57 protein-coding genes (2 of these 57 only partly in view) are annotated in these 55,323 nt (G+C 71.2%); 19 read left to right on the forward strand and 38 right to left on the reverse strand.

The features are described from left to right. The 6 genes from IAG44_RS17350 to IAG44_RS17375 form a co-directional block, all read left to right on the forward strand. Positions 1-369: the end of a phosphatidylglycerol lysyltransferase domain-containing protein gene (locus tag IAG44_RS17350; protein ID WP_187748005.1), read on the forward strand. Its footprint begins 1,443 nt before the window's first position; 369 of the gene's 1,812 nt are visible here — the last part of the coding sequence; the start codon falls outside the window, past its left edge; the stop codon is at positions 367-369. A 132-nt stretch (positions 370-501) separates the two neighbouring features. Then, complete coding sequence (gene folP, locus IAG44_RS17355) at positions 502-1,491, forward strand: dihydropteroate synthase (RefSeq protein WP_246561801.1); 990 nt, start codon at positions 502-504, stop codon at positions 1,489-1,491. Continuing rightward, complete coding sequence (locus IAG44_RS17360; RefSeq protein ID WP_187748006.1) at positions 1,488-2,006, forward strand: nuclear transport factor 2 family protein; 519 nt, start codon at positions 1,488-1,490, stop codon at positions 2,004-2,006. Before folP ends, IAG44_RS17360 begins: the two co-directional genes overlap by 4 nt. A 334-nt stretch (positions 2,007-2,340) precedes the next feature. Then, the gene (gene folB / locus IAG44_RS17365; protein WP_187748007.1) at positions 2,341-2,700 is read left to right on the forward strand and encodes a dihydroneopterin aldolase; all 360 of its coding nucleotides are present in this window, start codon (positions 2,341-2,343) and stop codon (positions 2,698-2,700) included. Further along, entirely contained in the window at positions 2,697-3,308 is a 612-nt protein-coding gene (folK, locus tag IAG44_RS17370; RefSeq protein ID WP_187748008.1) for a 2-amino-4-hydroxy-6-hydroxymethyldihydropteridine diphosphokinase, read from the forward strand. The genes folB and folK overlap by 4 nt, the downstream gene beginning before the upstream one ends. A gap of 71 nt (positions 3,309-3,379) precedes the next feature. After that, a complete protein-coding gene (locus IAG44_RS17375) occupies positions 3,380-3,871 on the forward strand; it encodes a DUF3180 domain-containing protein (RefSeq protein ID WP_187748009.1) in 492 nt (163 codons plus the stop codon). A gap of 51 nt (positions 3,872-3,922) precedes the next feature. Here the strand turns inward: IAG44_RS17375 and folE are convergent, their stop codons facing one another. From folE to dacB, 6 genes are all read right to left on the reverse strand, one after another. Further along, positions 3,923-4,528, reverse strand: coding sequence for a GTP cyclohydrolase I FolE (gene folE / locus IAG44_RS17380; RefSeq protein WP_187748010.1), 606 nt, complete (start codon positions 4,526-4,528; stop codon positions 3,923-3,925). Between the two features lie 125 nt (positions 4,529-4,653). Further along, complete coding sequence (gene ftsH, locus IAG44_RS17385; RefSeq protein ID WP_187752734.1) at positions 4,654-6,687, reverse strand: ATP-dependent zinc metalloprotease FtsH; 2,034 nt, start codon at positions 6,685-6,687, stop codon at positions 4,654-4,656. A 184-nt stretch (positions 6,688-6,871) separates the two neighbouring features. Then, a complete protein-coding gene (hpt, locus tag IAG44_RS17390; protein ID WP_055724789.1) occupies positions 6,872-7,432 on the reverse strand; it encodes a hypoxanthine phosphoribosyltransferase in 561 nt (186 codons plus the stop codon). Between the two features lie 76 nt (positions 7,433-7,508). Then, complete coding sequence (tilS, locus tag IAG44_RS17395; RefSeq protein ID WP_187748011.1) at positions 7,509-8,519, reverse strand: tRNA lysidine(34) synthetase TilS; 1,011 nt, start codon at positions 8,517-8,519, stop codon at positions 7,509-7,511. A 164-nt stretch (positions 8,520-8,683) separates the two neighbouring features. After that, positions 8,684-9,811, reverse strand: coding sequence for a zinc-dependent metalloprotease (locus tag IAG44_RS17400; RefSeq protein WP_187748012.1), 1,128 nt, complete (start codon positions 9,809-9,811; stop codon positions 8,684-8,686). An 87-nt stretch (positions 9,812-9,898) separates the two neighbouring features. Beyond that, on the reverse strand, positions 9,899-11,554 hold the full coding sequence (gene dacB, locus IAG44_RS17405) for a D-alanyl-D-alanine carboxypeptidase/D-alanyl-D-alanine endopeptidase (RefSeq protein WP_187748013.1): 1,656 nt from the start codon (positions 11,552-11,554) through the stop codon (positions 9,899-9,901). A 79-nt stretch (positions 11,555-11,633) separates the two neighbouring features. Between dacB and IAG44_RS17410 the strand changes: the two genes are divergently transcribed. Both IAG44_RS17410 and IAG44_RS17415 read left to right on the forward strand, forming a co-directional pair. Beyond that, entirely contained in the window at positions 11,634-12,125 is a 492-nt protein-coding gene (locus IAG44_RS17410; RefSeq protein ID WP_010351438.1) for an inorganic diphosphatase, read from the forward strand. Between the two features lie 119 nt (positions 12,126-12,244). After that, positions 12,245-13,894, forward strand: coding sequence for a threonine/serine exporter family protein (locus IAG44_RS17415; protein ID WP_187748014.1), 1,650 nt, complete (start codon positions 12,245-12,247; stop codon positions 13,892-13,894). A 7-nt stretch (positions 13,895-13,901) separates the two neighbouring features. Here IAG44_RS17415 and IAG44_RS17420 read toward each other — a convergent pair whose 3' ends face one another. Then, positions 13,902-14,843 (reverse strand): DedA family protein, encoded by a 942-nt coding sequence (locus IAG44_RS17420; RefSeq protein ID WP_187752735.1) that lies wholly within the window; start codon positions 14,841-14,843, stop codon positions 13,902-13,904. Positions 14,844-14,990: 147 nt separating this feature from the next. Between IAG44_RS17420 and IAG44_RS17425 the strand changes: the two genes are divergently transcribed. Continuing rightward, on the forward strand, positions 14,991-15,356 hold the full coding sequence (locus tag IAG44_RS17425; protein WP_112473148.1) for a YbjQ family protein: 366 nt from the start codon (positions 14,991-14,993) through the stop codon (positions 15,354-15,356). A gap of 45 nt (positions 15,357-15,401) precedes the next feature. Here IAG44_RS17425 and IAG44_RS17430 read toward each other — a convergent pair whose 3' ends face one another. From IAG44_RS17430 to IAG44_RS17460, 7 genes are all read right to left on the reverse strand, one after another. Further along, a complete protein-coding gene (locus IAG44_RS17430) occupies positions 15,402-16,163 on the reverse strand; it encodes a MerR family transcriptional regulator (protein WP_187748015.1) in 762 nt (253 codons plus the stop codon). A 221-nt stretch (positions 16,164-16,384) separates the two neighbouring features. Continuing rightward, positions 16,385-17,146, reverse strand: a complete 762-nt coding sequence (locus tag IAG44_RS17435) for an ABC transporter permease (protein ID WP_187748016.1) — start codon at positions 17,144-17,146, stop codon at positions 16,385-16,387. Positions 17,147-17,307: 161 nt separating this feature from the next. Next, positions 17,308-18,339: an ATP-binding cassette domain-containing protein gene (locus IAG44_RS17440; protein WP_187748017.1), complete on the reverse strand. Its 1,032-nt coding sequence runs from the start codon at positions 18,337-18,339 to the stop codon at positions 17,308-17,310. Between the two features lie 135 nt (positions 18,340-18,474). Beyond that, positions 18,475-19,116, reverse strand: coding sequence for a PadR family transcriptional regulator (locus tag IAG44_RS17445; RefSeq protein ID WP_187748018.1), 642 nt, complete (start codon positions 19,114-19,116; stop codon positions 18,475-18,477). A gap of 18 nt (positions 19,117-19,134) precedes the next feature. Next, entirely contained in the window at positions 19,135-19,674 is a 540-nt protein-coding gene (locus IAG44_RS17450) for a DinB family protein (protein WP_187748019.1), read from the reverse strand. 322 nt (positions 19,675-19,996) lie between these two features. Further along, entirely contained in the window at positions 19,997-21,460 is a 1,464-nt protein-coding gene (locus IAG44_RS17455) for an aldehyde dehydrogenase family protein (protein ID WP_187748020.1), read from the reverse strand. 211 nt (positions 21,461-21,671) lie between these two features. After that, positions 21,672-22,496 carry a helix-turn-helix domain-containing protein gene (locus tag IAG44_RS17460; protein WP_187752736.1) on the reverse strand — a complete coding sequence of 275 codons (825 nt, stop codon included), beginning with the start codon at positions 22,494-22,496 and terminating at the stop codon, positions 21,672-21,674. Between the two features lie 386 nt (positions 22,497-22,882). On the opposite strand from IAG44_RS17460, the gene IAG44_RS17465 reads away from it, so the two are divergent. Continuing rightward, a complete protein-coding gene (locus IAG44_RS17465; RefSeq protein WP_187748021.1) occupies positions 22,883-23,371 on the forward strand; it encodes an ATP-binding protein in 489 nt (162 codons plus the stop codon). Positions 23,372-23,468: 97 nt separating this feature from the next. Here the strand turns inward: IAG44_RS17465 and IAG44_RS17470 are convergent, their stop codons facing one another. The 5 genes from IAG44_RS17470 to rpmG form a co-directional block, all read right to left on the reverse strand. Next, a complete protein-coding gene (locus IAG44_RS17470; protein ID WP_187748022.1) occupies positions 23,469-23,729 on the reverse strand; it encodes a DUF397 domain-containing protein in 261 nt (86 codons plus the stop codon). Positions 23,730-24,276: 547 nt separating this feature from the next. Continuing rightward, positions 24,277-24,513, reverse strand: coding sequence for a 30S ribosomal protein S18 (rpsR, locus tag IAG44_RS17475; RefSeq protein WP_187748023.1), 237 nt, complete (start codon positions 24,511-24,513; stop codon positions 24,277-24,279). Beyond that, positions 24,513-25,967 carry a GTP-binding protein gene (locus IAG44_RS17480; RefSeq protein ID WP_187748024.1) on the reverse strand — a complete coding sequence of 485 codons (1,455 nt, stop codon included), beginning with the start codon at positions 25,965-25,967 and terminating at the stop codon, positions 24,513-24,515. The genes rpsR and IAG44_RS17480 overlap by 1 nt, the downstream gene beginning before the upstream one ends. Further along, positions 25,964-26,218, reverse strand: a complete 255-nt coding sequence (locus tag IAG44_RS17485; RefSeq protein ID WP_187748025.1) for a type B 50S ribosomal protein L31 — start codon at positions 26,216-26,218, stop codon at positions 25,964-25,966. The genes IAG44_RS17480 and IAG44_RS17485 overlap by 4 nt, the downstream gene beginning before the upstream one ends. Before the next feature lie 5 nt (positions 26,219-26,223). Beyond that, positions 26,224-26,388: a 50S ribosomal protein L33 gene (rpmG, locus tag IAG44_RS17490; protein WP_003999141.1), complete on the reverse strand. Its 165-nt coding sequence runs from the start codon at positions 26,386-26,388 to the stop codon at positions 26,224-26,226. A gap of 62 nt (positions 26,389-26,450) precedes the next feature. Here rpmG and rpmB point away from each other — a divergent pair, with 62 nt between their 5' ends. The 4 genes from rpmB (at position 26,451) to IAG44_RS17510 (ending at position 28,179) form a co-directional block, all read left to right on the forward strand. Further along, entirely contained in the window at positions 26,451-26,687 is a 237-nt protein-coding gene (rpmB, locus tag IAG44_RS17495) for a 50S ribosomal protein L28 (RefSeq protein WP_187748026.1), read from the forward strand. Then, a complete protein-coding gene (gene rpsN / locus IAG44_RS17500) occupies positions 26,687-26,992 on the forward strand; it encodes a 30S ribosomal protein S14 (RefSeq protein WP_187748027.1) in 306 nt (101 codons plus the stop codon). The genes rpmB and rpsN overlap by 1 nt, the downstream gene beginning before the upstream one ends. Positions 26,993-27,431: 439 nt before the next feature. Next, positions 27,432-27,587 carry a hypothetical protein gene (locus IAG44_RS44545; RefSeq protein ID WP_343075740.1) on the forward strand — a complete coding sequence of 52 codons (156 nt, stop codon included), beginning with the start codon at positions 27,432-27,434 and terminating at the stop codon, positions 27,585-27,587. Between the two features lie 46 nt (positions 27,588-27,633). Beyond that, on the forward strand, positions 27,634-28,179 hold the full coding sequence (locus IAG44_RS17510) for a DUF4232 domain-containing protein (protein ID WP_187748028.1): 546 nt from the start codon (positions 27,634-27,636) through the stop codon (positions 28,177-28,179). A gap of 18 nt (positions 28,180-28,197) precedes the next feature. Here IAG44_RS17510 and IAG44_RS17515 read toward each other — a convergent pair whose 3' ends face one another. The 6 genes from IAG44_RS17515 to IAG44_RS17540 all read right to left on the reverse strand — a co-directional run bounded on the left by IAG44_RS17515 (position 28,198) and on the right by IAG44_RS17540 (position 35,594). Then, a complete protein-coding gene (locus IAG44_RS17515) occupies positions 28,198-29,310 on the reverse strand; it encodes a DUF2786 domain-containing protein (RefSeq protein WP_187748029.1) in 1,113 nt (370 codons plus the stop codon). Positions 29,311-29,333: 23 nt separating this feature from the next. Continuing rightward, entirely contained in the window at positions 29,334-30,662 is a 1,329-nt protein-coding gene (mycP, locus tag IAG44_RS17520; RefSeq protein ID WP_187748030.1) for a type VII secretion-associated serine protease mycosin, read from the reverse strand. 30 nt (positions 30,663-30,692) lie between these two features. Then, positions 30,693-32,246, reverse strand: coding sequence for a WXG100 family type VII secretion target (locus tag IAG44_RS17525; RefSeq protein WP_187748031.1), 1,554 nt, complete (start codon positions 32,244-32,246; stop codon positions 30,693-30,695). Positions 32,247-32,465: 219 nt separating this feature from the next. Further along, complete coding sequence (locus IAG44_RS17530) at positions 32,466-32,939, reverse strand: hypothetical protein (RefSeq protein WP_187748032.1); 474 nt, start codon at positions 32,937-32,939, stop codon at positions 32,466-32,468. A gap of 151 nt (positions 32,940-33,090) precedes the next feature. Beyond that, complete coding sequence (locus IAG44_RS17535) at positions 33,091-35,262, reverse strand: hypothetical protein (RefSeq protein ID WP_187748033.1); 2,172 nt, start codon at positions 35,260-35,262, stop codon at positions 33,091-33,093. Between the two features lie 5 nt (positions 35,263-35,267). Continuing rightward, the gene (locus tag IAG44_RS17540) at positions 35,268-35,594 is read right to left on the reverse strand and encodes a hypothetical protein (RefSeq protein WP_343075741.1); all 327 of its coding nucleotides are present in this window, start codon (positions 35,592-35,594) and stop codon (positions 35,268-35,270) included. Between the two features lie 293 nt (positions 35,595-35,887). On the opposite strand from IAG44_RS17540, the gene IAG44_RS17545 reads away from it, so the two are divergent. Beyond that, positions 35,888-36,151 (forward strand): CopG family transcriptional regulator, encoded by a 264-nt coding sequence (locus IAG44_RS17545; RefSeq protein WP_187748035.1) that lies wholly within the window; start codon positions 35,888-35,890, stop codon positions 36,149-36,151. Then, positions 36,148-36,561 (forward strand): PIN domain-containing protein, encoded by a 414-nt coding sequence (locus tag IAG44_RS17550; protein ID WP_187748036.1) that lies wholly within the window; start codon positions 36,148-36,150, stop codon positions 36,559-36,561. Before IAG44_RS17545 ends, IAG44_RS17550 begins: the two co-directional genes overlap by 4 nt. Positions 36,562-36,670: 109 nt before the next feature. Here the strand turns inward: IAG44_RS17550 and IAG44_RS17555 are convergent, their stop codons facing one another. The 3 genes from IAG44_RS17555 to IAG44_RS17565 all read right to left on the reverse strand — a co-directional run bounded on the left by IAG44_RS17555 (position 36,671) and on the right by IAG44_RS17565 (position 38,303). Then, positions 36,671-36,811 (reverse strand): hypothetical protein, encoded by a 141-nt coding sequence (locus IAG44_RS17555; protein ID WP_187748037.1) that lies wholly within the window; start codon positions 36,809-36,811, stop codon positions 36,671-36,673. 782 nt (positions 36,812-37,593) lie between these two features. Beyond that, complete coding sequence (locus IAG44_RS17560) at positions 37,594-37,782, reverse strand: DUF397 domain-containing protein (RefSeq protein ID WP_187748038.1); 189 nt, start codon at positions 37,780-37,782, stop codon at positions 37,594-37,596. 62 nt (positions 37,783-37,844) lie between these two features. After that, the gene (locus IAG44_RS17565) at positions 37,845-38,303 is read right to left on the reverse strand and encodes a DUF5753 domain-containing protein (protein WP_187748039.1); all 459 of its coding nucleotides are present in this window, start codon (positions 38,301-38,303) and stop codon (positions 37,845-37,847) included. A 298-nt stretch (positions 38,304-38,601) separates the two neighbouring features. Between IAG44_RS17565 and IAG44_RS17570 the strand changes: the two genes are divergently transcribed. Beyond that, the gene (locus IAG44_RS17570; RefSeq protein ID WP_187748040.1) at positions 38,602-40,305 is read left to right on the forward strand and encodes a bifunctional 3'-5' exonuclease/DNA polymerase; all 1,704 of its coding nucleotides are present in this window, start codon (positions 38,602-38,604) and stop codon (positions 40,303-40,305) included. A 7-nt stretch (positions 40,306-40,312) separates the two neighbouring features. On the opposite strand, the gene IAG44_RS17575 is transcribed toward IAG44_RS17570, so the two are convergent. Both IAG44_RS17575 and IAG44_RS17580 read right to left on the reverse strand, forming a co-directional pair. Continuing rightward, on the reverse strand, positions 40,313-41,203 hold the full coding sequence (locus IAG44_RS17575) for a glycosyltransferase family 2 protein (protein WP_187748041.1): 891 nt from the start codon (positions 41,201-41,203) through the stop codon (positions 40,313-40,315). 178 nt (positions 41,204-41,381) lie between these two features. Next, entirely contained in the window at positions 41,382-41,852 is a 471-nt protein-coding gene (locus IAG44_RS17580; RefSeq protein ID WP_187748042.1) for a hypothetical protein, read from the reverse strand. 311 nt (positions 41,853-42,163) lie between these two features. Here IAG44_RS17580 and IAG44_RS17585 point away from each other — a divergent pair, with 311 nt between their 5' ends. Further along, the gene (locus tag IAG44_RS17585; RefSeq protein WP_187748043.1) at positions 42,164-43,789 is read left to right on the forward strand and encodes a translation initiation factor 2; all 1,626 of its coding nucleotides are present in this window, start codon (positions 42,164-42,166) and stop codon (positions 43,787-43,789) included. A 158-nt stretch (positions 43,790-43,947) separates the two neighbouring features. Here IAG44_RS17585 and IAG44_RS17590 read toward each other — a convergent pair whose 3' ends face one another. From IAG44_RS17590 to IAG44_RS17615, 6 genes are all read right to left on the reverse strand, one after another. After that, positions 43,948-45,882, reverse strand: coding sequence for a tetratricopeptide repeat protein (locus IAG44_RS17590; RefSeq protein WP_187748044.1), 1,935 nt, complete (start codon positions 45,880-45,882; stop codon positions 43,948-43,950). Between the two features lie 99 nt (positions 45,883-45,981). Then, on the reverse strand, positions 45,982-47,433 hold the full coding sequence (locus IAG44_RS17595) for an AAA family ATPase (RefSeq protein ID WP_223006875.1): 1,452 nt from the start codon (positions 47,431-47,433) through the stop codon (positions 45,982-45,984). 88 nt (positions 47,434-47,521) lie between these two features. Beyond that, on the reverse strand, positions 47,522-48,328 hold the full coding sequence (locus IAG44_RS17600) for an ABC transporter permease (RefSeq protein WP_187748046.1): 807 nt from the start codon (positions 48,326-48,328) through the stop codon (positions 47,522-47,524). A gap of 1 nt (position 48,329) precedes the next feature. Next, complete coding sequence (locus IAG44_RS17605) at positions 48,330-49,100, reverse strand: ABC transporter permease (protein ID WP_187748047.1); 771 nt, start codon at positions 49,098-49,100, stop codon at positions 48,330-48,332. Then, the gene (locus IAG44_RS17610; protein WP_187748048.1) at positions 49,097-50,071 is read right to left on the reverse strand and encodes an ABC transporter ATP-binding protein; all 975 of its coding nucleotides are present in this window, start codon (positions 50,069-50,071) and stop codon (positions 49,097-49,099) included. The genes IAG44_RS17605 and IAG44_RS17610 overlap by 4 nt, the downstream gene beginning before the upstream one ends. Then, on the reverse strand, positions 50,068-51,549 hold the full coding sequence (locus IAG44_RS17615) for a hypothetical protein (protein ID WP_187748049.1): 1,482 nt from the start codon (positions 51,547-51,549) through the stop codon (positions 50,068-50,070). Before IAG44_RS17615 ends, IAG44_RS17610 begins: the two co-directional genes overlap by 4 nt. Before the next feature lie 936 nt (positions 51,550-52,485). Between IAG44_RS17615 and IAG44_RS17620 the strand changes: the two genes are divergently transcribed. Continuing rightward, entirely contained in the window at positions 52,486-53,142 is a 657-nt protein-coding gene (locus IAG44_RS17620) for a hypothetical protein (RefSeq protein ID WP_187748050.1), read from the forward strand. Between the two features lie 466 nt (positions 53,143-53,608). On the opposite strand, the gene IAG44_RS17625 is transcribed toward IAG44_RS17620, so the two are convergent. Next, entirely contained in the window at positions 53,609-54,838 is a 1,230-nt protein-coding gene (locus tag IAG44_RS17625; protein WP_187748051.1) for a M16 family metallopeptidase, read from the reverse strand. Between the two features lie 355 nt (positions 54,839-55,193). Further along, positions 55,194-55,323, reverse strand: partial view of a 2OG-Fe(II) oxygenase gene (locus IAG44_RS17630; RefSeq protein ID WP_187748052.1) — the end only. 530 nt of this gene lie beyond the right edge of the window; 130 of the gene's 660 nt are visible here — the last part of the coding sequence; its start codon lies off the right edge, out of view; its stop codon occupies positions 55,194-55,196.

A 55,323-nucleotide genomic window follows, 5' to 3' on the forward strand; every position in this document is an offset into this window, starting at 1 on the left:
GCCGCCCCGAAGTTCGGCATCACGCGCGTGTCCCTCAACTTCGCGATGTTCCGCTCCGCCCTCGCGCGTGGCGAGAAGATCGGCGCCGGGCCCGTCCTGCGCGCCTGGCGCGGGCTCCTGGTGTTCCTCTCCCGCTGGTTCCAGATCGAGTCGCTCTACAAGTTCAACGCCAAGTTCCAGCCCCGCTGGGAGCCCCGCTTCGTCGTCTACCGCAACTCCGGTGACCTCCCCCGCATCGGCATCGCCGCCATGCAGGCCGAGGGCTTCGTCGACCTCGCGCTCCCCCTCCCCCGCTTCCTCCGCCGCTCCCCCGCCTCCGCCCGGCCCTGCGCCCACGTGATGGCCGAGAGCGACGTCAGGGCGGCGTAGGCCGGGACGGCACAGCACCGACGGCACGACGGCGTCACGACGATACGGTTTCGTCGTGACGCCGCCGTTTCGCGTGACGACGAGCCAGCACCGTTGCGACGCACCCCCACCCCCGGGGCCTACGCTGAACGTATGAGCAAGCAACGCGGACGCGGGCGGGTGACCGGACTCCCGGAGTGGGACCGGTGCGCGGTGATGGGAGTCGTGAACGTCACCCCGGACTCCTTCTCCGACGGCGGCCGCTGGTTCGACACGACGGCCGGCGTGAAACGCGGCCTGGACCTGGTCGCCGAGGGCGCCGACCTGGTGGACGTCGGCGGCGAGTCGACGCGCCCCGGCGCGCGGCGGGTGGACGAGGACGAGGAGCTGCGGCGGGTCGTCCCGGTCGTGCGGGGGCTGGCCTCCGAGGGGGTCGTCGTCTCCGTGGACACCATGCGCGCGTCCGTGGCCGAGCAGGCCCTGGCGGCCGGCGCGGCCCTGGTGAACGACGTGAGCGGCGGCCTCGCCGACCCGGCGATGATCCCGGTGCTCGCGGCGTCCGGCGCCCCCTTCGTCGTCATGCACTGGCGCGGCTTCCTGGAGGGCGCGACGGTCCACGGGGTGTACGAGGACGTCGTGGCCGAAGTCGTGGACGAGCTGCACGCGCGCGTGGAAGCCGTTCTCGCGGGCGGGGTCGCGCCGGACCGGATCGTCGTCGACCCGGGGCTCGGATTCTCCAAGGAGGCCGAGCACGACCTGACCCTCCTCGCCCACCTGGACCGTCTGCACGCGCTCGGCCACCCCCTGCTGGTCGCCGCCTCCCGCAAGCGGTTCCTGGGCCGCGTCCTGGCCGGCCCCGAGGGCGCCCCGCCCCCCGCGCGCGAGCGCGACGCCGCGACGGCCGCCGTCTCCGCGCTCGCGGCGCAGGCGGGCGCGTGGGCCGTCCGCGTCCACGAGGTCCGGGCCACCGCGGACGCCGTACGCGTCACCCGCGCCATCGAGGGCGCCCGCGCGAAGGGCACCGCCACGCACCCCCGCTCCTCCGCCGACACCCACTCCCCCGCCGGCGCCCCGGGTGCCCCGCGCGCGGAGCACCCCCGTACCCCCGCCACGCCCGCGCGACCCGCGGAAGGAGACCGGTGAGCGCGCCCCACACCGACGTCGAGCAGGTCGAGGCCGCGAACACGGCGTTCTACGAGGCGCTGGAGCGCGGTGACTTCGAGGGGGTGTCGGCGCTCTGGCTCACCCCCTCCGACCTGGGCGTCGACGAGGAGTACCACGACCCCGCGGACGCCGGGGTGGTGTCCTGCGTGCACCCCGGGTGGCCGGTGCTGACCGGCCGGGGCGAGGTGCTGCGCTCGTACGCGCTGATCATGGCGAACACCGACTACATCCAGTTCTTCCTGACGGACGTCCACGTCTCGGTGACCGGCGACACGGCCCTGGTGACCTGCTCGGAGAACATCCTCAGCGGCGGCCCCGCGCCCGCGGCCGGCGAGGAGCTGGGACCGCTGGTCGGCCAGGTCGTCGTCGCGACGAACGTGTTCCGGCGCACCCCCGACGGCTGGAAGCTGTGGTCCCACCACGCCTCACCGGTGCTCGCCGAGAACGACGACCCGGACGACGAGGAGACCGGGGACGACGAGCCGGCGTCCTGAACACCGACGCCCTGAACAAGGCCGCGCACCCCCTTTTCGCCGCCCCCGCGCGCCCTCTTTCACCACCTCAGCGCCCCCGCGAGCCCTCCCCGGCCCCCACAGGGAGCAAGAAGTGGTTGGAATCACGAACCCGTGGGTAGGGGCGGCTACCGACCCGTCAGCGGCCGGGTCCCCCAAGGGAGTCGATGAAGCGCCCCCTCGGCCCCGGCCCGGCCCCGCGCACGCCGCGGACCGGCGCTGTCAGTGCTCGCGGGTAGATTCGAATCGAGGCCGGTGTGCCGCTCGTGCGGAGCGGCGGCCGTCCACCGACCGACGACTGGCAGGAGTGATTCGCGTGGATCGTGTCGCGCTGCGCGGCCTGAAGGCCCGCGGGCACCACGGCGTGTTCCCCAAGGAACGCGAGGAGGGCCAGACCTTCGTGGTGGACCTCGTGCTGGGCCTGGACACCCGCCCGGCCGCCGCCGACGACGACCTGACGAAGACCGTGCACTACGGCATCGTGGCCGAGGAGGTCGTGGCCGTCGTCCAGGGCGAGCCGGTCGACCTCATCGAGACGCTCGCCGAGCGCATCGCGCAGACCTGCCTGAAGCACGACGGGGTCGAGGAGGTCGAGGTGTGCGTCCACAAGCCGGACGCGCCGATCACGGTCCCCTTCGACGACGTGACCGTCACGATCACCCGGAGCCGAGCATGACCCCCTCCTTCTCCCCGGGTCCCACCGACCCGACCGTCCAGCCCGTGCCCGCGGCCGTCGTCGAGAAGGTCGACGCGGCCGACACGACGCTGCACAACCCGCAGTGGGCCGTGCTCTCCCTCGGCTCGAACCTGGGCAACCGCCTGGAGACCCTGCAGGGCGCCATCGACGCCCTGGAGGACACCCCCGGCCTGCGCGTCAAGGCGGTGTCGCCGGTGTACGAGACGGAGCCGTGGGGCGTCGACCCGGCGAGCCAGCCGTCGTACTTCAACGCGGTGGTCGTCCTGAAGACGACTCTGCCCCCGTCGTCCCTCCTGGAGCGCGCGCACGCGGTGGAGGAGGCGTTCGACCGGGTCCGCGCGGAGCGCTGGGGCGCGCGCACGCTGGACGTCGACATCGTCACGTACGCGGAGGTCGTGGACGACGACCCGAAGCTGACGCTGCCGCACCCGCGCGCGCACGAGCGGGCGTTCGTACTGGCTCCCTGGTACGACGTCGACCCGGAGGCCAAGCTGCCCGGCCGCGGCGCGGTCGCCGAGCTGCTGGACGGGGTCGGGCGCGAAGGTGTCGTACCCCGGGCGGACCTGGAACTCCACCTGCCCGCGTAGTCGTTAAGGTCGGTGACGACACTGCGTCCGCGGGAGGGCCCGCGGACCGCCGGGGGAGCCGAAGGGACACCGTGAGAGAGCTGCGCATCAGGGTGCTGGCCGGCGTGTTCGCCGTCGCCGCGATCCTGTCCTGGGCGGGCGCCCGCCTCTGGAACTCGCTCGGGACCCTGCCCAGCGTTCCGCTGGCCGCCCCCATCGTCCTCGCGCTGATCGCGGTCGTCCTGCTGGCCACGGCGCTCTCGCTGCGCGCCCGCCTCAAGGCCCAGCGCGAGCGCCGCCCCGGCGCCAAGGGCGTCGACCCCCTGATGGCCGCCCGCGCGGTCGTCTTCGGCCAGTCCAGCGCCCTGGTCGCCGCCCTCGTCTCCGGCGTCTACGGCGGCGTCGGGGTCTTCCTGCTCGAATTCCTCGACCAGCCCGCCCGCCGCGACCAGGCCATCTACGCCGGTTTCTCCGTCCTCGCGGGCCTCGCGGTCATAGCCGCCGCCATCTTCCTGGAGCGCGTCTGCCGCCTCCCGGAGGACGACGACCGCGCGAACGGCAACGGGCAGCCGTCGGCGGCCTGAGAGCAGGCCCGAGAGCCCGCCTGCAAGCCCTTGTGAGCCCCCTCGCGGGGCTCAGCGGGCCATGATCAGGCTCATCGCCTCGTTGCGGGTCGCAGGGTCCCTGAGCTGGCCGCGCACGGCCGAGGTGATGGTCTTCGCGCCGGGCTTGCGCACCCCGCGCATCGTCATGCACATGTGCTCGCACTCGACGACGACGATGACCCCGCGCGGCTCCAGGATCTGCATCAGCGAGTCGGCGATCTGCGTGGTGAGTCGTTCCTGCACCTGCGGCCTGCGCGCGTAGACGTCGACGAGCCGGGCGAGCTTCGACAGCCCGGTGATCTTGCCGTCGGCGGACGGGATGTACCCGACGTGCGCGACCCCGACGAACGGGACGAGGTGGTGTTCGCAGGAGCTCATCACCTCGATGTCCTTCACGAGCACCATCTCGTCGTGCCCGAGGTCGAACGTCGTGGTCAGGACGTCCTCCGGCGTCTGCCACAGCCCCGCGAATATCTCCCGGTACGCCCGCGCCACCCGCCCCGGCGTCTCCCTCAGCCCCTCGCGGTCCGGGTCCTCGCCGACCGCGATGAGGAGTTCGCGTACGGCGTTCTCGGCGCGCTTCTCGTCGAACTCACCGATGGCACCCTCGCCGTCCAGCGTCACGGGGTCGGTCATGTGGCTGCCTCGTTCCTGTGCGGGTCGCGCGTGTGGGGCACGCGCCTGAGCTGCGGTTGTCATACGAAATGCCGCGCCCCCCAGGCTAGGTCCTGGGGGGCGCGGCATCCATTCCGGGCCGGGTGTCAGCCGTCGGCGCGGTCCTCGGGGGACTCGACCGCCGGGGCGGGCTCGGCTGCCGTGGCCTTGGCGGTGATCGCCGCGGCCGAGCCGTTGGCGCCGTTCGTCAGGGCCAGCTCCTTGGGGGAGAGCACCGGCGGACGGGTCGACGGGGTGCGGCGGGAGGAGCCGGTCCACGCGGGGCGCGCGGGCCGCTTGTGGATCGCGGAGAAGATCTCGGCGATCTCCTCCTTGCCCAGCGTCTCCTTCTCCAGCAGGGCGAGGACGAGGTTGTCGAGGACGTCGCGGTTCTCCACCAGGATTTCCCAGGCTTCGTTGTGCGCGTTCTCGATGAGCTTCTTGACCTCTTCGTCCACCAGGGCGGCGACCTCTTCCGAGTAGTCGCGCTGGTGGGACATCTCGCGGCCGAGGAAGGGCTCGGTGTTGTCGCCGCCGAACTTGATGGCGCCCAGCCGCTCGGTCATGCCGTACTGGGTGACCATCGCGCGGGCCGTGGCGGTGGCCTTCTCGATGTCGTTCGCGGCGCCCGTGGTCGGGTCGTGGAAGACCAGTTCCTCGGCCGCGCGACCGCCCAGCATGTAGGCGAGCTGGTCCAGCATCTCGTTGCGGGTGGTCGAGTACTTGTCCTCGTCCGGCAGGACCATCGTGTAGCCGAGGGCGCGCCCGCGGGACAGGATGGTGATCTTGTGGACGGGGTCGGAGTTCGGGGAGGCCGCCGCGACCAGGGCGTGTCCGCCCTCGTGGTACGCGGTGATCTTCTTCTCCTTGTCCGACATGATCCGGGTCCGCTTCTGCGGGCCCGCGACCACACGGTCGATCGCCTCGTCGAGCATGCCGTTGTCGATGAGCTTCTTGTCGCTGCGGGCGGTGAGCAGGGCGGCCTCGTTGAGGACGTTGCTCAGGTCCGCGCCGGTGAAGCCCGGGGTGCGGCGGGCGACCGCCGCGAGGTCGACGTCGGGCGCGACCGGCTTGCCCTTCTGGTGGACCTTCAGGATCTCCAGGCGGCCCTGGAGGTCCGGCGGGTCGACCGCGATCTGCCGGTCGAAGCGGCCCGGACGCAGCAGCGCCGGGTCGAGGATGTCGGGCCGGTTCGTCGCGGCGATGAGGATCACGCCGCCCTTGACGTCGAAGCCGTCCATCTCGACGAGCAGCTGGTTGAGCGTCTGCTCGCGCTCGTCGTGACCGCCGCCGAGGCCGGCGCCGCGGTGGCGGCCGACCGCGTCGATCTCGTCGACGAAGACGATCGCCGGGGCGTTCGCCTTGGCCTGCTCGAAGAGGTCACGGACGCGGGAGGCGCCGACGCCGACGAACATCTCGACGAAGTCGGAGCCCGAGATCGAGTAGAACGGGACGCCCGCCTCGCCGGCGACGGCGCGCGCGAGGAGCGTCTTGCCGGTGCCGGGACGGCCGTAGAGGAGCACGCCCTTGGGGATCTTGGCGCCGACGGCCTGGAACTTGGCCGGCTCCTGGAGGAACTCCTTGATCTCGTGCAGTTCCTCGACGGCCTCGTCGCAGCCCGCGACGTCCGCGAACGTCGTCTTCGGGGTGTCCTTGGTGATGAGCTTGGCCTTCGACTTGCCGAAGTTCATCACCCGGGAGCCGCCGCCCTGCATCTGATTCATCAGGAACAGGAAGACGACGACGATGAGGACGAAGGGGAGCAGGGAGAGCAGGATGCCGACGAACGCGTTCTGCTTGGTCGGCGAGACCGTGTATCCCTTGGGGATCTGCTTGTCCTGGTACTTGGTTTGCAGCGTGCCGGCGATGGTCACGCCCTGGTCGCCGATGTAGCTCGCCTGGATCTTCGAGCTGCCCTTGATCTTCACGCCGTCTTTGAGCGTCGCCTTGACGGTCTGCTCGTCACCGGTGGTGATCTTGACCGACTCGACCTGATTGTTGTTGATCGCTGCCACGACCTGGCCGGTGTCCACCGTCTTGTAGCCGCCGGACGAGCCGACGACTTGCATCAACACGACCACGGCAAGGACGGCCAGCACGATCCACATGACCGGCCCACGGAAGTATCGCTTCACGTCCATCCACACGGAGCGGTGCCGCCCCGTCCCTCCTGCCATAGTGAGTTTGATAAGACAGTTCTTCCGACGGTACCCCAGGCTGGGCGGCCACAGCCGCACTCAGGACCCGGCAGTGCCGTCTGCATGCTCCAACGGCGGGAATCCCGCTGGGGTTCCCGCTCGTGCCCGATCGCCTCGTACGAGGTTCTCAGCCGCCGTACACGTGGGGCGCGAGCGTACCGACGAACGGCAGGTTGCGGTACTTCTCGGCGTAGTCGAGGCCGTAGCCGACGACGAACTCGTTGGGGATGTCGAAGCCGACCCACTCGACGTCGATGGCGACCTTGGCCGCGTCGGGCTTGCGCAGCAGGGTGCACACCTTCAGCGACTCGGGCTCGCGCGAGCCGAGGTTGGACAGCAGCCACGACAGGGTCAGGCCGGAGTCGATGATGTCCTCGACGATCAGGACGTGCCGCCCCTTGATGTCGGTGTCGAGGTCCTTGAGGATCCGCACGACGCCGGACGACTGGGTGCCCGCGCCGTACGAGGACACCGCCATCCAGTCCATCGTGACGGGGGTGGACAGCGCGCGCGCGAGGTCGGCCATGACCATCACCGCGCCCTTGAGGACGCCGACGATGAGCAGGTCCTTGCCCGCGTACTCCGCGTCGATCTTCGCGGCCAGCTCGACGAGCTTGGCGTCGATCTCTTCCTTGCTGATGAGCACCTGCTGGAGGTCGGCACCCATGTCTTTCGCGTCCACCCGCATCACTTTCGGTCGGTCGTCCCGCATGTCCGGCTCGCCGGCGCGGCCGGCCCGGTGCCCCTGCTGGAGGGGCCGGGGTTCAGCCCTGCCGGATGACCAGTCTGCCACCCTGGCGCTGGGCGACCACTCTGCCGGGCAGGTTGATGGCCTTCTGGCCGCGCCAGCCGGTGATCAGCCGGTCGATCTCCTCGATGTGCCGGGCGAAGAGGGAACCGGCGGGGGCGCCCGCCTCGATGGCCGCGCGGCGCAGGATGCGGCGGCGTACGGCGGGCGGGAGGGCGTAGAGCTTGGCGCACTCCAGGAGGCCCGCGGCGTCCCGTACGGACGCCTCCGCCTGGCGCGCCCAGGTGTCGAGGGCGTCGGCGTCGTCCCGGGAGAGCTGGGCGGTGCGGGCGAGCGCCTCGACGACGCCCTTGCCGAGGGCCTTCTCCAGGGCGGGCAGGCCCTCGTGGCGCAGGCGCGAGCGCGTGTAGGCGGGGTCGGCGTTGTGCGGGTCGTCCCAGACGGGCAGCGACTGGACCAGGCACGCCTTGCGGGCGGTCTGCCGGTCGAGCTGGAGGAAGGGGCGCCGGTAACGGCCGTCGGCCCCCGAGACCGCGGCCATGCCCGACAGGGAGCGGATGCCGGAGCCGCGCGCGAGGCCCAGGAGGACGGTTTCGGCCTGGTCGTCGCGCGTGTGCCCGAGGAGGATCGCCGAGGCTCCGTGGCGTACCGCGGCGGCGTCCAGGGCGGCGTAGCGGGCGTCGCGTGCGGCGGCTTCGGGGCCGCCCTCGCGGCCGACCGTCACGGCCGTCGACTCGACGGGGTCCAGGCCGAGTTCGCGCAGGCGCGTGACGACGTCCCCGGCGCGTTCGGCGGAGCCGGTCTGCAGGCCGTGGTCGATGGTGACGCCGCCCGCGCGGATGCCGAGCCGGGGGGCTTCGAAGGCGAGGGCGGAGGCGAGCGCCATGGAGTCGGCGCCGCCGGAGCAGGCCACCAGCACGAGGGGTGGCGGGGAGGGGGGCGCGGGGTGTGCGTGGTCGGTGAGGATGTCGTGGAGTACGCGGCGGACCGCCAGGCGTATCGCCGCGACCGCAGGATGGGGACCCATGTCCGGTTCCCTTCATGAAGTTTTCGGGGGGTGTGCACCCGAGTCAGGTCACTCAGAGTGTGTAGATGGTGACAGAACCGGGCCGTTCCCCGAGCATTGCACGCCTTCCGGTCGCTCACGGTCCCTCGGACGGGTGATTGCGGGGGCGTTTTCCTGCCGTCGGCTCACATGTCGGCTTTGCGGTGCACGCGCGCGACCCAGTCCGCCGGTGTGGCGATCTCGGCCTTCGTCGGGAGCGTGTTCGGGGACGTCCACACGCGGTTGAAGCCGTCCATGCCGACCTGGTCGACGACCGCGCGCACGAAGCGCTCGCCGTCCCGGTACTGCTTCAGCTTCGCGTCCAGGCCGAGCAGCCTGCGCAGCGCGATGTCCAGGCGGGAGGCGCCCTTGGCGCGCCGCTGCTGGAACTTCTCGCGGATCTCCGAGACGGTCGGCACGACCTCGGGGCCCACGCCGTCCATGACGAAGTCCGCGTGGCCCTCCAGGAGGGACATCACGGCCGTCAGGCGGCTCAGGATCTCGCGCTGGGCGGGCGACTGGACCAGTTCCACGAGCGAGCGCCCGCCGTCGTCCTCCTCGCCCTCCGGGCGGCCCCCCGCGAGCGACTGGGCGGCCTCCCTGATGCGCTCCAGGAACGTCGACGGGTCGACATCCGTCTCACCCAGGAACGACTGGATCTCGCCCTCCAGGTGGTCGCGCAGCCACGGCACGGCGGAGAACTGCGTACGGTGCGTCTCCTCGTGCAGGCACACCCAGAGCCTGAAGTCGTGCGGGTCGACGTCCAGTTCGCGTTCCACGTGGACGATGTTCGGGGCGACCAGCAGGAGGCGTCCGCCGCCGTTCGCGCCGGCCGGGAGGCCCCTCGTCGCGGGCGCGAAGGTCTCGTACTGGCCCAGTACGCGGGACGACAGGAACGACAGCAGCATGCCGAGTTCCACGCCGGTCACCTTGCCGCCGACCGCGCCCAGGACCGCGCCGCCGGGTGAACTCCCGCGGCGTTCCTGCATCTTGTCGAGCAGGGGCTTCAGGACCTCGCGGAATCCCGCGACGTTCGCCCGCACCCAGCCCGGCCGGTCCACCACCAGCACCGGGGTGTCGTGGACGTCCTCCGTGCCCATCCGGGTGAAGCCCCGGACGTGCCCCTCCGACGCCTTCGCGTACCGGCGGAGTTCCGCGACGACCTTCCGTGCCTCGTCACGGCTCACCTCGGGGCCGGGCCGCACGAGTCGCGTCGCGGTCGCCACGGCCAGATTCCAGTCGACCATCCCGGAAGAAGCACCGATGCTCGTCATGCCGTCAACCGTACGTGAGCGCTCCGACAACGGGCAGGGCGTGGGGAGGGCGGGTGTGGGCGGGCGGAGGGGCGTGGGGCTCGTGGGTCAGTCGCAGCCGCAGCCCGCCAGTGCCGACGCCGCCCGGTCCAGGGCTCCCTGTGCCGCGCCCGCGTCCGTCGTGCCCGAGGCCAGGAAGGCGAACGCCAGTTGGCGGCCCTCCCGGTCGACCACGGTTCCCGCCAGGGCGTTCACGCCGGTCAGGGTGCCCGTCTTCGCGCGCACCACGCCTGCCGCCGCGTTGGTGTAGCGGGTGCTGAGGGTGCCGGTGAAGCCGGCCACGGGGAGGCCGGTGAGGGCGGGGCGGAGCTGGGGGTGGGCCGGGTCCGCGGCTTTCACCAGGAGAGACGTCAGCAGGGTGGTCGTGAGGCGGTCGGATCTGTTCAGGCCGCTTCCGTCTTTGATCGAGACGCCCGCCATGGGGAGGCCCAGTTTCGCCAGTTGGGCGGTGATCGCCTGGCCCGCGCCGGTGAAGTCGGGGCGGGCGCCGGTGGCCAGGGCCGTGTGGCGGGCGAGGGCTTCGGCGATGTCGTTGTCGCTGTTGGTGAGCATGCGCTCGACGAGGGTGGCCAGGGGCGGCGAGCTGACGGTGGCGAGGGTCTGCGCGCGGGCGGTGGCCTTCGAGGGGCCCGGGGCCTTCGTCGTGACGCCCTCGGCCGCGAGGAAGCCCGCGAACTTCGTCGTCGCGTCGGCCGCCGGGTCGGGCACGCGCTCGACGTCGCCGCTGGTCGAGTCGTCCGTGCGGCCCTCGTCGGCGGTGAGGGGCGTCACCCGCGCGAGGTTGGGGTTCTTCCCGATCGGGTGAACGTCGGGGCCGGCGTAGAGGGTCGTGTCGTACGACAGGGTGACGTCGGTGAGGCCGCGCTTCTTGAGGGCGGCGGCGGTGGACTTCGCGAGCGTGCGCAGGCTGGCCCAGCCCTGGGCGTCGGCGCGCGCGGTGAGCGTCGGGTCGCCGCCGCCGACGAGGACCAGCTCGCGGGTGTCGGGTTCGAGGGCCGCGCGGGTGGTGAGGCGGTGGTCGGGGCCCATCGCGGAGAGCGCGGCGACGGCGGTGGCGATCTTGGTGGTGGAGGCGGGCGTGAGCGGCGTGGTGGCGCCGGAGCCGTACAGGAGGCGGCCGGTGGCGACGTCGACGACCGCGGCGGAACGCTGGGAGCCGAGGGCCGGGTCGGTCAGGAGGGGGCCGAGAACGGCCGTGAGGGCCCCTGTGACGGGCGCGGGGGCCTTGGCGGTCCCGGCGGCGCCTCCGAGGCTCGCGAGGACGGAGAGGGCGCTCGGGGCGGGTTTCGGCGCCTGGGCCGACGTCCCGGAGGAGCCGGACGGGCCGCGGCCGTGATCTGCGCCACTGACGGCGGCGGCGTGATCGCGCTCGGCCGTACGCTGGCCGGAGGAGTCCCAGGGGCCCGCGGCGGTGGCCGCGCCCACGGCCAGCACCAGTCCGGCGCCGGCCGCGCCGGCGCTGTACTGCCAGGTGCGCCTCGGGGACACCTCGGCGGCCTTCGCGAGCTGCGGCTGCACGGCCTTCCCGAGCTTCACCAGGGGCGGCCCGAGGCGGGCGACGTGGGGGGAGACGGCCCGCACGGCCCGAGCGGCCCTCGGCCTCGCCGCTCCGACCGCCTTGGCGAGACGGGGGCGTACGGCGCCCGCGACGCGCTCCAGGCGCGGTCGGGCGGCCTGCCACGGTCTCAGCTCCGGCACGACCACCAGCCCCTTTCGCGACCACTCATCAGCGTGAGGGACACTTAACCACCCGAAGTATGTGCTGATCATGGAGGAGCCACCGGTGGAGTTCGACGTCACGATCGAGATCCCGAAGGGTTCGCGCAACAAGTACGAGGTGGACCACGAGACCGGTCGGATCCGCCTGGACCGTCGACTCTTCACCTCGACCGCCTACCCGACCGACTACGGCTTCGTCGAGAACACCCTCGGCGAGGACGGCGACCCGCTGGACGCGCTCGTCATCCTGGACGAGCCGACGTTCCCGGGCTGCCTCATCAAGTGCCGCGCGATCGGCATGTTCCGGATGACGGACGAGGCCGGCGGCGACGACAAGCTGCTGTGCGTCCCGGCGACCGACCCGCGCGTGGAGCACCTGCGTGACATCCACCACGTGTCGGAGTTCGACCGCCTGGAGATCCAGCACTTCTTCGAGGTCTACAAGGACCTGGAGCCCGGCAAGTCCGTCGAGGGCGCCGACTGGGTCGGCCGCACCGAGGCCGAGGCCGAGATCGAGCGGTCCTACAAGCGCTTCCAGGACGAGGGCGGCCACTGAGCATCCCGTCCGTGAGGGGCCGCGCGCGTGCGTACGCGTGCGGCCCTTTCGCTTGCCTGTGCGCACCGTGCGCATACTGAGGCCGATACGGAAGGTGTCGTTCCAGGGAGCGTTGCCCGGTGACGGAGGCGGAGAACCGCAAGGCGCGGTCGGACGAGGTGCGTTACGACCCGGAGGTGACCTCGGAGTTCGCGATCCCGGAAGGGCTCGGCGTCCTCAGGGTCAGCGAGTCGGAGACCACGTCGGAGTTCGCCGTCCCGGCGGGTCTGGACGCCCCGCAGCCGCCCGGTGAGCCGGAGGGGTCGGCGTTCAGCACCCCGAGCGTCTACAGCGCGCACGACGCGCCGCCCGCGTTCACGCCGGCCGCCGGGGTGCCCGTCGTCAGCCTGATGAAGGACGTGCCCTGGCAGGACCGGATGCGGACGATGCTGCGCATGCCGGTGGCCGAGCGGCCGGCGCCCGAAGCGCCGCCCAAGGCGTCCGACGAGGCCGGGCCCGCCGTCCCGCGCGTGCTGGACCTGACGCTGCGTATCGGGGAGCTGCTGCTGGCGGGCGGGGAGGGCTCGGAGGACGTGGAGGCCGCGATGTTCGCGGTGTGCCGGTCGTACGGTCTTGACCGGTGCGAGCCGAACGTCACGTTCACGCTCGTCTCGATCTCCTACCAGCCGTCGCTCGTCGAGGATCCGGTGACCGCGACGCGGATCGTGCGGCGCCGTGGAACGGACTACACGCGCCTCTCAGCCGTTTTCAGGCTCGTCGGGGACCTGAGTGACCCCGAGGCCCATCTGAGCCTCGAGGAGGCGTACAGGCGCCTCGCGGAGATACGCCGCAACCGGCACCCGTACCCGACGTGGGTGCTGACGTCGGCGAGCGGGCTGCTCGCCGGGGCGGCGTCGGTGCTCGTCGGGGGCGGCGCGGTGGTGTTCGTGGCCGCCGCGCTCGGCGCCGTCCTCGGGGACCGGCTGGCGTGGCTGTGCGCGGGGCGCGGGCTGCCGGAGTTCTACCAGTTCCTCGTCGCCGCGCTGCCGCCCGCCGCGATCGGCATCGCCCTCACGCGTGCGCACGTGGACGTCGCCGCGTCCGCCGTCATCACCGGCGGGCTGTTCGCCCTGCTGCCCGGACGGGCGCTGGTGGCCGGGGTGCAGGACGGGCTGACCGGGTTCTACATCACCGCCGCCGCGCGCCTGCTGGAGGTGCTGTACTTCTTCGTCGGCATCGTCGTCGGGGTGCTGACCGTGCTCTACATCGGCGTCAGCCTGGGGGCGCGGCTCAATCCGGACGCGGCGCTCGTGACCGCCGACCGGCCCTGGACGCAGATCGGGGCGGCCATGCTGCTGTCGCTGACCTTCGCGGTCCTGCTCCAGCAGGAACGGTCCACCGTGCTCGCCGCGACGCTCAACGGGGGTGTCGCCTGGTGCGTGTACGGGGCGATGCACCACGCCGGGCAGATCTCGGCGGTCGTCGCCACGGCCGCCGCGGCGGGGCTCGTCGGGCTGTTCGGGCAGTTGCTCGCGCGCTACCGGTTCGCGTCCGCGCTGCCCTACACGACCGCCGCGATCGGGCCCCTGCTGCCCGGGTCCGCGACCTACTTCGGGCTGCTGTCGATCGCCCAGCACCACGTGGACCAGGGGATGGTGGGGCTGTCGAAGGCGGCGGCCCTGGCGATGGCGATCGCCATCGGCGTCAACCTCGGGTCGGAGATGTCCCGGCTGTTCCTGCGCGTGTCCGGGGAGAAACGGCCGGCGGCGAAGCGGACCCGCGGGTTCTGAGCCGGGGTCAGCCCTGCGGGTAGCCGTTCTGGGAGTAGCCCTGCTGCTGGTGGGGCTGCTGCGGGGGGTACGGGTACGCGTTGCCGTCGCCGTAGTGGCCGCCCTGCTGGGCGCCGTACGGCTGCTGCTGCCCGCCGCCGTAGTACTGGCCGCCGCCGTTGTCGTACGGCTGCTGGGGCTGCTGCGGGTGCTGGGGGGACTGCGGGTGCTGGGGGTGCTGGGGGGCTTCCGACTGGGGGATGCGACGCAACTGTGTCGTCGCGTCGTCCATCGGCTGCGCCTGGGGGGCGTGGAACTGGGGGTGCGCCGGGGGCTGCTGGGCGGCCTCGCGCTTCTTCTTGCCGCGCTCGCGCAGGAACTCGATGATGATCGGGACGACCGAGACGACGACGATCAGGATCAGGATCGACTCGACGTTCGTACGGATGAACTCGATCTGGCCCAGCCAGTAGCCGGCCAGGGTGACGCCCGTGCCCCAGGCGATGCCGCCGATGATGTTGTACGACAGGAACGTGCGGTACTTCATGCGGCCGGCGCCGGCGACGATCGGGGCGAACGTCCGCACGATCGGGACGAAGCGCGCCAGGACGATCGCCTTCGGGCCGTAGCGCTCCATGAACTCGTGCGCCTTGTCCAGGTTCTCCTTCTTGAAGAGCTTGGAGTTCGGCCGGTTGAAGAGCTTCGGGCCCAGGAACTTGCCGATCATGTAACCGACTTGGTCACCGATGACCGCGGCGGCCACGATCAGCGTGCACACCAGCCACAGGGGCTCGCTGATGTACTGCCCCTGGGCCACGAACAGGCCCGCCGTGAACAGCAGGGAGTCGCCCGGGAGGAAGGCGAAGAGGCCCGACTCGGCGAAGACGATCAACAGGATGCCCGGCAGGGCGAACGTCTCGATCAGGTAGTCCGGGCTGAGCCACTCGGGGCCGAGCGCAAGCGTGGTCACCGTATTCACGGGGATGTGGCTCCTGCTGTGAGGTTATGAAGCTGGCGGGGGGCTGCGCGTCCAAACGTATCAACGCAGCCGGCACCGGCCAGGTTCCACGGGGGTTCCCAGGATGCACTGTGCGGGCACTGGGGCAAAGCTGTGGACATGAGTATCGAGGACTACGGCGGCGGGCAGGGGCCCCAGCCCGATGTGTTGGTCGTCACCACGAACGATGTGCCCGGGTATCGGGTGGATCAGGTGATCGGGGAGGTGTTCGGGCTCACGGTGCGCTCCCGGCACCTCGGCAGCCAGATCGGGGCGGGGCTGAAGTCCCTGATCGGCGGCGAGCTGAAGGGGCTGACCAAGACGCTGGTCGAGACCCGGAACGAGGCGATGCAGCGGCTCATCGAGCAGGCACGCGCGCGTGGGGCGAACGCGGTGCTGGCGTTCCGGTTCGACGTGACCGAGGCGGCGGACGTGGGCACGGAGGTGTGCGCGTACGGGACGGCGGTGGTGCTGGCGCGGGAGTGACCCGGGCCTGTCTGCGGGGGCGCGGGCGGCCGCGCCCCCGCCCGACTACCCCGCGCGCCTGTGCGCGTTCGTCCTGATCGCCGTCCTCAGGTGGTCGGCCAGGCCCGCGTGCATGCCGTCGTAGTACGCCTTGAAGCGGGCGTCCGAGACGTACATGTCGCCGAAGCAGGTGTGCAGTTCGTGGGGGCAGTCGAAGTACCAGGTGGTGATGTGGAGGCGGTGTTCCTCGGCCAGGGCGGCCGCCTCGTCGGTGTCGGGGGCCGTGCCCGCGGCGACGAGGGCCGTGTAGCGGGCCTCCCAGGCGTCGACCTCGGCCTTGAGGCGCTGCCAGTCGGCCTTCGTGTAGCGGGAGGTGCGGCGCATGCTCTCGGCGTAGGTGTCGGTGCCGCCCCAGCGCTGGGCGGCCTCGTCGGCGTACTGGTCGGGGTCCTTGTCACCGAAGACCTCGAAGCGTTCTTCGGGGGTGAGGTCGATGCCCATCGTGCGTGCCTCCAGGGCTTGTCGGACGGCGGCTGCCATTTTCTGGAGCCGGGCGATGCGGGTGTCGAGCAGGTCGCGCTGACGGCGCAGGTGTTCGGCCGGGTCGGTCGCGGGGTCGTCCAGGAGGGCCGCTATCTCCTCCAGGGGGAAGCCGAGTTCCCGGTAGAAGAGGAGCTGCTGGAGCCGGTCGAGGTCGGCGTCCGTATAACGGCGGTGGCCGGTGGGGGTGCGGGCCGTCGGGGGCAGGAGGCCGATCGCGTCGTAGTGGTGGAGGGTACGGACGGTGACGCCCGCGAACGCGGCCACCTGTCCCACGGAGTAGTTCACGTGCGGCTCCTGTTCCTGCTCGGTCGGGTTTCACTGTGGCGCCTCACGTTGCGTCAGGTTCAAGTGGGAATTCCGGGAACCGGGCAATCTCGGCGAACGTTCACAGAGCGGGCGTTGTCGAGGATCTCGCCGAGTTGTTCTTCGAGGATCTGAGCAGGTTGGTGCCGGAGTTGCGGGGGCAGGCGGGTCCGCGGACTCGGGATCGGGGGGTTGGTGCGGGGTCAGTTGTTCAGCCTTGCGAACTTCCTTACCGCCAGTGGGAAGAACAGGGCCAGCAGGGCCAGGGGCCAGGCGACGGCCGTCCAGGTGTGGGATGCCTCCGCGCCGGGGGCGCCCAGCAGGTCCCGGACCGCTGTGGCCGTCTGGGAGAGGGGGTTCCAGTCGACGGCTGCGGCGAGCCAGGACGGCATCGATTCCGGGGCCGCGAGGGCGTTGGAGAGGAAGGCGACGGGCCAGATCAGGATCTGGACGGTCTGGATCAGTTCGGGGGTGCCGGCGATGAGGGCCAGGTGGATGCCGATCCAGAGCATCGCGAAGCGGAGGAGGAGCAGGAGGGCCAGGGCGGTGAGGAAGTTCGTCGGGGTGGTGTCGGGGCGCCAGCCCAGGGTGAGGGCCGTGGTCATGAGGACGGTCAGGGCGAGGGTCGAGCTGAGCATGTCTGCGGATGCTCGGCCGACGAGGACTGCGGCGTCCGACATGGGGAGGGAGCGGAAGCGGTCGATCACGCCCTTGGTCAAGTCCCTCGTGACGGCGGCCATCGTGTTCTCCAGGCCGAAGGCCATGGTCAGGGCCAGCATGCCGGGGAGGAGGTAGTCGAGGTAGTCGCCGGTCACGCCTCGTCCGCCGCCCATCAGGTAGCCGAACATCAGGAGGAGCATCACGGGGAAGAGGAGGCCGATGAGGAGGGGGGCGGGGTGGCGGGACCAGTGGGCCAGTTCTCGGCGGGTCATGGTCCAGGAGTCGGTGAGGGGGTGCGGGGGCATGGGGCCTCCGGTGCCGGGTTCGGGAGGGGTGGGGTGGTGCGTTGCGGGGTGCGGGTGCGTTGTGGTTGTTCGCGCCCACGCGGCGGAGCCGCATATCGATACAGCCCCGCGCCCCTGAAAGACGTGGTGCTGCGCGGTGGTTGAGTGCGGGTTCGTCGTGGTCAGTTGTGGCTCGCGGCCGTAGTTGTCTCGGCGTCGCCGCCCTGTGCCGTTGCCCTCTCGGTCCTGCTGTTCTGCGTGCCCGGTTTCTCCCCCGGTGTCCGCTTCCCCTCCCCCGTCAGGTGTAGGAACACCTCGTCCAGGGTTGGGCGGCGTAGGGAGATGTCTTCGGGCTCCATGCCGGCGGCGGTGAGGGCTTGGAGGGTTGTTGAGAGGGTGGTTAGGCGGTTGGGGGCTGGGGCGCTGAGGAGGCGGCGGGATGGGGTGAGGGTGGTGTTGGGGAGGGACAACAGGGTGGCGGCGGTGGGGAGTTGGTGGGCGTGGCGGAGGGTGATGTCGATGCGGTCGCCGCCGGTGGCGGACTTCAGGGCGTCGGGGGTGCCCTCGGCGGCCACGCGGCCTTGGTCGAGCACGGAGATGCGGTGGGCGAGTTGGTCGGCCTCTTCGAGGTACTGGGTGGTGAGGAGGACCGTCGTGCCGGTGGCGGCGAGCGCGCGGACGGAGGTCCAGAGTTCGGTGCGGGCCCGGGGATCGAGGCCGGTGGTGGGCTCGTCGAGGTAGAGGACTTCGGGGTCGGTGATGAGCGCGGCGGCGAGGTCGAGGCGGCGGCGCATGCCTCCGCTGTAGGCGCGGACGGGTTTGCGGCCGGTGCCGGCGAGGTCGAAGCGGGTGAGGAGTTCGGCGGCGCGGGTGCGGGCGCGCCGTGCGCCGAGGTGGTGGAGGCGGGCGAACATCTCCAGGTTCTGCCGGCCGTCCAGGTCCTCGTCCAGCGCGGCGTGCTGGCCGAGGAGGCCGATGCGGCGGCGGACCTCGCGGGGGTGGCGGACGACGTCGTGGCCGGCGACCTCGACGCGGCCGGCGTCGGGGCGAAGGAGGGTGGCGAGGATGCGGACGAGGGTGGTCTTGCCGGCGCCGTTGGGGCCGAGGAGGGCGTGGACCTCGCCCCGGGCGACGGTGAGGTCGAGGCCGTCGAGGGCGGGTTTCGTGCCGTAGGTCTTGTGGGCGGCGGTGACGGTGATGGCCGGGTCGGGCATGGACGCTCCCCCTTTTAGTCAAAGTTGACTAGTTGGCGGGGTCGAAGGTAACGGGGTCACGTCGATTGGTCAAACTTGATTAGCTGCGCCGATCGTCGAACAGACGTCGTCGGCAGCCGTCGTCGACCGTCGGCCTCAGCGATCGTCCCCGGGGTGCCTCTCCCCCGTCGCGTACGGGTTCTCCTGGCCCTCCGCCAGGACGCCGACGAACGGCTCGCCCTCCCCCGCGAAGGAGTACGCGCCGCCCTTGATGCGGGTGATCAGGCCCCGGGTCCACTCGGCCTCGCCGTCGGCCGTGTGGATCCAGAAGTGCATGATCTCGCCGATGTGGCCGAGCTGTTCGGGGCCGTCCTCCGGGATGTAGTAGTCGGTGACGGCCCCCCGCCAGCGCTCGATGCGCCGGATGCGCTCCTCCAGGAGGGTGATGACCTCCCCCCTCGGGAGGTCCACCATGCCGCCGAGGGCCGCCGACTTGACGTCCGTCTTCTGGTCGTACGAGGTCAGGGCCTCGCGCAGGAGGCGGAGGTATTCCTCGGTGCCGGCGGGGGTGATCTCGTACTCGGTGCGCGGGGGGCCGCCGACGGTCGAGGGGGCGATCTCGTGCTCGTGCAGGAAACCCTGTTTCGCCATCTGTTTCAGGGCGTGGTAGATCGAGCCGGGCTTCGCGTTGGACCACTCGTGCGCGCCCCAGTACTCCAGGTCGCTGCGCACCTGGTAGCCGTGGGCCCGGCCGTGCTGACGGACCGCGTTCAGCACGAGGAGGCGGATCGCTGACATGCGGTCCAGGTTATGGGGTCAGCTTTTCGCCGCGAGGTCGACCAGCTCGAAGGCGGTCTTGCCGTCCAGGGACTCGCGGACGATGTCGGCGTGGCCGGCGTGCCTCGCGGTCTCCCGGATCAGGTGCAGGAGGACCCAGCGCAGGGAGACCCGGCCCTCCGGCGGGAACCAGGGCTGGTCCGGGAGCGCGAAGGTCCGGTCGAGGGTGTCGGCGCTCCTGATGAACGCCTCCGTCTCCGCCGCGACCTTCTCCCAGTACGCGAGCTGCTCCTCCACCGTCTCGTCGCCGACCAGCTGGAAACACTCGTGCCAGTTCGAGAACTCCCTGTGGACGGCCGGCTCCTCCCCCTTCGCCCGCGCGATCCAACTCTGCTCGACCTCCGCGACGTGCTTCACCAGGCCCCCGAGCGACAGCTCACTCGCACTCGGCTTCGACACCGCCTGCTCCTCCGTGAGCCCGAACACCGCCCGACGGATACCGCCACGCTGCTCCTCCAGGAACGCGAGCAGCGCGCCTCGCTCGTCGCCGGGGGCCTCTGCGGGAACGTGAGTGACCATGGGTTTGCCTTTCGCCGGGGCGGGGTGGCTGACATCCATGAAGGTAGGGGAGATGTAGGTCAGATCCTGTCCGCGACGGGCGGGGATCGGAAACGAGCGTGCACGAGGCGTCGGGCTTCTGCGGTACCGGGAGGCTGAGAGGGGGCGCTGCGGGCCAAGGACGTCGGCGGCATCCAGGGGCGACTTCAGGGGAGGCCGGGCGAGAACGTCAAGGTGCCGCTGCGGAGGCGACGGCGCGAGGCGTGCGGGATCGTCGCGAGTCGGGCGGGCAGAAGGGGCCGGCCCTGCTCGGCGTCGCGGTGAGGAGGGGTCAACCAGGGGTTCAGAAGGGGAACTTGCTGCGGCCCCGTTGGACTGAGATCCACTTGAGAGTGGTGAAGGCGTCCAGGGTGGGTTCGCCGTTGAGGCGGCCTATGCCGGAGTGTTTTTCGCCGCCGAAGGGGATGAGGGGTTCGTCGTGGATGGTGCCGTCGTTGACGTGGAACATGCCGGTGTCGATGCGTTTGGCGAAGGTCACGCCGCGTTCGACGTCGGCCGTGTGGACGGCGCCGCTGAGGCCGTAGGGGGAGTCGTTGACGATGCGGATGGCCTCCTCCTCGCCGTCGAAGGGGACCAACAGCGCGACCGGGCCGAAGATCTCCTTGTGCAGCAACGCCGAATGGCTCGGGACGTCCGTCAACACCGAGGGTTCTACGAGGTTGTTGGTGGTCTCGCCGCGGACCAGGACCGTCGCGCCCTCGGCCACCGCCTGGTCGACCGCGGCCGTCACGGCGTTCGCCTGGAGGGAGTTGATGACCGGGCCGATGACGGTCTGAGGGTCACTGGGGTCGCCGGTCTTCAACGTCTTCACCTTGGCGACGAACTTCTCCGTGAACTCGTCGGCGACGGAGCGGTCGACGAGGACACGGTTCGCGGCCATGCAGACCTGGCCCTGGTCGACGTAGCGGCTGAAGACGGCCGCGTCGACGGCGTAGTCGATGTCCGCGTCGTCGAGCACCACCAGCGCGCTGTTGCCACCCAACTCCAGGACCGTCCGCTTGAGTTGGGCCGCACAGACGGTGGCGATGTGGCGGCCGATCTTGTCAGAGCCGGTGAAGGAGATGACCTTGGGGACGGGGTGCTCGATGAAGGCGTCGCCGATCTCGGCTATGTCCGTGAGGACCACGTTCAGCAGGCCGGCGGGCAGACCCGCGTCCTCGAAGAACTTGGCGATCAGGGTGCCGCCGACGATCGGCGTCTCCTGGTGCGGCTTCAGGACGACCGCGTTGCCGAGGGCAAGCGCCGAGGCGACCGGCTTGATCGACAGCAGGAAGGGGAAGTTGAAGGGGCTGATGACACCGACGACACCGACGGGCTCCCGGTAGAGGCGGTTCTCCTTGCCCTCGATCGGGGACGGCAGGAGTCTCCCTTCGAGGCGCAGCGTCAACTGGGCCGCCTCGCGCAGGAATTCCTTCGCGAGGCCGATCTCGAAGCGGGCCTTGAGGTGGGTGCCGCCGAGTTCGGAGACGATGAAGTCGGTGATCAGCTGCTCGCGGTCCTCGACGAGACGCAGGACGCGTTCGAAGACGTCGCGGCGGGTGTAGGGGTTGGTCGCGGCCCACTCGCGCTGGGCGCGCTGGGCGGCGCGGTACGCCTGGTCGACCTCGTCGATCGTCGCGATCGTGATGGAGGCGAGTTTGACGCCGTCGTACGGGTTGACGTCGATGATGTCCCAGGAGCCGGTGCCGGAACGCCACTCACCGTCGATGAACTGCTGAGCCAGGTCGGTGAAGTCGGAGGACGACATGTGATCCCTCAATCCCTTGCCGCCGAAGCAGTGGAGGCAGACCCCCGCGATCCGTCTCCGAACAGCCGTTCAAGCTGATCACACGTCATCGTACTGACGAATACGGGCCGTTGGAGGAGAAGTTGTTCAACAGGCAAGCAACCACGCCGTGTTCATAGGGTTTTCCCTATCCCACGGAGGACGACGCTTGCCGGTTCAACTGACGTTTACATCAAGAGAGTTGCAGCAGACCCCGCAGGAGGTCCCGGCTCTCCGCCGGGGACGGGCTGTCGTCCTGGAGTTCGCGCAGAACCTGCTCGTACTGCGCGACGTCCTCACGTTTGTCGAGGTACAGCGCGCTGGTGAGCTGTTCCAGGTAGACGACGTCCGAGAGGTCGGACTCGGGGAAGCTGAGGATGCTGAACGCGCCGGACTCCGCCGTGTGGCCGCCGAAGCTGAACGGCATCACCTGGAGGCGGACGTTGGGCCGCTCGGAGAAGTCGATGAGGTGCTGGAGCTGCCCGCGCATCACCTCGCGGTCACCGTAGGGACGGCGCAGACCGGCCTCGTCGAGCACGACGTGGACGTCGGGCGGGTTCTCGGAGACGAGGTACTTCTGGCGCTCCAGGCGCAGCGCGACCCGGCGGTCGATGTCGGCGGCGGAGGCGTTCTTCATGCCCCGGGCGACGACGGCGTGCGCGTACGCCTCGGTCTGGAGGAGGCCGGGGACGAACTGCACCTCGTAGGAGCGGATCAGGCAGGCGGCGCCTTCGAGGCCGACGTAGGTGGGGAACCAGGACGGCAGGACGTCGGAGTAGCTGTGCCACCAGCCGGCCACGTTGGCCTCCCGGGCGAGGCCGACGAGGGCGGCGCGCTCGGCGTCGTCCGTGATCCCGTACAGCGTCAGCAGGTCCTCGACGTCCCGCGTCTTGAAGCTCACCCGGCCCAGCTCCATCCGACTGATCTTGGACTCGGAGGCGCGGATCGAGTAGCCCGCGGCCTCGCGTGTGATGCCCCGTGACTCCCGCAGCCGCCTGAGTTGCGAGCCGAGCAGCATGCGCCGCACCACCGATCCGGGCTCTCCCGCGCTCACGTTCGCCAGCCTCCCCAACCGTCTCCAGGGCCCGAAGTCTGCCACTAAATCACTCCGAGCAGTACTCGCCCGATTACAGAGACGGAAAGAAGTCAAACCTTCCTCGTGGGACCGCGCAAGAGCGCGGGCGGGAGAAGGGAGGGAGAACACAGGGTTCACGGGAGGGTTGTGCGAGAAGTTGGCGGAAAAAATGACCAACAACTGAGACTAGCGACTCATTCCGGGCGCGTGCACGTGCATCTGCCCTTGCATCCGCCGGTCGCATCCGAAACCATGGTCTCGCGCCACCGCTGCATCGCAACGACCGCGAATTCCCGGGAGTGCCTCGCATGGGGACGAATGGATCGACCATGCTCAAGCCATTACGGCAGGGCCTTCCGCCGCTGGATCCCGCGGCCGTGTCCAACGCCGCTTCCTGCGCGCTGCCCGCCCGCCTCGAAGCGGTGCGCGAGGCACGGCAGTTCACCCGCCGCACGCTCGGACAGTGGGACGTCGGCGACCGTTTCGACGACATCTGTCTGGTCGTCTCCGAACTCGTCACCAACGCGCTGCGGCACGGACTGCCGTCCGCCGAGGCCGAGTCGAACGGCTGCGCCGACCACCAGCCGCCCGTGCGGCTGCACTTGATGCGGTGGACCGGACGGCTGGTGTGCGCGGTGCGCGACCCCGGGCGGACGACGCCCGAGGCGCGCGAGAGCGACGACTTCTCGGCGGAGTCCGGGCGCGGGCTCTTCCTCGTCGACTCCTTCGCCGACAGCTGGGGCTGGCATCCGCTGGCCGGCGCGCTCGGCGGCAAGGTCGTGTGGGCCCTGTTCGGGCTGGGCACACCCGTCGAGTAGCCCCGCTGGAGGAGTACGGGCGCGGGCGCGCGAGTTCTACGCGCGTCACCGACCCTCGGTGTACCGACGCGGCCGCCCGGTCAGGCAGCGGCCGCGCTCAGCCCACGATCAGGTGGTCGAACTCGCCGTCCTTGACGCCGAGCAGCATGGCCTCGATCTCCGCGCGCGTGTAGACGAGCGCCGGGCCGTCCGGGAAGCGCGAGTTGCGCACCGCGACGTCGCCGCCGGGCAGGCGCGCGAACTCCACGCAGTTTCCCTGCGAGTTGCTGTGCCTGCTCTTCTGCCAGGCCACTCCGTGCAACTGCGTGGCCTTCATGCCGTTATACACGTCGCGTCCCCCGTCAACGTCGTGGTCCACAGGTCGCTCCCTGGTGGTGCACAAGGCTCATGTGTCCATTGGTGCAGTGGTCAACTGTCCGGATCATAACTCCGTTCATGTGCAGTTGCATGAGCAGATGCACGTGCACGCGGCGTGCCGCCATGGTTACAGGTTTTGACGCGCGTTTTACCGAACGCGTTCCTCGGGCACGCACCTACAAGGACGCACGACCCGGCCTCGGTGTTCCTGTCTTCAACCGTTTGGTCCAGTCCGGTTGTTGGCCGGATCATGACCCTCCGGCGGACGGCCGGGCTCCACTTGCGGCACCATACGGCGCCCGGTCCGGGGAACGGGGTGGGGCTGAGGTGCGGACGTGGTGCGAGTGCTGTGTGGGCGGCCCCGGGATACGGCTCCCGCCGGGGGTGCGGTCAGGTGTTCGGCTGAGCGCGGGTACGGGAGCCTCCGACTGTGGCTCCGGGGCGGACGTAGCCCGCAATGACGCGAGGGGCGGGAGGCTGTTCGGGACAACTCCCGTAAGCCTTCCGCCCCTTGTGGGGTTTCGCCGTCAACTGCCGGCCGCGTGGCGTTACTTCGACGCGTACGGCAGCAGGGCCATCTCCCGCGCGTTCTTGATCGCCCTCGACAGGGCGCGCTGCTGCTGGGCCGTGACCCTGGTGACCCGGCGGCTGCGGATCTTGCCGCGGTCCGAGATGAACTTCCGCAGGAGGTCGGTGTCCTTGTAGTCGATGTACGTGATGCCCGCCTGGTCCAGGGGGTTGGGGCGGGACTTGGGGGGCTTGCGGTCGAACTTGCGGGGCGGCATCAGATCTCCAGGAGGGTGTCGAAGGCGGGGGGCAGGTGTTTCCAGGCGGTGCGGCCCGCCGCGTATTCGGCGTCCGTCAACAGGCAGGACTCCAGGAGGCTTTCGAGGCCGTCGCGGTCCAGGCCCGGGGAGGTGAAGACCAGGTGCTGGCAGCAGTCGCCGTGTTCCGGGTGCCAGTCCAGGGCGGCGGCGGCTCGGCGGACCGGGGGGACCATCTCCCAGGCCGCGTCCGGGAGGGACGCGAGCCAAGGGCCTGCGGCCTCCACGCAGAGGGCTCCGCCTGCGGCGTCCCAGTGCAGGAGGACGTCCGGCTTGTCCGCCAGCCAGAAGCGGCCCCGGCTGCGGGCTGCCGCGCAGGTCAGGTCCTCCAGGGCCGCGTAGAGGCGTTCCGGGTGGAAGGGGCGGGAGCGGTGCCAGACGAAGGTGGTGACGCCGTGGTTGTCCGCTTCTGCCGGGAGGAGGGCGCAGGCGGGGTGTTGGGCTGCGGCTGCGGCTTCCACGTCGAAGCCGGCTAGGGCTTCGCGGGCGAGGGGGGTGGGTTGGGGCGCGTTGGCGGGTGCGGGTGCGTTGTGGCCGTTCGCGCAGTTCCCCGCGCCCCTGAGGTCCGTGGAGGGTTCAGGTGCTTCGTTTGCTGCGGGTGCGTCGTGGCTTGTCGCGCCGTTCCCCGCGCCCCTGAGGTCCGTGGCCCGCTGAGGGGATTCGTCGGGTGCGGGAGCGTCGTGGTTGGTCGCGCCCCGCGGCGGAGCCGCAGATTGATCCAGCCCCGCGCCCCTAAAAGCCTCTGCGTCAGCCTCGTTTGCCAGTAGGGCGTCCCAGTCCACCTCTGTGGGGTTTATGCCCGCCAGGTCCCCTTCCTGGTGGCCGCCTGTTATGGGGACCTGGCGGGCTGTCGGGTGGAGTTGGGTGAGGAGTTCGCGGTCTTCTTCGTCTGCGTCGGGGGAATCGAGGATCGCTAGGACTGGGGCGTATTCCAACTGGCGGGCGAAGGTGTCGGCGATGGTGCGTTGGTCGGTGGGGGCGGCGGCGAGGCCGGCGTCGGCGAGGTCGTCGCCGTTGCCGAGGTAGGGGAGGAGGAGGGCGGGGTCTACGGCTGTGATGACGCCGGTGACGTCTAGGCCGCCCGCTGCTACTACCTCCGCCATGGCCTTTGGCTCCACCGAGTCCCAGAGTTCGACGATCGCCAGCGGGGTCTCGTCGGCGCGGGAGAGGCGGCGGAGTTCGGGGACCAGGTCCTCGCGGAGCGCGCAGCAGGCGCAGTCGTTCGAGAGGGGGGCCTCGCCGGTCTCCCGGATGCCCGTGGCGTCCTGGATGGTGCGGATCACCTTGCCCGAGACGGCCGTCGCGAGGTCGTGGTGGAGGACGACGCTGCCGGGGACGTCCCTCAGGAGCTGTGCGACCGTCGCCTTGCGGGCCGCCGTGTGCAGCCCGCCGACGATCACGACGGACAGGCTCACGCGCCCGCCCGCTTTCCGTAGCGCTTCTCGAAGCGTTCGACGCGGCCGGCCGTGTCCAGGACGCGGGCCGTGCCGGTGTAGAAGGGGTGGCTGACGTTCGAGATCTCGACGTCCACGACCGGGTAGGTCTGGCCGTCCTCCCACTCGATCGTCTTCTCGCTCGTCATCGTCGAGCGGGTCAGGAAGGCGTAGTTCGCGGCACGGTCACGGAAGACGACGGGCCCGTACGCCGGGTGGATTCCCTCTCGCATGGCTTTCAGCGCTCCTCTCGGAAGTCGACGTGGCGGCCGACGACCGGGTCGTACTTGCGCAGGGTCATGCGGTCCGGGTCGTTTCGGCGGTTCTTGCGGGTCACGTAGGTGTAGCCGGTCCCCGCCGTGGAGCGGAGCTTGATGACCGGGCGGAGTTCGTTGCGTGCCATGCTGGTACCTTACTGAAAACGACTTCCATTAGCGACAAGGGATTGAGAGAGGTAGGTCACTCATGTCGGCGCATTGCATGCTGACGGGGGCGCAGCCGGGGTTCGGGAACCGGATCTCGCACTCGCACCGGCGGACTTCGCGGCGGTTCGACCCCAACATCCAGTCGAAGCGGTACTGGTTGCCCAGTGAGGGGCGGTACGTGCGGCTGCGGCTGTCCGCGAAGGGGATCAAGACCGTCGACTCCATCGGGGTCGAGGCGGCCGTGGTGCGGATCCGGGCGCGGGGGGTGCGGGTCTGATGGCGAAGAAGAGCAAGATCGCGGCGAATGAGCGGCGGCAGGAGATCGTCGCGCGGTACGCCGCTCGGCGGGCCGAGTTGAAGGAGATCATCCGGCGGCCGTCGTCCTCCGAGGAGGAACGGGCCGCCGCCCGGCGGGAGTTGGAGCGGCAGCCGCGTGACGCGAGCGCTACGCGGGTGCGGAACCGGGATCAGGTGGACGGGCGGCCCCGGGGGTATTTCCGGGCGTTCGGGTTGTCCCGGGTGAGCTTGCGGGAGCAGGCGCACGCGGGGTATCTGCCGGGGGTTCGGAAGAGTTCCTGGTAGGTCGGGTGCGGGTTGTGTGTGGTTGCTCGCGCCCACGCGGCGGTAGCCGCAAATCGGTACAGCCCCGCGCCCCTGAAAAAGCGGGTGTGGCTGGTAGCTTGCCGTCGTTCTCGGCTTCTAGGGCTTGGAGTGTGCGGTGGCTTCTGTGGGCTTGCGTGGCGCGGGTTTGGTGGTGGGGGCCGTTCTGATGGCTGGGTGCAGTGGTGGGGGTGGGGACTCGCCGTCGCCTTCGCCCGAGCCGTCGACGGCCTCCTCCTCCCCCGCCGTCCCTTCTCCGTCGCCGTCCGCCTCCTCCCCCACGCTCTCCGGGAGTTGGCTCGGGACCGGGGGTGGGGAAGCCGTGGTGTTGATGGTGGATGGGGGGAAGGCGTCGCTGTATGCGACCGGGGGGACCGTGTGTAACGGGACGGTGGGGGCGGGGGTGGTTCGGTTGAGGTGTGTGGCGGGGAAGAAGGACCGGACCGTCGGGACGGTGGACTCCCTGGGTGCGGAGAAGTTGGTGGTGACGTGGGCGGGGAGTGTGGGGAAGGAGACGTACACCAAGGCGGACGGGAGTGTGTTGCCGTCGGGGGTGCCGACCGGGGGGCTCGGGTAGGGGATGATCCCCCTGGCTATCGTCACTCGTTCCTAGGGATCAGTTCATGCGCGCCGTTCCGCTCCGTCTGTGTGTCGCCGTGTTCTCCGCGGCTCTTGTGCTGTCCGCCTGTTCCGGGGGCGGTGACGACGAGAAGAACGCGGACGCCGGCGCGTCGCCGTCCGCTTCCGCCGCCGGGGGCGGGTCGGGGTGTGCCGCGGACAAGCTGGACGCGGCGGTCGGCGCGGTCAACGCGGCGCCGGGGGTCGGGGACAGCGGGAACGTCACGTTCACCCTCACCAACACCGGCGCGGAGTGCTCCCTGGCGGGCTTTCCCCAGCTGGAGTTGAAGGCCGGCGGTGCCTCCGCCGTCGTCCCGCAGGACCCTGCGGCGGTGGCGCAGGAGGTGACGTTGCCGGAGCAGGGGACGGCGTCGTTCACGGTCACCTACACGCGCGGGGACGGTGACAAGGCGATCAAGGCGACGAAGCTGGCGTTCGGGGTGGCCGCCGGGGCGGTCAAGGAGTTCGACTGGTCGTACGGGGATGTCGTGCTCGCCGATGCCAAGAAGGCGGACGCGACGGTGAGCGGGTTCCAGCAGGCCGGGGACTGATCCTGTGGGCGGGGGACTCTAGTCCCGTAGGCGGGGGCGGTTTTCGACTGTTGCTCTGTCGGCCGCCTCCGCGCCCTCCGTCCAGCCGGCCTCGTCGGTGATGCCTCGTAGGCGGGTGGTGACGGTGTGGGGGAAGAGGTGGTCCGTGGCGGTGGTGACGGCTATGTCGCGGGTGGCCAGGACCGGGAGGAGGGTTTCGGGGATCTGGGTGCGGGTCGCCTCGGTGAGGCGGGCGCCCACGCGGTGGGCGTAGGCGGCCAGGAAGGACTGGCGGAACGTCTTCGTGCGCTTGCGGCCCGAGGCCCGCTGGGCGGCTTCCGCGCGGGTCATCGCCGTCTCCGCCTGGACGAGGAGGGAGGCGTAGAGGAGTTCCACCGCCTCCAGGTCGGCCTCGAAGCCGACGACCGTGGAGAAGCAGAAGGGTTCGTTCCACACCGACTTGCAGTGGTTGGCGTCCGCGACCGCGTCCAGGAGGACGGCCTTCGCCTGTTCGTAGGGGGGTTCCACGCCGATGCGGCAGGCCGTGGGGGTGTCGGGGGACGGGGTTCCGGCGGCCAGCAGTGCCTCGTCCACGCTGTGGCGGGCCATCAGTTCCTGGGCCTTCGCGGTCAGGGCTTCGGCCTCGTCCGGGTAGGTCGTCGCCTCCGCCTTCGCCAGGAGGGCGCGGATCTTGGCGAGGGTGCGGTTCGTGGTGGGGGCGGTGGGTTTTCCGGGTTCCGTCAGGGGTTCCAGGGTGGGCAGGCGCAGGAGGAGGCGGTACAGCTCCAGGAGGTTGGTGGCCTCGGTGAAACGGTCCGTTCTCGGTGGGGGGTTGTCCGGGAGGGCCGTCAGCTGGGCGGTCCAGCGGGGGCCCCGGTGTTTGTCCGACTTCGCCTGGGTGCGGATCAAGGTGGTCAGGTGGTGGGTGTGAGCGGGGGTGAGGTCCCTGCGGGTCAGGCGGACGAGGTCCGCGGGCTGCCAGCCTCTGTGCCATGCCGTCGTCAGGAGGTCTTCGCCTCTGGCGCGCAGGTCGGCGTCCGTGGTGGGGTCCGCGGCCAGGAGGGAGGCGGCCGTGTCGAGGGTGGTGTCCGTGGTGTCGTACAGGGCCGTCTTCAGGGCCTGGGTGACTGTGGGGTGGGGGTGAGTGCTCACGTGATATCTCCGAGGATGCCCCCTCAGGACGTGCCGGAGTCCTGGCCCGGTGGGGGGACGCTGCCGGGCATGACGGGGGGCGGGCCGAACCCCTGCTGAGGAGACGGATGCTGCTGGATCCGGGGTTCTGGCGGGGTGGCGGTGCGGCGCTTGCGGACGACGACGGCTGTTGCCGCGCCGATCGCGACGAGGGCCGCGATCCCGAGGCCGAGCCAGGAAGTTCCGTCGTCCCCCTTGGAGGAGGCTGCCGCCTTCGCCGGTTCGCTCGCTCTGGCGGACGGGACCGGGCTGGGGGACGCCGACTGCCGCGCCTCCGCGAGGTCAGGGAGGGGGTAGACGTCCGCCGGGCCCGGGTCGCCGGGGTTCTGGAGGGCGATGCGGGGGCGGACGATGCCGTAGCCGATGGCGTCGTTGCGCTTGGCGCCGTCCGTAGGGCCACCGATGGTGTTCAGCATCACGCGCAGGACCTGGTTGTTCGTCCACGTGGGGTGGACGGACCAGATCAGGGCAGCGCTGGCAGAGGCCAGGGCGGTGGCGTCGCTGGTACCGCTGGTGGTGCAGAGGCCGGTCTTGCCACCGCAGGCGTGGACCATGTCCTCGCCGGGGGCGGCCATGTCAACCTGGGGGCCGTACTGAGAGAAGTCAGTCCGGTGAAGGTCCTTGCCGACCGCCGCGACGCCGACGACACCGGGGGTGGCCGCCGGGTACTCAGGCAAGTTGGCCTCGTTCCCGCTGTTTCCGGCAGACGCGAAGATCAACGAGCCCTTGTCCAAAGCGTACTTGACCGCCTCGGCTACTTCCGGCGTGTCCTCCCGGGCTGCCTGGGAGACGTTGATGACCTTCGCGCCATGGTCAGCGGCGTAGCGAATTGCTTGTGCGAGAGCCTCGTTGAAGATTTTGTTCCCTTCGGCCATGTTGGCCCCTGCGCCACTCTCGGGCAGGCGGATCGGCAGGATCTTGGCACCGGGAGCAAGGCCGAAGGAGCCGTTCCCGCCGAAATTGGCACCGGTCGCCGCGATCAGGGCGGCCATGCCGGTGCCGTGGCCCAAGGTGTCGTAGTTGGTGTGTTCGTCGCCGGGCTGATCTGTGGCGTAGTCCTTGCCCGGGAGAACACGCCCTACGAGGTCAGGGTTGGTGGGGTCGACACCGGTGTCGATGACCGCGACCGTCACACCCTTGCCGGTGCTGGTCTTCCACATGCTCTCGGCCTGCATCCGGTCCAGGTACCACTGGCGCTGGCGGATCGTCTCGGCACTGGCGGCCGGCGCTGTGGCAGCGCCCGTCAGCAGCAGACCGAGGACCGTGGCCGCGACGACACGACGGACCCCGCGTCGCGTACTGCTGGCACTCATGGACTTCCCTCTCCCTGTTTCCTGAACGCGTCAGTCGACGACCGGCGGCACGGTGGGCCGATGGTTCCGACGCCAAGTCTCCTCGTCCTCGGTGGCTCCGTACGGCCGACCACTTCCGTTTCTCGCGTTCCGGAGAGGAACTGATTGGGACGGGCCTGAGGCCGCAGCCCCCGTCCGGCCCTCGCCGGGGCGTCCTGCGGCGGTTGTGCCGCCGGTGACCGGGGTTCGGACGGCGCCGGGCACCTGTCCTCCCGTGTTCCTCGGCCGCTGGATGGAACTACCTCCTACGACACCGGCGTTGGAGGCGGGGCGCCCTCCGACGATGCCACCGGAGCCGGATGGGGAGACCGGACGGCCGCCGGGGGCCGTGCCGGGGGTGCCCGCCGCCCTGCCGAACGGATTCGTCGTACCGGGGGTGTGGCCCATGGGCCCCATCGGGCCGCGTACGGGCGCGCCTTCCCCTCCCACGACCGTGCCGCGCGGGATGGCCCCGGTCGGCCGGCTCTCGGAGGGGAGGACGGGACGGCCGCCGATGATGCCGTTAGAGCCGCCGGAGATGCCTGGAGTGCGGCCGAAGACCGTCCCCGGCTCGTGGCCGACCGGGGACATGGGCACTCTGCCCGCCCCGAGCGTGCGGCCCTGAGGCGTCGGGTTGTTGACGGGCAGGGCTTGCCCGCTGCTGAACAACGGAGGCACGGGGCCGGTCTGTGGTACCGGCCCCCTCACGGGGCCGGGATCGGCAGGAACGCGTGGGGTGTCCACCGGAGTCTGCGTCGGCAACGTACCGACCGAGTCGATACCCGTCCGCACCGGAGGCAAGGTCTCACCCGGGACACGCGGCTGGACTACGGGAGCGCCGGAGACCTGCCCCACAGGAGAAACCCCAGCCGATTCGCTCCCCGCCGCCCCGCTACTGGCCGCATGGAGCGTCCTGGCGGAAATTGTTCCGGAAGATCCAGCGGTCCCAGAGTCGGCGACGCCTTTGGCATCAGCCGACAAAACGTTTTGAGGCATGACCGCCTGGGGCGGCGGTGGAAGTCTCGGTCTCTCCAACGAGTTCAGCTGCGTAGCCGACCAGGAGTACGACTGTGCCAGCTTGTTCATCTGGGTGGCCGCCTCCAGGCGAACCTTCTCCTGATCCGCCTTCAGAGCTGCCAACTCCGCCGACGACTTGGACGCGATGGAGGCCGCGTCGGGGTCGTTGCGCGCGGCGTTCACGGCGGCAAGGTTGGCCGTGGTGCCGGGCAGATCGCGGGGGATGGCGGACTGGGCCAGGGAGATGGCGTCCGAGGCATGCCCGAGCCAGGTGCCGGAGTCACGGCTGAAGTCGCTCAGACGCAGGGTCGCGTTCGCGAGGTCAGCCGCCCAGGTGCGAAAGGCGTCGGCGCCCTCGCCCTTCCAGGCCACCCACTGCGGACGGACCTTCAGTTCCTCGGCGATCTTCTCGATCTCGTCGGCTGCCTTCTTCAGACGGTCCGCCGCGCCGCTGACCACGCCCGCGTTCGCCTGGTCCAGCCACGCGAGCATCTGCTCGTGGCTCATGCCGTCGAAGAACGTACCGCCCGAACTCTGAGCGTCACGCATCAGACCGTCCCGCCCTCGACCGGCATCCCGTCACCCTCCCCGCACGAAGCGTGCCATCAACTCTAACCGCCGCCTTCTGACAGCTGACTTCCGAGGGCTGTGCCGTTCATCCAACCCTCACCTCCGTTCGTTTCGCGTGAGTACTTCTACTCAGCCGTGGTCCTCACTTCTGCCGGGAGAGATTCCACCTGGCGCCGCACGATGTTCGTCGGGGTCGCGTTATTTTTCCTTGAAGCGGGGGAGTTGTTCCGGGAAGTCCTGGTTCCCTTGGCACTTGCCCAGGGTGTAGGCGCGGCGGGTGAGCTCGTAGGCGTAGTCGGCCAGTTCTTGCCGCAGAGGGAGTCCAGTGATCAGGCTTTCCCCGGTCACCGATACATAGGCGATCAGTGCGTACCCCTGCCTGGCGTCTGACACTTCGGTTCCAGCGGGAACACATGGAATGTAGACACTGGAAAAATCATCTCTGGACAGGGCGGAAAACTCTCCTGTGGACACCAAGTTCCCTTTGGCGTCCGAGGATTCGACTCCATAGTGCTTCTGCCATGCACTTCGCGAAGAGTCTTGGATGTCCACGCCTCCTGAAAGGATGGAATCACCGGCGAAGATTCCGCAGGAGAACTTGAAGTTATCTCTTGTGCCGGAGGTGCTGAATTGCTCTTTCGCTGTTCGCGTTTCTGGCAGCAGGCGGATCACGCTGTCTCGGCCTGCGGCGCCGTCGCAGACCTTTCCCGGGAGTCGTTCGAGTCCCTTGGTGAAGATTTCCTGATAAGCGAACCAGCCTCCTACTGCTAGAGCCAAGGCGGTTGCGCAGAGGACTATATCTTTCCGCTTACCTTTCATTGAGTCAGTTCGGCCTTTCCATGCTTCGCTCCAAAATTGTGCTGCTCGAATCCCATCCATCATTGACGGCGTTGCGGACGATGCTGTTCATCTCGTCCTCCGGGAGGTCTATGTCGTGCCGGTTCAGTGCGTCCTGGACGGACCACTGTGCCATTTGACTGACCGATTCCTGGTATGCGTTGAGGTCCTGTCCGGTCCGGTATATCGCCGCGTCGACCGTGCCCTCCATCTCCCTTCCCTCGAAGATTTGTTTCACGGCTGTGGCGGCGACTCCGGAGAAGGCGGCGCTTCCTACGGCGGCCACCGGGGCGAACGGCAGCGGTGCCAGGGCGGCAAGGCCGCCGGCTCCTGATGAGATGGCCGTGTTGAAGAGGTCTCCTTGCGTCTCGAGGCCGTCGTTGTGGTCCTTCTCGGATTCGGCGGCGTCCTTGATCTCGGCGTCGGCGACGGCGTGGCCGACGATCCCTTCGATGATTCCCGCGTTCCTCCCGATGTCTTCGAGGACTCGCTCCCGCGATCCTTCGAAGAGGGACGGGTCTGTCAGGTGAGCTTCGAGCAGGCTGGCGGTGTAGATGCTCTCCCCGTAGATGATGCCCGCTCTGCCTGCCGGGTCCAGTGCGACAGCCGACAGGAACCGTGCGACGTCTGTCTGATCGAGCCCGTCATTTTTCTCGCTGTTGGTGAGGAAAGACGCTTCTGAATTCGGCCCGCCCAGTACCCGGCTGATCTCCGGCATGTAAGAAGCCGCCATATGCCCGAAGCTCTCCCCCATCTCCCGCTTCACCAGGTCCGAGCCCCCGTCAGGATCGGCGACCGCCGCCATGATGTTGGCCATGAGGTTCACCTGTGCCGCGCTGTGTGGTGGCGCCACATACGCGGGATCCCCGGCGGGCACCCCCGTCACCGCCGCCTCCAGGGCGCGTCCCAGTGGGCCGCCCCGGTCCGTGTACTGGGTGGTGCCGAGCAGTCGGTCAAGGTCGGTCTTGGAGGCGAACGCGTGGGTCGCGGCCTCGGGGTTGTGGGACAGGCCCTCGAAGAGACCTTCCAGGGGGTCGCGGCCGGTGCCGTCGCCGAAGACGAGGTCGAGGCCGTCGTGGCCGTTGACCCACAGGGCGTCGGTGTTGGACTCGCCCGCGCCCTTGTCCGCCTTGAAGAGTTTCTCCCGGTGGGCGTCGAGGAACTCGGTGTCGTAGCGCCCTTCCCGCATCAGGCTGCTGATCACCTGGGAGCCCAGCGCTCCTACCGGGTTCATCGATCCGGCGGCGCGGAAGTTGGTGTTGCTCTCGGCGAGGACGTCCTTCTTCCAGTCCTTCATGGCGTCCGACTCGGAGAACGATGCGGTGGCCAGGGTGAGGCTCAGGTTCTCCTGGAGACTCTTCATCGTGTCGAGCTCGGCGCCCCGCGCGCCCGCGTGGGCGTGGGCCATCTCGGTCCAGAACTGGAGTGTGCCCTTGGCGCCCAGCTGGGTGGCGAATCGTTCGGAGAAGAGCGGGTCGTCGCGGTACTGCTCCATGGTGCGGTTGAAGGCGGTGATTCCGGCGGGTGTCATGTCCGCCGGCTTCCTGGCCGCCTTCGCGAGCTGTTCGGCGGCGGCGACGGCCTTGGCGGCGGAGTCCCGGTCCGCGTAGGCGGCGTCGGTGAAACCGTGCTCGGCCTGGTCGGCGAGGAGGGTGAGGACCTTCGCGGCACTGCTGTCGCTCTCGGTGGCCTTGCCGAGGATGCGCTGGATCTCGTCGCGGAGGCTTTCGGCGGCCTTCTGGCTCTGCGCGTCGGTCTTTCCGCTGGGGTCGGACGCCCAGTCGGGACGGACAGAACGGGTGACCTGGAACGTACCGGCGCCGGTGTCGAGTACCACCAGTCCCAGTTTCCCGGCCCGCTCGATCGCGTCGTTCAACTGGGTCCGGTAGCCCAGCAGTTCCTTGTGCGTGTCACCCAGGATCTTGGCGATGGAGTCGGCCTGCGCGTGCGCGTCGGTGAACTCCGCGGCGGTCTTGTCGACGAACTCGCGGGTGACTGAGGCGTTGACCCCGGCCCACTTCGCCTTGTCCGACTTCGCTTTGAGGTTGTCCCGCGCGTCCCCCTTCAGGGTCGCGAGTTTGGACGTCATCTGCTCCCAGTCGGTGACCGCCTCACCGAGTTTCGTGAGGTCACCGAACCGGAGTGCTTCCAGGTCCATCGGCGTCAGTGGCCTTTCCGCTCGTCAAAACCCCGATCGAGGACGGAGATGCTGCTGACCGCGCCTCCGATGTAGGAGTCGGCCCCGCCGTGCAGGGTCTGCGTGTAGCGCAGGTGGTTGGAGATGTGCGCGCAAGCGTCCAGCAGCGAGCGGGACTGCTCGCTCCACCGCGTCGCCACATGCCCGAGCGCCGCGCCGAGGGCGTACCCCTCGCTCTTCAGCCCGCCCGCGGCGGCCTCCGAAGCGATCTGCGCGTGACGGCTGTACACCCCGAAGTCGTCGAACAGATCATGCGCGGCCTTGCCCACCGCCTCCAGGTCAGCGTTCCGCACCCGCAGATCACCCTGGGACGGGCCGCCGTCCGAGTCGGACAAGTGACTGTTAAGCTGCATCCCCGTGGACTGCCGTTGCGCCGCCGCGGCTTTGAGCTGCTCCCACTCGTCCCACGCCATGCGCGGCGCCCTCCCCGTCCCCGTGGTGATACCCGGCCGTGGCGGACGGGATCACGGCACCGCCGGGACAACTCCCGCCACCTCCAGGGAGATTACCGTTCCTTTGCTCGATCTTGCATGAGAGGTGATCGCGCACGGAGGGAAGCGGGAGGATGCAAGGTAGGATAAGTAGCATGACCGAGCCCACCGGTAAGTACTCGATCACCATGCCGCGCGACATCGCCGAAGCCGCCAAGGCCCGCAGCGGCCCCTCCGGCCTGTCCGCCTACGTCGCCGCGGCCGTCGCCCGCCAGATCGAGCGGGACAACCTCAACGAACTCATCACCGTGGCAGAGGCCGAACACGGCCCCGTCCTGGACGGAGAGATCCAGGCACTGCGCGACCAGCTCCACCAGGCCCGAGAGCAGCAGACCCGAGGCGGGGCGAACGCCGCGTGACCCCCTCTCCCGCCGTCCCCGGCGGCACCCTGGTCCTCGACAGCGAGGGACTGGCCAAGGCGGTCATGCGCGACCGCGCGGTCACCGGCTGGCTCGCCCTCGCCCGGGCCGACGACCTCCGGGTGATCACCTCCGCTGCCACGCTCGTGGAGGTGATCCACCCACGGATCAATCGCCCGGCCCTGGAATGGACCCTGTCCCGCCTCGTCGTCGAACCGATCACCGAGCCCATCGCCCGGCACGCCGCAGCGCTCCTCGCGGACGCCGGCCTACACGGCCACAAGTACGCCGTCGACGCCATGCTCAGCGCCACGGCACTGGCCGCCCCCGGACCCGTCACCGTTCTTACCTCCGACCCTGAGGACCTCACCGCGCTCTGCCTCGGGCGCGTCACCGTCATCAAGATCTGAGCTCGAGGGCTATGGCGCGGGCACCTGCGCGAAGGAGATGCCCGACACCCGCACACGGAGGGGTGCCCTCACCCGAAGACGTGAGCACCTCTCCACACGGAAACGCCCGCTACTCGTACCGCTCCCACGTATGCCCACCCCGATGCTCCTCGGCCAGCCAGCAGGCGTCCCGCCCCTGCGGGCTCCCGGAGGGGCAGTGGACCAGGTGCCGGACCTGGGCGTCACCGGCGTCGGGCCGGACGACCCACACCGCGCCGTCGTCCTCATTGCTGAGGTCACGCAGCAGGGCCGCGTGCTCGCCGTGCGGGTGGGCGTCGAGTTCGCAGGTGACGGAGTCCGGGAGCGGTCCTCGCCGGGACGGCCGTTGGGGAAGGTCAGGGCGGTCTCCCGCAGGTGTCCGGGGACGCTCAGGAAAGCGGTGCAGGTCGTCATCGCGTCCCCCTGCTCGGCGTGTTCTTCCGGCACTCGGGACGACTCGGCTCCGGGCCGTCCCCGCCCCGGCGGACGGGCTTGCTGGGCACCCGGCGGACCTGCGTCCGCTCCCCGTTCATCAGGCCGCCGCCCCGACCGGCGTACCGATCCGGTGACCGTGGATCACCCTCGGCCCGACGTCGATCCCGTCCAGCGCGAGCACCAACACCCGCCTCCGCAAGCGCTGTTCGTGCGCGACAAGGTAGGGACGGACCCGGGCGGCCGGCCTGCGGACGTCGGTCCGGCGCCGCTTCAGGAGGTACCTGGGGAGGACGGGGATCTCGGCGCCGGTGACGCGGACGCGGTGACCGGGGGGACGGCGGCCCGCGTCGGGGGCGGGGGCCGGGCCGCTGCCCGGTACTGTGGGACATGCTGACGCTCCTCTGAAGCGTTGGCCGTGCCCCGGGATGGTCGCTCACCGCTGGGGTTTCTTGCGTGGCGACGGGACGCGTTCACTCAACGCTGAGCCGCCGCTGCACAAGGCATGCCCCACGAGATGCGCGAAACAACATGTTGCCTCAAGTCGCATGAGGTGGCATATGCCGACTATGGCCAAGGGTGCTACACGAAGTCGTCGAACTCGCCCGCCTTGACCCCTTCGAGGAAGGCCCGCAGCTTATGGCGGGTGGTCTGGACGACCACGTCGGGGTCGTCGCTCTCGCGGAGGAGGATGTGGCCGTCTTCCTCGGCTATCTCGATGCATGCTCCGGTGTCTGCCGAGGCGGACGCCTTACGCCAGCGAAGTTCCACTGGTCCTCAACCCTCAACTCGCCTTGGTCACCCGTCGGATGAAGTCGAGCGACGCCGCTGGTTCAGTAGAGCGTCGAACTGCCGGCGTTCGCGAAGCCACCTGCCGCGAACGGCACTACGCGGATGGTGACGTTGGGGTGCCCGGACTGCTCCAGCAGGTAGGTGAGCTGCTTCGCCAGGGTCCTCCCGCCGCCGAACCGCATCAGCAACGCGCCTTCGTGGATCAGGAATTCGAAAAGAGGGGCTTCCTCACGGTCGAGTAGTGCCGCGCGCTCGATCCTGAACTCGACATGCCGCTCCAGGTCCGCCGGATCCATGGTCGGCACCGCCTCGGCGAACACGCCTCGTGTGTAGTCGGGGGTCTGAAGGATGCCGGGCAGGTGCATGATCTGAGCGGAGCGCAGTGCGGTCGCATGGTGCTCCATCTCGGCGATGTCCAGCAGACCAGCCGGTATTGCGTCCCGGTATTTGTCCCACCAGTACGGCCCGCGCTCCCTGGCCATATCGGCCAATGCGTCCACGTAACGCGCGTCAGGGCACCGGTAGTTGGCTGCCCACACCCGCACCCTGTCGCTGCTTACCCCGGAACGAGCGGACTCCGTTGTGCTCGCGCATCGTACGAAGCTCGGCGCCGAGGCGGCGTTGACGCTCGGTGGATGGTTTTCTCACGGGCACCGTAGCTCTCCCTTCGAACGCAACACCATCATGCCGCCGAAGAACGTACCGTCCGAACTCTCCGCGTCACGCGGCAGACCGCCCCCTCGCTCCATAAAGGAACCTTTTGCCCCGTTGTCAGTGGGGGCTGGCACACTCGTTCTCATGAGTCAGCGGTGGGTTCTTGTGCCTGGGGAGGGGGGTGGGGTGGAGGTTGCTCGGTTGGGGGAGGACGGGGAGGTTGTGGGGGAAGTCGTGCGGGAGGCCGGGGTGGTGGAGGCCGTGCGGAAGTGGGGGGAGGTGGGGCGGTGGGTTTGGCGGAGTAGTGGGGAGGTTTATGCGGGGGTGGTGGCGGCGGGGGAGCGGGTGGAGCGGTGTTATGACGTTGAGGTGGCTGAGGGGCTGTTGCTGGGGTACGAGGGGAAGTTTGGGGCGCCTCGGTCGGCGTGGGCGGCGTTGGCGCGGTTGCGGGGGGCGGCTGTGCCGGAGGATCCGCCGGTGTGGAGTGGGAGTGGGCAGCCGTCGTTGTTCGAGGCTCGGGAGGCGTTGGCGCCGTTGTCTGTTGGGGAGTTGGTCGCCGTCTATCGGGAGCAGTTGCGGCGGATCGAGCGGGTGGCGGAACCGGGGCGGATGCGGTTGCTGACGGCGGCGGAGTCGGCGGGGACGCTCGTGGCGGGCGAGATGAACGCGGCGGGGCTGCCGTGGCGGGCGGACGTGCACCGGGAGGTGCTGCGGGAACTGCTCGGGGAGCGGTATGCCGGGGGCGGGGAGCCCCGTCGGCTGGCCGAGCTGGCGGAGCAGGTGTCGGTGGCGTTCGGGAGGCGGGTGCGGCCGGACCTGCCGGCGGACGTGGTGAAGGCGTTCGCGCAGGCCGGGATCAAGGTGAAGTCGACGCGGAAGTGGGAGATCGCGTCGATCGACCATCCGGCGGTGGCGCCGCTCCTGGAGTACAAGCGGCTGTACCGGATCTGGGTGGCGCACGGATGGAGCTGGCTGCAGGAGTGGGTGCGGGACGGCCGGTTCCGGCCGGAGTTCCTGGCGGGCGGCACGGTCACGGGGCGGTGGGTCACCAACGGCGGGGGCGCGCTGCAGATCCCGAAGGTGATCCGGCGGGCCGTCGTCGCGGACCCGGGCTGGCGGCTGGTCGTGGCGGACGCGGACCAGATGGAGCCCAGAGTGCTCGCCGCGATCTCGCGTGATCCGGGGCTGATGGAGGTCGCCGGGCGGGAGGGCGACCTGTATCAGGCGGTGTCGGACCGCGCGTTCTCCGGCGACCGGGACCAGGCCAAGCTCGCCGTCCTGGGCGCGGTGTACGGGCAGACGTCCGGGGACGGCCTGAAGAACCTCGCGGCGCTGCGCCGCCGGTTCCCGCGCGCGGTCGAGTACGTCGACGAGGCGGCCCGCGCGGGCGAGGAGGGCCGGCTGGTGCGGACCTGGCTGGGGAGGACCTGCCCGCCCGCGGTGACGTCCGGGGACGCGGACGGCGAGGCGGGTATCCCCGTCGAGGCACCCGGCGGGGCGTCCGGCGGGACGTCCGGGGAGGGGTCGGCCTGGGTGCCGGGGTACGCGTCGAGCAACGCGCGGGCGCGCGGGCGGTTCACGCGGAACTTCGTCGTGCAGGGCAGCGCCGCCGACTGGGCGCTGCTGATGCTGGCGGCGCTGCGGCAGGCGTGCGCGGGCATGGCGGCCGAGCTGGTGTTCTTCCAGCACGACGAGGTGATCGTGCACTGTCCGGCGGACGAGGCCGAGGCGGTCGTCGAGGCGATCCGGGAGGCGTCCCGGACGGCCGCGGTGCTGACGTTCGGGCAGACGCCGGTGCGGTTCCCGTTCACCACGGCCGTGGTCGAGTGCTATGCGGACGCCAAGTGAGGCGGCGTCAGATGACCGGCGGGCGGCCCAGCCGGGTCAGCTTCCACACCGTGCGCCAGCTCATCGGGCGGCGGGGGCCCGCCGGGTGGCGCAGGCCCTCCGCGAACCCCGCGAACCAGGCGCGCAGGCCGGCCAGGGAGCGGGTGCGCAGGAGGGTGACGGCGATCCAGACGGCCAGGTGGAGGGGGATCAGCGGGAGGGGGAGGTTGCGGCGGACCAGCCAGACGCGGTTGCGGGCGGTGACGCGGTAGTAGATCGCGTGCCGTGCCGGGGACGTCTTGGGGTGCTGGAGGAGGAGGTGCGGGGCGTACTCGATGCGCCAGCCCGCGTCGACCGCCCGCCAGGCCAGGTCCGTCTCCTCGTGGGCGAAGAAGAACTCCGCGGGCCAGTCGCCGGTCTGCTCCAGCATCCGCATGCTGAGGGCGTGGCCGCCGCCGAGGAACGCGGTGACCTCGCCGCCCTCCATCGGGTCCGCCTTCCCCGGGCGGGGGACGTGGCGGCGGGCCGTCTCGCCGTGCTCGTCGGCGATGCGGAAGGCGACGATGCCGAGGCGGTCGTCCGCGGCGTACAGGTCGCTCACGCCGCGCAGGGTGTCCGGGTCGGGGAGGAGGCCGTCGTCGTCGAGGTCGACCACGACGTCGACGTCGCCGTACTCCCGCAGTTTCGCCAGGGCCTCGTTGCGGCCGCCGGGGCAGCCCAGGTTCTCGTCAAGTTCCAGGAGGGTGACCTCACCCGGAAGGGCGAGCCGGTGGGTGAACTCCGGGAGACGGCAGCCGTTGCCGACGATCACGATTCTCGCCGGGGGGAGGGACTGCTTCGCCACGGACTCCAGGAGGGCGTCCACCTCGTCCGGGCGGTTTCCCATCGTCACCACGGCGACCGCGATCCTCGGCTCCACTGCGGTTCTACTTTCTTTCGGCGTGCGGCGTGCTGGGGCGGCTTGTCGTCGCCGCCGGCGGCGGCCGGGGGGTCGACGGTGTGCGCCGTTCATCAAGATGTTGCCTCAAAGAAGGACGTTGTCCGAGGTGCGGCTGGCTTTGCCTCCTTTTTGCGCGGGTTTGCCGAGGGTCCGCGCGTCACTCGGAGGGCGGGGCCGGGTGGGGGGTGGCGTGCTGGGCCGCCGTGACGAAGGCCGACTTCGCGCGCTGGAGGTCGTCCAGGGAGGCGTGGCGGCGGAGGGCGTCGAGCAGGGCCTGGGCGCTCGCCGCGACGTCCGGCGGGCCCTCCAGGAGGACGGCGGCGAGGGCTCGTTGGAGGTGGGCGGCGTCGTCGGGGTGGCCCTGGCCCGTGCGTTCCGTCAGGATGACGGTTTCCGCGGCCGACAGGAACTCCGCGTAGATCCTGCGGCGTTCGGTCAGGGCCCGCTGGGTCGCCTCCGCGCGGATCGTGATGCGGACGGATTCCAGGAGGGCGTCGGCCTGGCGGTCGCCCGCGTGGCGTGCCGCCTCGGCCTGGCGCAGGCCCGCGCCGCGGGCGTACCAGCCGGTGACGAGGCTGCCGGCGAGCGCCGAGCCCGCCGCTATGAGGGCTACTCCCCATTCACTCATGCGGTCATCTTCACCGATCTTCGCTCCGGGGGGTGAGGGTTACGATCGATTCATGCCGTCGGCCCCTGACGAACCCCGAAACCCGCTCCCACCTGCGAAAACACCGTGCGGCCCGGCCCTCGCTCCGGTAGAATCGGAGAATTTGCGCGACGGGCGACGGGCGACGGGCGACGGGCGACGGGCGACGGGCGACGGGCGACGGGCGACGGGCGACGGGCGACGGGCGACGGGCGACGGGCGACGGGCGACGGGCGACGGGCGACGGGCGACGGGCGACGGGCGACGGGCGACGGGCGACGGGCGGTCTCGGTATGAGGAGGGTGTTGTTCGCCGCCCGGTCCGCGGTGGCCCTGCACCGGCTGCTCGACGTCGTCCCCGTGTTCGCCGGGGACGCGCGGATCGCCCGGTGCTTCACCCTCGTCCCCGGCTCCGACTTCGGTGTGGACGCGCTGGCCGTCGTCGACGCGCTCGGCGGGCGGGTCGTGCCGTGGGAGGAAGCCTGCGCGGGGGCCTACGACCTGGTCGTTTCGGCCTCCCCCAAAGGGGAGTTGGCGCTGCTCAGCGGCCCGCACGTGCTGTTGCCGCACGGTGCGGGGTTCAGCAAGACGATCCGCGCCGAGGGGTCCGCGGACTCGGCGTCCGGGCTCGACCCCGTCTATCTGCGGCGCGCGCCGATCGCGCTGCACGCCATGGCGCACCCCGACCAGGTCGCCCGCCTGCGCGCCGCCGGCACCGGGGCGGCCTCGCGGGCGAGGGTCGTCGGTGACCCCACGCTGGACCGACTCCTGGCCTCCCGCCCCCTCCGTGACCGCTACCGCGCGGCGCTCGGCACCGGCTCGCGCAGGCTCCTCGTCCTGACGTCCACCTGGGGACCGGAGTCCCTGCTCCACCGCCGACCGGACCTGCCCGCCGAACTCGCCGCCGAACTCCCCTACGACGAATACCAGTTGGCCCTCGTCGTGCACCCCAACGAGCACAGCCGCCTCGGCGCCTACGACCTCGCGGAACGCCTCGCGCCCGCCTTCGACGCGGGACTGGTCCTCGCCGCGCCCCGCGAGGAGTGGGCCGCGGTCCTCGTCGCCGCCGACGCGCTGGTGACCGACCACGGGTCGACGGCCCTGTACTTCGCCGGGTCGGCGGCCGACGACCGGCCTGTGGTCGGCGTCGGCAGCGGTGGGCCGGAGTTGATCCCGGGCAGTCCGATGGACGAACTCCTGCGGTCCGTACCGGTGTTGGGGCGGGGGCAGGAGATCCGGCGGGCGCTGGACGCCTATCGGCCGGGGGCGGCCCGCCATGCCGCCGAGGCCGCGTTCGCCTTCCCGGGGCGGGCGTTGGAGCGGCTGCGCGCCGAACTGTACGGGCTGCTCGGGCTCACGCCGGCCGCCGCGACGTCCCCGCGGCTCCTCCCCTCCCCCGCGCCCGCGCGCCGGATGCCCGCCGCTTTCGACGTCCACGCCGGGCTCATCCCCGACGGGGTCCGCGTCGCCCGTCACCCCGTCGGGCTCGCGCCGGCCGGGCATCACCTCGCGGTGGAGTACGGGGCGGCCGGTGAGCAAGTGACGCTGTCCGCAGGAGTGTTGTACCGTCGGCCGCTGCCCTCGGGGGCCGGCTGGACGTCCGGCGGGTGGACCCGGCACGCGCTCGACTCCTACCCGGGGTGCCGTACGGCGGGGGTCGTCCAGCCGTGCGGGGACGGGGTGTTGAGGTTCCGTGGCCGTGAACTCCCGTACGCGGTGCGGATCGAGGCCCGGGTCGAGGCCGACGGGCGGGTGTCGGCCGTGGATCCGGCGGTCGCGGTGTCGGCCGCGCATGTGTGGGTGGCGGGGCATCGGGACTGGGACGGGGGGCGTGTCGTGTTCAACTGCCTTGTGGGGGAACGGGAGTTCAGGGTGCGGTTGCGGGAGGCGACGGAGGGGGAGGCTGGGGCGGCGGTCTGAGGCGTAGGGCGGCGCATGCTCAGGGGCGGCGGCCTGAGGCACGTGGCGGCGCGCCCGGGGCCGCGCGCCGAGGCCCACGGCGCCGCACACTCGAGGGCCGCGCTCCGAGGCCCCCCTCAGCCCGCCGCCTCGGCCGACAGCCCGTCCCGCCCTCCCCCTCACTCGATCCCGTTCCTCCGCCGGATCTCCTCCACCGCCTTCCGATGCCGCGCGGCCTCTCCCTCCCGTCCGGCTGCAGCCTCCAACTTCTCCAACGCCCCATGCACACGCCGCTGTTCGAACTGCGACCGGCGCAGGAGGGCACGTTCGAGCGCCCCCTCGTACAGCGTCCGTGCCGCGTCCACCTCGCCGAGCCGGCCCAGAACTCCCGCCAGGGCGAAGGAGATCCGTGCGGTGATCCGCTCCCGCTTCTGCTCGACCGCCGCCTCGCGTGCCTCGGTCAGCAGAGCGCGTGCGGTGTCCAACTGGCCCAGCCGGGCGCGCGCTTCGCCCAGCCGGTAGGTCTGGAGCAGCACACCGTAGGGGTTGGGGAGAGCCGCGTGGATCGCGCGTGACGCCTCGAACTCGCCCACGGAGTCGGCCCATTGACCCCGTGCCCCGAGCAGCATCCCCTTGGCCTCCGCGACGGAGCCCCGGAGTTTGGCGTCCGGTTCGCCGTCCCCGAGGAGCTGGGTGGCGGCCTCGGCGGCGGTCAACTCGCGTTCCGCCTCGTCCAGTTGGCCGGACTGCCAGAGGGGGCGGGCGAGTTGGAGGCGGGTGCGGACGATCCAGGTGGCGCGGCCGTGCCGCAGGGCGGAGGCGACGGCGAGCCGGAACACCTCGATCACGTCGGTCTGGTGGGGGTGGTCGAGGGCGTACGTCCAGATCGGCTCGGAGACGGCGACCGCCTCCGCGTCCAGTTCGCCGCGGTGGGCGAGCCGCAGACAGGCGAACAGGGCGTGCCGTTCGTCGTACAGCCACGCCGCGTCGATCTCGGCGTCCGGCGCGGACGGGTCGGCCTCGAACGTGTCGCCGACGGTCAGCCGCTCCCCGGCCACCAGCAGGTCCGCGCGCTGTGCCTGACGGACGTACCAGCGCAGGACGCGGACGCGGGCGGCGGCGGTCTCGTCGGCGTCGTGGCGGGAGCGGCGCAGGGCGTGGGCGTGCAGGGGGCCGGGCAGGCGCAGGCGGGTGCCCGTGCCGAGGTCCAACAGGCCGGCGCGGTGGAGTTCTTCGAGCGCTGTGTGGCAGGTGGCCTCCCCCAGTCCGAGGAGCGCGGTCGCGGAGGCCGGTGTGAAGGTGGGGCCGGGGTGGTGGGGCAGCAGGCGGTAGAGGAGGGACGCCGGGCGCGACAGCCCCTCGTACACCGTGTTCCAGACGCGTTCGACGCCGGGGACGCCCTTCTCGTCCCACTCGCCGCGCAGTTCGGAGATCAGCTGGGGCAGCGGGCGCACCCGGTGTCCGCGCAGCCAGCGGCCGGCGACGTGCAGGGCGGCGGGCAGGCCGTCGCACAGCCGCACGAGGGCGCGCACGGACTCCTGGTCGCCGGCCAACCGGGGGTCGCGGACGACGAGTTCGAGGAGTTCGGTGGCCGCGCGCTCGTCCAGCGGCGGCAGCGTGAGGTCGACGGCGGCGCCGTCCTCCAGGTCGTGCAGCGGGCCCTGGCTCGCGACCAGGACGACGCTCGCGCCGGACGCCGGGAGGAGCGGGACGACCTCGGAGGCGTACCGGACGTTGTCGACGAGCAGGACGAGCCGGGCGTCCGCCGTGAGGTTCCAGTACTGCCGGCAGCGGTCCGTGAACCGCCGTTCCACCAGGGCCGGTTCGACGCCGAGCAGGCGCAGCAGGTGGGCCAGCACGTCGCCGGCGTCCAGCACGCCGTCCACGCGGTAGTCGTCCAGGTCGACGTCGTACACCCCGCCCGGGTACCGGTCCAGCACGGTCCGCGCGATCAGCCGCGCCAGCTCCGTCTTCCCCAGCCCCGCCGGCCCGCTCAACGCCAGCACCAGCGGCCGCCCACCGCCCCGCCACTCCTCCACCGCCCGCAACGCCCGCTCCCGTTCCCGCTCGCGGTTGACGAAGTGCATGGGCTCCGGCGGGAGTTCGACCCTCATACGACGCCTCTCCTAGGACCTGCCTCGACGCGGTTTCACCCCAGACTCTGCCATCACGGCTCCTGGGGACGCACCGCCCGTTCCGGTGGAAGGTGCGGCTCACTCCCCGCCGTAGAGCCGTGCTGGGTCGACCAGTTGGATCGTGGGGTCGTCCTGGGCGAGGCGGCGTAGTTCGTCGGTGAAGCCGGTGCCGCTGAAGCAGTGCAGGCGGGTCGTGGCGGTGGCGGTGCCGGTTCGGGTGAGGAGGGTGCGGATGTGGCGGAGGCGGTCGAGGTGGCCGAGGCCCATGACGTCGCCCCATTTCGCCTCGCCGATGGCGAGCAGGGCCGCGCGGCCGTCGTCGGACTCGCCGTGGACGGCCACGTCGACCTCGTGGCTGGTCCGGGCGGCTGGATCGTTGACCGTGCCGGCGGCCACGCGGGTGACGTGGCCGCCGTGGGTGTCGGGGGCCGCGTGCCAGCGGGCCCACTCCCGGCAGATCTGCTCGAAACGTGGGCCGACGACCTTGCTGCGGAAGGTGGCCTGTGCCCGGCGCCAGACGGCCGGGGCCCGGCCGGGGCGTTCGAGGTCGCCCCAGGCCGGGCGCATGACCGCGTGGTAGAAGGTGAGCAGTGGCTCGGCGATGCGGTACGCGGAGCGGTTGCGGCGGAACGCGTCCGCCTCGTGGGTGATCATGCCGACGTCCTGGAGGACGCTCAGCGGATGGGCGAGGTCGGTGGACTTGCGGCCGAGGTGGTCGGCGATGCCGCCCCGGGCGGCGTTGCCCGCGGCGATGGCGGCGAGTACGGAGTGGTAGAGCGCGATGTCGTGGAGTTCGGGCTCTTCGGCGAGGAGGTAGCGGGCCTCCCGGAAGAGCGGACGGGCCGGGTTGAGGACGGCGCGCACGACCCAGTCGTCGAAGTCGTCCGGTCCGGCGGGGGCGTCGCTCTGGGTGAACTCCTTGCGGTAGGCGGGGGTGCCGCCCACGACAGCGTTGGTCAGCAGGGCGGTGCGCGGGTCGGTGATCTGCCAGAAGTCGGCCGCCGACCGGAAGTCCAGGGTGGGGACGACGAGTTCGAGTCCGGCGCGGCCGCGCAGCGGGGCGTTCCCGGACAGCAGTTTGCCCATGAAGGACAGCGCCGACCCGCACAGCAGCAGGCGTACCGGGGTGTTGGTGTGCTGGGCGCCGGGGTCGAGGGCGCGCTGGATGACCGAGGGGAGGGCGGGGGACGCCTTGGCGAGGAAGGGGAACTCGTCGATGACCGCCACGGCAGGGGCGCCGGTGTCGGCGATGCGCAGGAGTTCCCTGACGGCCTCGTCCCAGTGCGCGAAGCGGAACGGGGTGGGCTGTCCGCGGTGCCGGGCCAGCGCCTCGCCGAACTCGCGCAGGGAGTCGGCCTCGGTGGTCTCGGTGGCCGTGAACATGAAGCCGCCGGCCGCTCGGGTGACGGCGTCCAGCAGGAAGGTCTTGCCCTGTCGGCGACGGCCGGAGACCACGCCGAGCGCCGCCTGCGGGCCGGGCAGGGTGGCGAAGCGGGTGAGTTCGGCCCATTCGAAGTCCCGGTCGAACATCTCGGCGGGCTTGTCCACCAGCGCCTCCTATGTATAGGTGCAGTTATTATAACTCCACCTATACAAACTCCCACCCCGATCGGCCCTCTCAGGCCCCGTAGTCGAACGACCCCGTCCGTCTCCCCCGTGCCTGGACCAGCCGGATCGCCAGTGAGGCGAGGTAGAGCCACAGGGCGCCGGTGAGGAGGGCGAGGGTGAGGGGGCGGGTGAGGGGGTGGTCGGTGAGGATGGCGCGGATGGCGGTGAGGGAGTGGGTGAGGGGGAGGAGGTCGGCGGTGTATTGGACCCAGGGGGGCCAGAAGTCGGTGGGGACCTGGACTCCGCAGATGGCCATCATGAGGAGGTAGGCGGTGTTGGAGACGACGTTGCGGGCGCCGGGCAGGCCGATGACGACGGCGGAGAGGAAGAGGCCGACGCCGTAGGAGGTGAGGGCGGTGACGAGGACGAGGAGGATCAGGGCGGGGACCTGGGGCCAGGTGGGGCGGACGCCGAACGCGGGGGCCAGCGCGAAGAGGGTGACCAGGGCGGTGACCGCGCCGCTCACCGGCTGCTGGAGGCCGCGGCCGAACAGGACGGTACCCAGCGGCGCCGGGGACGCGGACAGGAGGGGGAACGTGCCCTCCTGGCGTTCGCGGACGCCGTTCGTGGTGACCGTCATCGTCTCGATGACGCAGGCCATGACCGCGTTGCCGACGACGAGGTAGCGCGTGCGCTCGGGGGAGCCGAGCATGACGCCGATGAGGGCGAAGAAGGTGACCTGGGAGAGCATGCGGCCCAGCCAGCCGATCGTCCAGGAGCGCCAGGTGTAGGTCTGGCGGAAGTCGGCGGCGGAGGTGCGGGCCGCGTACCGCACGATGTGGACGCGGCTCGTGACAGCGGCGGCGAGAGTACTCACTTCACACCTCGGAGAGTGTTCCGGCGGCACGGGCCTGCCGCAGCGCGCGGTTGACGGCGAACAGTCCGGCGAGGGTGCCCGCCAGCCCCAGCAGGACGATGACGGCGAGGCTCGCCGCGGCGTCCGGGACGGGCTCGGTGGACAGGGACCGGCGCAGCAGGTCGGCGCTCCACGACAGGAAGACCGCCGAGGACAGGGGGCGCAGCCACTCCGGCAGCATCGAGACCGGCACGAGCACGCCGGCCAGCAGGTAGAAGGGGTAGGTGAGGGTGTTCTGCATGAGACGGGCGCTCGGCGCGAGGACGAACAGCGCGGACAGCAGCGTCGCGGTGCCGGCCATGGCGAGCCCCGAGGCGAGGACGCACAGCACGAACACGGTCCCGTGGACGACCGTCAGATGGATCCCGAAGCCGTAGCGGGCCACCAGCCACGCCTCCGCGAACGACACCATGCTGATCGCCGTGACGGCCCCGATCCGGCCCAGGACGACGACGAAGAACCGGGCCGGCGTCGCGACGAGCGCTTCCAGCGTCCCCCACGACCGCTCCCGGTTGATGACCTCGCCGGCGATCAGCAGCGTCATGTCCCACAGCGCCATCAGGACCGGCGCCAGCACCACCCCGGCGGCCAGGTCGCGCCGGCCGGAGTACTCGCTGATCGACAGCAGCACCATCGTCATCAGCGGCGCCCGCACGAGGATCAGCAGGACGTCGGGGCTGGTGCGGGCGATGGCAAGTTGGAAGCGGACGGCTCCCCACAGGGTGGTGATCACGCCGACACCCGCATCTTCCGGCCGCCGACGACCCTCAGGTACAGCTCCTCCAGGCCGGGCGGGCCGGTGCGGACGCTGCTGACGCCCGCGTCGACCAGCAGCGCGAGGACGAGGCGGGTGGCCTCGGCGCTCGCGGTGTCGACGCACAGGTGTCCGCCCCGGGGGCGGCGCACGGTGTTCACCTCGGGCAGGGCCTCGATCTCGGCGGCGACCCTCGGCGGCACGGCGTCCGCCTCGACGCGCTGGCCTCCGGAGAGGCGGCGGGCCAGGTCGCGGGGGTCGCCGGAGGTCAGGACGCGGCCGTGGTCGATCAGGGTGACCTCGTCGCAGATCGCCTCGGCCTGCGCCATGTCGTGGGTGGTGATCAGGACGGTGCGGCCCTCGGCGCGCAGGGCGCGGACGAAGTCGCGGAAGTCGTCGGCGGCGACCGGGTCCATGCCGGTGGTCGGCTCGTCCAGGAGCAGGACCTGGGCGTCGCCGATCAGGCCCCTGGCCAGGTGCAGGCGCTGCTTCATGCCGCGTGAGAAGCCGTTGACGCGTTCGTCCGCGCGGTCGGTCAGGCCGACCCGGTCCAGGAGCTCCGCCATGCGGGTGCGCAGCTCCCGGCCGTGCAGTCCGTGCAGGGCACCCCACAGCTCCAGGTTCTGCCGGGACGTCAGACGGCCGTACAGGCCCCGGTCGCCGCCCAGGACCAGGCCGATGCGGCGGCGGATCTCGCGGGGGCGGTCGGTGACGCCGAAGCCGAGGACGCGGGCCGTGCCCGAGGTCGGCAGCAGGGTCGTCGAGAGGATCTTGCACAGGGTGCTCTTGCCCGCGCCGTTCGGGCCCAGGAGGCCGTGGACGGTGCCGGGGGCGATCGTCAGGCTCAGGCCGTCCAACGCCGTCAGCGTACGGGCGCCCGCGCCCCTTCCGACGGTGAACTCCCTGCGCAGGTCGACGACTTCGACGGCGGGCGGGGTGGTCTCTGTCACCGGACGGCCTCCAGACGGTCGAGTGCGGCGAGCGCCGTTTCGTAGTCGGCCCAGCTCACGACCTCGCCGCAGACCAGGAGGAAGTCGGCGAGGGGGGTGCGCAGGAGGGTGATGCCGTTGGTGTCGTGGCGGACGGAGCGGGTTGCTGGGGGGCCGGGGTGGACGGCGGGGGCCGCCGAGGTGCCGGGGTGGACGGCGCGGGGGGCCACCGGGGCGTCGGGGCTGACGGAGTGGAGGGTCGCCGGGGTGTCGGGGCTGACGGCGCGGGGAGTCGGCGAGGTGTCGGGGTTAACGGCACGGGGAGCCGCCAAGGTGTCGGGGCTGACGGAGTGGAGGGTCGCCGGGGTGTCGGGGCTGGCGGCGCGGGGAGTCGGCGAGGTGTCGGGGTTAACGGCACGGGGAGCCGCCAAGGTGTCGGGGCTGACGGAGTGGAGGGTCGCCGGGGTGTCGGGGCTGGCGGCGTCGGTCGTCTGGGTGTCGCGTCGGTTCAGGCGTAGGCCCGCCACGGGGAAACCGGCGTCCAGGCGGGCGTCCACGGTCGTGGGCGGATCGGCGGGGCGCTCGGCGGCTTCCCGGCGGGCGAGTTCGGCTGCCGCCGGTTCGTGCAGGGGGGTGCGGAAGGCGTCCAAGGGGGCCTGGGTGCCGTCCTGGGTGTAGGTGAGGAGTTCCAGGAGTTCGGGGGCCAGGTGGTGGGCTGCGGCGGCCTCCGCGAGGGTGGCGGGGGGCGGCGGGCAGTGCGTGAGGATCATCAGGACGTCCACGGCGTCCTTCGCGTGGAAGGGGCGCTGGAAGCGTTCCTCGGCCAGCGCGAGGAGGTCCGCGAGGGTCTGGTCGGCGGGGAGGGTGCGGCGCGGAGGGACGGCCGAACCGGGGTCGCCGGGGAAGGCGACCATGCTCAGCTCGACGTTGTACGGGCGGTCCAGGAGTTCGTCCTCCGCCGGCCACCTCAGGCCGAGGGTGACACTGGTGCGGCCCTCGTGCCGCGTCAGGGCGAGGACGATGTCCTCGACCGGGGCCCGGCCCGTCACCGTCAGCGCCGCCCGCCACAGCTCGTCCTCCGTCGCGAAGGAGAGGTCGAGGTCGCCCACGGGGCGCAGCAGGTCCGGCGGGTACCAGCGGGCGACCGAGGGGCCCTTGGCGATCCTGACGCCGGGGACGGCGGCCCGCACCGCGTCGAACAGGTCCGCGTACCGGCCGGCCCGCGCCCTCGCCCTCCGCAGCTCATCACTGGCCCCGCTGCCCAGCGCCACGCCCTCCCTGGCCGCCGCCGAGATCAGCAACTGCGGCAGCCTCGGCGAGACCCGCCGGCCCCGCCGGATCAACTCCCGCCGACTCTCGTGCTCGGCGACGCCCAGCAGGCGGTACAGCATGTCGAGGGTGACGTCGGGGAGGGGGGCCGTGGGGGTGCGCGGGGCTTCGGTGCGGGCGTCCGAGGCATCCGTACGGGCCTCCGGCGCTTCAGTGCGGGCGCCGGTCATGAGCGGGCCTCCGGTCGCGGGGCGGGGGCGGGGGCCGGGGCAGGTGCTGGAGCCGAGGCCGGGTCCGAGGTCGAGACTGGAGCCGAGGTCGGGGCCGGGTCCGGGGCGGGGACAGAGGCCGAGCCCGGGCCCGGAGCTGAGGCCGGGGCGGGGACCGGGTCCGAAGCCGAACCCGGAGCCGGGGCGGGGACCGGGTCCGGGGCCGAAGCCGGGACCGAACCCGGAGCCGGAGCCAAGCCCGGAGCCGGGGCGGGGGCCGGGGCCAAGGTCGAAGCCTGAGCCGGATCCGGGGCCGAAGCCGGAGCTGCCGGAAAGGCTGCCGCGTCCGGCCCCGTCGGCCCTGCTGGGCGGCCTGGCACCCTGGGCTCCACCGGCCCTGCCGGGACGGCTGGCACGCTTGGCCCGGCCGGAGGTGCCGGGGCCGAGCCCGAGGCGGGGGCCGAGCCCGAGGCGGGGGCCGAGGCCGGGGCCGAGCCCGGAGCCGAAGCCGAGCCCGGGGCGGGGGCCGAGCCCGGAGCCGGGGCCGAGCCCGAGGCCGGAGCCGGGGCCGAGCCCGAGGCCGGAGCCGGAGCCGGAGCCGGGACCGAGCCCGAGCCCGAGGCCGGAGCCGGAGCCGGAGCCGGGGCCGAGCCCGAGCCCGAGGCCGGAGCCGGAGCCGGAGCCGGAGCCGGAGCCGAGCCCGAGGCCGGAGCCGGGACCGAGCCCGAGGCCGGGGCCGAAGCCGGGACCGAGCCCGAGGCCGGGGCCGGGGCCGGGGCCGGGGCCGGGGCCGGGGCCGGGGCCGAGGCCGAGCCCGAGGCCGGAGCCGGGGTCGAGCCCTGGGCGGGGACCGAGGCCGGGGTTGAAGCTGGGGCCAAGGCCGGGGCTGAGGTCGGGGTTGGGGTCGGGGATCGCCAGTACTCGTGGTCTAGGGTCCAGCCGGTTGTCAGGAGCTTGGTGACGATTCGCCAGGTGTCCTTGGTGGAGCCGGTCGGGGCGGGGGCGGCGGTGTGGACGACGTTGCCGATCAGGGGGCGGCCGAGTGTGCGGGCGTGGGTCGCGGCGGCGCGGGTCAGGGCGGCCGTGGCGAGTCCGGGGTTCGGGGCGCCGTCCACGAGGATGTCGACGAGTTCGACGAACGTCTCCCCCGTCGTCTCGTCCTGCTGTTCGGTCAGCAGTGTCGCGTGGCCCACGGTCCGGCCCTCGTGGCGGGCCATCAGGGACACCCGGCCCGGCAGCGCGTACAAGCTGTCGGCCTCGGCCCGCGCGACCCGTTCCGACACCGGGCGCCGCATGTCCACGCCGGCGGCGGTGAACGCCTGCGCCAGCCAGAGCCGGACGAGTTCGGCGTCGGCGTCGCCGTCCGCGGGGCTGACCTCTGGGCCGTCCGGGACCGGGGGCAGCTCGCCGTCACACCGCACGTACGTCAGATGCCGGCGCCAGGGCGCGCCCAGTTCCACCCCCGGCGGCGTCCGCAGCAACGTGCTCTCCGCGCCGGGATGCTCGCGGTGCAGGGCCGCGCACACGGCCTCCAACACCCCGGCGTCCTCCCACACCCGCTCCCCGGCCTCCTGGACCAGGATGTGCCGCTCCTTGGTGACGGGGTCGGTGTAGGGGCCCGCGGTGACGCCGGCGAGGAGGTCATCGGGGGCGGGGGGAACTCTCACGCCGGCCGGCGGGGTCTCGGAGGCAGGGCGGACGCTCACGTCCGCGGGCGGGGTCTCGGGGCCGGGCCGGGCGCCGTCCGGAACGCCGGCGGGCGACGCTCCGGGGCCGGACACACCGCCCGTGTCGCCGGACGGGACCTGCGGACCGGGCCGGTCGTCCGCACCGGCCGGGACGCGTGCGGACAGGTCACCCGGGCCGGGGCCGACGCCCAGTACAGGCAGGTCAGCCGCGGCGCCGGCCTGCGGGGTCTCGGGAGCGCCTGCCGCCATTCCGGCCAGCGGCGTCTCGGGAGCGTCAGCCGGCGTTCCGGCCAGCGGGGTCTCGGGGGTGTCAGCCGGCGTTCCGGCCGGCGGGGTCTCGGGGGTGTCGGGTGCTGCCATGGCCGTCGGCTGTGTCGGGGCCGCTTGCGTGTTCACGCTGCCTCCGGGCGGACCGCGATGGTGAGGTTGCCGCGGAGGGTGGCGGCGGCGTGGGAGACCTGGGTGGGGGTGACGGCGCGGAGGGCGGCTCGGGCTTGGTCGAGGGACCAGTCGGTGGTGCCGCCGCGAATGCCGAGGGCGGTGAGGCGGGCGCGTTCGACGGGGGTCTCGCCCTGGGTGACGAGGCGCATCTCGGCCTTGCGTTTGGCGACGGCGAATTCCTCGTCGGGGACGCGGCCCTCGGCGAGGTCCGTGAGGAGGCCGTCGACGATCTCCGTCAGCCGGCCCACCGCCTCGGGCTCGACCCCGACGAGCAGCCGCCAGACCCCGGCCTCGGTGTAGAAGCGGCTCCACGACTCGAACGCGTACGACAGGGCCTCCTCCACGCGCAGCTTCCGGTAGAGGAGGGAGGAGGGGCTGGAGCCGAGGAGCATCGACAGGACCGTGTACGCCTCCTTGCCGGCGCCGTCGAGGGCCGGGGAGCGGCCGGCGAAGCAGGTCCACGCGAAGTCGGGTCCGGCCGGGCCCGGCGGGGTGAGGTCGGCGGCGGGGAGCGGCAGCGCGGGCGCGAAGGGGGAACCGGTGCCGGGGTCGGGGAAGGTGCCGAGGAGGTCGTCGATGCCGTCGACCGGCCGCGGGCCCACCACGACGAGGGCCATCGGCCCGGTCAGGAAGCGCGCCCGGTACTCCTTCTCCACGTCGGCGGAGGTGAGCGTCCGCAGTTCGTCGATCCGCCCGCCGATCGGCCGGCCGATGGGGTGGCCGGGGAACAGCTTCTCGAAGACGACGTCCTGGACGACGTCGGCGGGGTCGGCGGCGGCCGTCACCATCTCCTTGACGACGACCTCGCGCTCCAGCTCGAAGACCCGCTCGTCGAAGACGGGGTCCAGCACGGCGTCGAGCATCATCGCCGTCGTCTCCTGCGCGTCCTCGGCGGCGACCTGCGCGTAGAAGAGCATGGTCTCCAGGCCGGTCTCGGCGTTGGTGGTGCCGCCCCGGCGCTCCACCCACTCCGCGAAGGACGGCCGGCCCGGCTTCGGCAGCGAGAAGAGCAGGTGCTCCAGGAGGTGCGCGACGCCGCAGCGGCCCTGGGGGTCGAGCCGGGCGCCGTAGCCGACGGACAGGCAGACGCTGGCGGTCTCCAGGTTCGGGTCGAGCAGACTGACCACCTGAGGGCGGATGCGCTCCGTGGTGGTCGGCGGTATTTCTCCGGCGGCGAGCATCCGGATTCCTTTCTCTCGGACATGTCGAAATCTGCGGGCCCCTGCGGACGGCCGGAAAAAGGGGCGATAAAAACCAAGCGGTGCCGCCACGGTTACCTCGTGGCGGCACCGCTAGCCCCTAGGGGCTATCAGCCCTTGGTTCAGGCCTTCTTCGTGACGACCTTCTCCAGGCGCGGGGAGACGAGGGTGACGGCGTTGCGAGTCATGTTATTCCCTTTCTTCGTCGGTTTTCTGTCGCCGGGGTTTTCGGATTTTCCTCGACCCCGTCGCGGCGACAAACAATTTCTACCAGCGCCCGGAGAACCCCCTCAAGGGACAAGTCCCGAACATTCCACCGCGCGGAACGAATTACTTCTCAGGCCGCCGTGAGATGCAGCAGAAGCACCTTTCGGTCCTCTTTCGCGGCGTCGGAAACGGGCGCGACGGAGTGCCAGGAACTCTCCGAGGGGCACAGGACGATGGACTCGCCGGCCAGCGGCAGGACC

It is taken from the genome of Streptomyces roseirectus, assembly GCF_014489635.1.
Taxonomy (GTDB): Bacteria; Actinomycetota; Actinomycetes; order Streptomycetales; family Streptomycetaceae; genus Streptomyces; species Streptomyces roseirectus.

Excerpts from the sequence above, each read along its gene's own strand:
- folP (WP_246561801.1), top strand. The coding sequence starts at position 502 with ATGAGCAAGCAACGCGGACGCGGGCGGGTGACCGGACTCCCGGAGTGG.
- folK (WP_187748008.1), top strand. The coding sequence starts at position 2,697 with ATGACCCCCTCCTTCTCCCCGGGTCCCACCGACCCGACCGTCCAGCCC.
- folE (WP_187748010.1), bottom strand. The coding sequence starts at position 4,528 with ATGACCGACCCCGTGACGCTGGACGGCGAGGGTGCCATCGGTGAGTTC.
- ftsH (WP_187752734.1), bottom strand. The coding sequence starts at position 6,687 with ATGGACGTGAAGCGATACTTCCGTGGGCCGGTCATGTGGATCGTGCTG.
- hpt (WP_055724789.1), bottom strand. The coding sequence starts at position 7,432 with ATGCGGGTGGACGCGAAAGACATGGGTGCCGACCTCCAGCAGGTGCTC.
- tilS (WP_187748011.1), bottom strand. The coding sequence starts at position 8,519 with ATGGGTCCCCATCCTGCGGTCGCGGCGATACGCCTGGCGGTCCGCCGC.
- IAG44_RS17400 (WP_187748012.1), bottom strand. The coding sequence starts at position 9,811 with ATGACGAGCATCGGTGCTTCTTCCGGGATGGTCGACTGGAATCTGGCC.
- IAG44_RS17425 (WP_112473148.1), top strand. The coding sequence starts at position 14,991 with ATGAGTATCGAGGACTACGGCGGCGGGCAGGGGCCCCAGCCCGATGTG.
- IAG44_RS17435 (WP_187748016.1), bottom strand. The coding sequence starts at position 17,146 with ATGCCCCCGCACCCCCTCACCGACTCCTGGACCATGACCCGCCGAGAA.
- IAG44_RS17440 (WP_187748017.1), bottom strand. The coding sequence starts at position 18,339 with ATGCCCGACCCGGCCATCACCGTCACCGCCGCCCACAAGACCTACGGC.
- IAG44_RS17445 (WP_187748018.1), bottom strand. The coding sequence starts at position 19,116 with ATGTCAGCGATCCGCCTCCTCGTGCTGAACGCGGTCCGTCAGCACGGC.
- IAG44_RS17450 (WP_187748019.1), bottom strand. The coding sequence starts at position 19,674 with ATGGTCACTCACGTTCCCGCAGAGGCCCCCGGCGACGAGCGAGGCGCG.
- IAG44_RS17455 (WP_187748020.1), bottom strand. The coding sequence starts at position 21,460 with ATGTCGTCCTCCGACTTCACCGACCTGGCTCAGCAGTTCATCGACGGT.
- IAG44_RS17460 (WP_187752736.1), bottom strand. The coding sequence starts at position 22,496 with ATGCTGCTCGGCTCGCAACTCAGGCGGCTGCGGGAGTCACGGGGCATC.
- IAG44_RS17465 (WP_187748021.1), top strand. The coding sequence starts at position 22,883 with ATGCTCAAGCCATTACGGCAGGGCCTTCCGCCGCTGGATCCCGCGGCC.
- rpsR (WP_187748023.1), bottom strand. The coding sequence starts at position 24,513 with ATGCCGCCCCGCAAGTTCGACCGCAAGCCCCCCAAGTCCCGCCCCAAC.
- IAG44_RS17485 (WP_187748025.1), bottom strand. The coding sequence starts at position 26,218 with ATGCGAGAGGGAATCCACCCGGCGTACGGGCCCGTCGTCTTCCGTGAC.
- rpmG (WP_003999141.1), bottom strand. The coding sequence starts at position 26,388 with ATGGCACGCAACGAACTCCGCCCGGTCATCAAGCTCCGCTCCACGGCG.
- rpmB (WP_187748026.1), top strand. The coding sequence starts at position 26,451 with ATGTCGGCGCATTGCATGCTGACGGGGGCGCAGCCGGGGTTCGGGAAC.
- rpsN (WP_187748027.1), top strand. The coding sequence starts at position 26,687 with ATGGCGAAGAAGAGCAAGATCGCGGCGAATGAGCGGCGGCAGGAGATC.
- IAG44_RS17510 (WP_187748028.1), top strand. The coding sequence starts at position 27,634 with ATGCGCGCCGTTCCGCTCCGTCTGTGTGTCGCCGTGTTCTCCGCGGCT.
- mycP (WP_187748030.1), bottom strand. The coding sequence starts at position 30,662 with ATGAGTGCCAGCAGTACGCGACGCGGGGTCCGTCGTGTCGTCGCGGCC.
- IAG44_RS17525 (WP_187748031.1), bottom strand. The coding sequence starts at position 32,246 with ATGCGTGACGCTCAGAGTTCGGGCGGTACGTTCTTCGACGGCATGAGC.
- IAG44_RS17535 (WP_187748033.1), bottom strand. The coding sequence starts at position 35,262 with ATGGACCTGGAAGCACTCCGGTTCGGTGACCTCACGAAACTCGGTGAG.
- IAG44_RS17545 (WP_187748035.1), top strand. The coding sequence starts at position 35,888 with ATGACCGAGCCCACCGGTAAGTACTCGATCACCATGCCGCGCGACATC.
- IAG44_RS17570 (WP_187748040.1), top strand. The coding sequence starts at position 38,602 with ATGAGTCAGCGGTGGGTTCTTGTGCCTGGGGAGGGGGGTGGGGTGGAG.
- IAG44_RS17580 (WP_187748042.1), bottom strand. The coding sequence starts at position 41,852 with ATGAGTGAATGGGGAGTAGCCCTCATAGCGGCGGGCTCGGCGCTCGCC.
- IAG44_RS17585 (WP_187748043.1), top strand. The coding sequence starts at position 42,164 with ATGAGGAGGGTGTTGTTCGCCGCCCGGTCCGCGGTGGCCCTGCACCGG.
- IAG44_RS17590 (WP_187748044.1), bottom strand. The coding sequence starts at position 45,882 with ATGAGGGTCGAACTCCCGCCGGAGCCCATGCACTTCGTCAACCGCGAG.
- IAG44_RS17595 (WP_223006875.1), bottom strand. The coding sequence starts at position 47,433 with ATGTTCGACCGGGACTTCGAATGGGCCGAACTCACCCGCTTCGCCACC.
- IAG44_RS17615 (WP_187748049.1), bottom strand. The coding sequence starts at position 51,549 with ATGACCGGCGCCCGCACTGAAGCGCCGGAGGCCCGTACGGATGCCTCG.
- IAG44_RS17625 (WP_187748051.1), bottom strand. The coding sequence starts at position 54,838 with ATGCTCGCCGCCGGAGAAATACCGCCGACCACCACGGAGCGCATCCGC.